Annotated in this window: 56 protein-coding genes (2 of these 56 running past the window's edge); 33 read left to right on the top strand and 23 right to left on the bottom strand. The window is 51.1% G+C overall.

All coding sequences use genetic code 11. The features are described 5' to 3' along the window. The 7 genes from ACFMKP_RS14120 to ACFMKP_RS14090 all read left to right on the top strand — a co-directional run. On the top strand, window positions 1–697 hold the final stretch of the coding sequence (locus tag ACFMKP_RS14120; RefSeq protein ID WP_382292605.1) for a hypothetical protein. 2,708 nt of this gene lie to the left of the window's left edge; the window shows 697 of its 3,405 coding nt (coding positions 2,709–3,405); its start codon lies beyond the left edge, outside the window; its stop codon occupies window positions 695–697. Window positions 698–1,018: 321 nt separating this feature from the next. Continuing rightward, the gene (locus ACFMKP_RS14115; protein ID WP_382292604.1) at window positions 1,019–2,131 is read left to right on the top strand and encodes an STAS domain-containing protein; all 1,113 of its coding nucleotides are present in this window, start codon (window positions 1,019–1,021) and stop codon (window positions 2,129–2,131) included. 194 nt (window positions 2,132–2,325) lie between these two features. Next, window positions 2,326–4,254: a VanW family protein gene (locus ACFMKP_RS14110; RefSeq protein ID WP_382292603.1), complete on the top strand. Its 1,929-nt coding sequence runs from the start codon at window positions 2,326–2,328 to the stop codon at window positions 4,252–4,254. A 9-nt stretch (window positions 4,255–4,263) separates the two neighbouring features. Further along, window positions 4,264–5,478, top strand: a complete 1,215-nt coding sequence (locus tag ACFMKP_RS14105; RefSeq protein WP_382292602.1) for an AI-2E family transporter — start codon at window positions 4,264–4,266, stop codon at window positions 5,476–5,478. 128 nt (window positions 5,479–5,606) lie between these two features. After that, the gene (locus tag ACFMKP_RS14100; protein ID WP_382292601.1) at window positions 5,607–8,264 is read left to right on the top strand and encodes an ATP-binding protein; all 2,658 of its coding nucleotides are present in this window, start codon (window positions 5,607–5,609) and stop codon (window positions 8,262–8,264) included. Continuing rightward, entirely contained in the window at window positions 8,264–8,470 is a 207-nt protein-coding gene (locus ACFMKP_RS14095) for a hypothetical protein (protein ID WP_382292600.1), read from the top strand. The genes ACFMKP_RS14100 and ACFMKP_RS14095 overlap by 1 nt, the downstream gene beginning before the upstream one ends. Continuing rightward, window positions 8,463–9,308 carry a DNA-methyltransferase gene (locus tag ACFMKP_RS14090; RefSeq protein WP_382292599.1) on the top strand — a complete coding sequence of 282 codons (846 nt, stop codon included), beginning with the start codon at window positions 8,463–8,465 and terminating at the stop codon, window positions 9,306–9,308. The genes ACFMKP_RS14095 and ACFMKP_RS14090 overlap by 8 nt, the downstream gene beginning before the upstream one ends. Window positions 9,309–9,432: 124 nt before the next feature. Here ACFMKP_RS14090 and ACFMKP_RS14085 read toward each other — a convergent pair whose 3' ends face one another. Continuing rightward, window positions 9,433–11,241 carry a carbohydrate-binding module family 20 domain-containing protein gene (locus ACFMKP_RS14085; RefSeq protein WP_382292598.1) on the bottom strand — a complete coding sequence of 603 codons (1,809 nt, stop codon included), beginning with the start codon at window positions 11,239–11,241 and terminating at the stop codon, window positions 9,433–9,435. Window positions 11,242–12,383: 1,142 nt separating this feature from the next. Between ACFMKP_RS14085 and atpB the strand changes: the two genes are divergently transcribed. The 13 genes from atpB (at window position 12,384) to pruA (ending at window position 25,796) form a co-directional block, all read left to right on the top strand. After that, window positions 12,384–13,364, top strand: a complete 981-nt coding sequence (gene atpB, locus ACFMKP_RS14080) for a F0F1 ATP synthase subunit A (RefSeq protein WP_382292597.1) — start codon at window positions 12,384–12,386, stop codon at window positions 13,362–13,364. A gap of 86 nt (window positions 13,365–13,450) precedes the next feature. Beyond that, window positions 13,451–13,684, top strand: a complete 234-nt coding sequence (gene atpE / locus ACFMKP_RS14075) for an ATP synthase F0 subunit C (protein WP_382292596.1) — start codon at window positions 13,451–13,453, stop codon at window positions 13,682–13,684. Between the two features lie 91 nt (window positions 13,685–13,775). Beyond that, entirely contained in the window at window positions 13,776–14,270 is a 495-nt protein-coding gene (locus ACFMKP_RS14070) for a F0F1 ATP synthase subunit B (protein WP_054534610.1), read from the top strand. Next, window positions 14,270–14,626 carry an ATP synthase F1 subunit delta gene (atpH, locus tag ACFMKP_RS14065; RefSeq protein WP_382292595.1) on the top strand — a complete coding sequence of 119 codons (357 nt, stop codon included), beginning with the start codon at window positions 14,270–14,272 and terminating at the stop codon, window positions 14,624–14,626. The genes ACFMKP_RS14070 and atpH overlap by 1 nt, the downstream gene beginning before the upstream one ends. A 59-nt stretch (window positions 14,627–14,685) precedes the next feature. Then, window positions 14,686–16,239 (top strand): F0F1 ATP synthase subunit alpha, encoded by a 1,554-nt coding sequence (gene atpA, locus ACFMKP_RS14060; protein ID WP_382292594.1) that lies wholly within the window; start codon window positions 14,686–14,688, stop codon window positions 16,237–16,239. Between the two features lie 82 nt (window positions 16,240–16,321). Next, window positions 16,322–17,209: a F0F1 ATP synthase subunit gamma gene (locus ACFMKP_RS14055; protein WP_382292593.1), complete on the top strand. Its 888-nt coding sequence runs from the start codon at window positions 16,322–16,324 to the stop codon at window positions 17,207–17,209. Window positions 17,210–17,253: 44 nt separating this feature from the next. Beyond that, on the top strand, window positions 17,254–18,669 hold the full coding sequence (atpD, locus tag ACFMKP_RS14050; protein WP_110520205.1) for a F0F1 ATP synthase subunit beta: 1,416 nt from the start codon (window positions 17,254–17,256) through the stop codon (window positions 18,667–18,669). Between the two features lie 91 nt (window positions 18,670–18,760). Beyond that, window positions 18,761–19,174, top strand: coding sequence for a F0F1 ATP synthase subunit epsilon (locus ACFMKP_RS14045; protein ID WP_382292592.1), 414 nt, complete (start codon window positions 18,761–18,763; stop codon window positions 19,172–19,174). A 95-nt stretch (window positions 19,175–19,269) separates the two neighbouring features. Next, on the top strand, window positions 19,270–20,271 hold the full coding sequence (locus tag ACFMKP_RS14040; RefSeq protein ID WP_110520207.1) for a rod shape-determining protein: 1,002 nt from the start codon (window positions 19,270–19,272) through the stop codon (window positions 20,269–20,271). 238 nt (window positions 20,272–20,509) lie between these two features. Then, window positions 20,510–21,382 carry an HD domain-containing protein gene (locus tag ACFMKP_RS14035; protein WP_382292591.1) on the top strand — a complete coding sequence of 291 codons (873 nt, stop codon included), beginning with the start codon at window positions 20,510–20,512 and terminating at the stop codon, window positions 21,380–21,382. A gap of 103 nt (window positions 21,383–21,485) precedes the next feature. After that, window positions 21,486–23,066, top strand: coding sequence for a phosphoenolpyruvate carboxykinase (ATP) (gene pckA / locus ACFMKP_RS14030; protein WP_382292590.1), 1,581 nt, complete (start codon window positions 21,486–21,488; stop codon window positions 23,064–23,066). A 351-nt stretch (window positions 23,067–23,417) separates the two neighbouring features. After that, a complete protein-coding gene (locus ACFMKP_RS14025; RefSeq protein ID WP_382292589.1) occupies window positions 23,418–24,164 on the top strand; it encodes a hypothetical protein in 747 nt (248 codons plus the stop codon). Between the two features lie 78 nt (window positions 24,165–24,242). Then, window positions 24,243–25,796 carry an L-glutamate gamma-semialdehyde dehydrogenase gene (gene pruA / locus ACFMKP_RS14020; RefSeq protein WP_382292588.1) on the top strand — a complete coding sequence of 518 codons (1,554 nt, stop codon included), beginning with the start codon at window positions 24,243–24,245 and terminating at the stop codon, window positions 25,794–25,796. Window positions 25,797–25,899: 103 nt separating this feature from the next. Here the strand turns inward: pruA and ACFMKP_RS14015 are convergent, their stop codons facing one another. From ACFMKP_RS14015 to ACFMKP_RS13995, 5 genes are all read right to left on the bottom strand, one after another. Further along, on the bottom strand, window positions 25,900–26,271 hold the full coding sequence (locus ACFMKP_RS14015; protein ID WP_382292587.1) for a response regulator: 372 nt from the start codon (window positions 26,269–26,271) through the stop codon (window positions 25,900–25,902). A 294-nt stretch (window positions 26,272–26,565) separates the two neighbouring features. After that, on the bottom strand, window positions 26,566–27,009 hold the full coding sequence (locus ACFMKP_RS14010) for an NUDIX domain-containing protein (protein ID WP_382292586.1): 444 nt from the start codon (window positions 27,007–27,009) through the stop codon (window positions 26,566–26,568). Further along, the gene (locus ACFMKP_RS14005; RefSeq protein WP_382292585.1) at window positions 27,009–27,968 is read right to left on the bottom strand and encodes a hypothetical protein; all 960 of its coding nucleotides are present in this window, start codon (window positions 27,966–27,968) and stop codon (window positions 27,009–27,011) included. Before ACFMKP_RS14005 ends, ACFMKP_RS14010 begins: the two co-directional genes overlap by 1 nt. Before the next feature lie 13 nt (window positions 27,969–27,981). Next, window positions 27,982–28,536: a nitroreductase gene (locus ACFMKP_RS14000; RefSeq protein WP_382292584.1), complete on the bottom strand. Its 555-nt coding sequence runs from the start codon at window positions 28,534–28,536 to the stop codon at window positions 27,982–27,984. Between the two features lie 65 nt (window positions 28,537–28,601). Continuing rightward, window positions 28,602–29,087 (bottom strand): DinB family protein, encoded by a 486-nt coding sequence (locus tag ACFMKP_RS13995; RefSeq protein WP_382292583.1) that lies wholly within the window; start codon window positions 29,085–29,087, stop codon window positions 28,602–28,604. Window positions 29,088–29,233: 146 nt separating this feature from the next. Between ACFMKP_RS13995 and ACFMKP_RS13990 the strand changes: the two genes are divergently transcribed. From ACFMKP_RS13990 to ACFMKP_RS13970, 5 genes are all read left to right on the top strand, one after another. After that, window positions 29,234–29,869: a hypothetical protein gene (locus ACFMKP_RS13990; RefSeq protein WP_382292582.1), complete on the top strand. Its 636-nt coding sequence runs from the start codon at window positions 29,234–29,236 to the stop codon at window positions 29,867–29,869. A gap of 1 nt (window position 29,870) precedes the next feature. Continuing rightward, window positions 29,871–30,797 carry a glycosyltransferase family 2 protein gene (locus tag ACFMKP_RS13985; RefSeq protein ID WP_382292581.1) on the top strand — a complete coding sequence of 309 codons (927 nt, stop codon included), beginning with the start codon at window positions 29,871–29,873 and terminating at the stop codon, window positions 30,795–30,797. 401 nt (window positions 30,798–31,198) lie between these two features. Beyond that, on the top strand, window positions 31,199–31,954 hold the full coding sequence (locus tag ACFMKP_RS13980; protein WP_382292580.1) for a DUF2270 domain-containing protein: 756 nt from the start codon (window positions 31,199–31,201) through the stop codon (window positions 31,952–31,954). Next, window positions 31,935–33,374, top strand: a complete 1,440-nt coding sequence (locus ACFMKP_RS13975; protein WP_382292579.1) for a 1,4-alpha-glucan branching protein domain-containing protein — start codon at window positions 31,935–31,937, stop codon at window positions 33,372–33,374. The genes ACFMKP_RS13980 and ACFMKP_RS13975 overlap by 20 nt, the downstream gene beginning before the upstream one ends. Beyond that, on the top strand, window positions 33,371–34,174 hold the full coding sequence (locus ACFMKP_RS13970) for a protein phosphatase 2C domain-containing protein (protein ID WP_382292578.1): 804 nt from the start codon (window positions 33,371–33,373) through the stop codon (window positions 34,172–34,174). Before ACFMKP_RS13975 ends, ACFMKP_RS13970 begins: the two co-directional genes overlap by 4 nt. Here the strand turns inward: ACFMKP_RS13970 and ACFMKP_RS13965 are convergent. Further along, entirely contained in the window at window positions 34,119–34,868 is a 750-nt protein-coding gene (locus ACFMKP_RS13965) for a class I SAM-dependent methyltransferase (RefSeq protein WP_382292577.1), read from the bottom strand. The two genes, ACFMKP_RS13970 and ACFMKP_RS13965, sit on opposite strands and share 56 nt — an antisense overlap. Window positions 34,869–34,929: 61 nt before the next feature. Continuing rightward, window positions 34,930–35,700, bottom strand: coding sequence for a hypothetical protein (locus ACFMKP_RS13960; protein WP_382292576.1), 771 nt, complete (start codon window positions 35,698–35,700; stop codon window positions 34,930–34,932). Window positions 35,701–35,875: 175 nt separating this feature from the next. On the opposite strand from ACFMKP_RS13960, the gene ACFMKP_RS13955 reads away from it, so the two are divergent. Genes ACFMKP_RS13955 through ACFMKP_RS13945 form a run of 3 tightly spaced genes read left to right on the top strand, consistent with a single transcriptional unit; the run spans window position 35,876 to window position 37,378 of the window. Further along, window positions 35,876–36,343 carry a DUF3291 domain-containing protein gene (locus ACFMKP_RS13955; protein ID WP_382292575.1) on the top strand — a complete coding sequence of 156 codons (468 nt, stop codon included), beginning with the start codon at window positions 35,876–35,878 and terminating at the stop codon, window positions 36,341–36,343. Window positions 36,344–36,346: 3 nt separating this feature from the next. Then, entirely contained in the window at window positions 36,347–36,820 is a 474-nt protein-coding gene (locus ACFMKP_RS13950) for a GNAT family N-acetyltransferase (protein WP_382292574.1), read from the top strand. A gap of 51 nt (window positions 36,821–36,871) precedes the next feature. Further along, window positions 36,872–37,378, top strand: a complete 507-nt coding sequence (locus ACFMKP_RS13945) for a hypothetical protein (RefSeq protein ID WP_382292573.1) — start codon at window positions 36,872–36,874, stop codon at window positions 37,376–37,378. 150 nt (window positions 37,379–37,528) lie between these two features. Here the strand turns inward: ACFMKP_RS13945 and pepF are convergent, their stop codons facing one another. The 12 genes from pepF to ACFMKP_RS13885 all read right to left on the bottom strand — a co-directional run bounded on the left by pepF (window position 37,529) and on the right by ACFMKP_RS13885 (window position 47,077). Beyond that, window positions 37,529–39,346 (bottom strand): oligoendopeptidase F, encoded by a 1,818-nt coding sequence (pepF, locus tag ACFMKP_RS13940; protein ID WP_382292572.1) that lies wholly within the window; start codon window positions 39,344–39,346, stop codon window positions 37,529–37,531. 44 nt (window positions 39,347–39,390) lie between these two features. Then, complete coding sequence (locus ACFMKP_RS13935) at window positions 39,391–40,149, bottom strand: hypothetical protein (protein ID WP_382292571.1); 759 nt, start codon at window positions 40,147–40,149, stop codon at window positions 39,391–39,393. Beyond that, window positions 40,150–40,647: a crossover junction endodeoxyribonuclease RuvC gene (gene ruvC, locus ACFMKP_RS13930; RefSeq protein WP_382292570.1), complete on the bottom strand. Its 498-nt coding sequence runs from the start codon at window positions 40,645–40,647 to the stop codon at window positions 40,150–40,152. Window positions 40,648–40,692: 45 nt separating this feature from the next. Continuing rightward, a complete protein-coding gene (locus ACFMKP_RS13925; RefSeq protein WP_382292569.1) occupies window positions 40,693–41,844 on the bottom strand; it encodes a lipocalin-like domain-containing protein in 1,152 nt (383 codons plus the stop codon). An 80-nt stretch (window positions 41,845–41,924) separates the two neighbouring features. After that, on the bottom strand, window positions 41,925–42,509 hold the full coding sequence (locus ACFMKP_RS13920; RefSeq protein ID WP_382292568.1) for a hypothetical protein: 585 nt from the start codon (window positions 42,507–42,509) through the stop codon (window positions 41,925–41,927). Window positions 42,510–42,515: 6 nt separating this feature from the next. Further along, on the bottom strand, window positions 42,516–42,950 hold the full coding sequence (locus tag ACFMKP_RS13915) for a hypothetical protein (RefSeq protein ID WP_382292567.1): 435 nt from the start codon (window positions 42,948–42,950) through the stop codon (window positions 42,516–42,518). Window positions 42,951–43,102: 152 nt separating this feature from the next. Then, window positions 43,103–43,597 (bottom strand): hypothetical protein, encoded by a 495-nt coding sequence (locus tag ACFMKP_RS13910; RefSeq protein ID WP_382292566.1) that lies wholly within the window; start codon window positions 43,595–43,597, stop codon window positions 43,103–43,105. Between the two features lie 7 nt (window positions 43,598–43,604). Continuing rightward, a complete protein-coding gene (locus ACFMKP_RS13905; RefSeq protein WP_382292565.1) occupies window positions 43,605–44,207 on the bottom strand; it encodes a hypothetical protein in 603 nt (200 codons plus the stop codon). A 64-nt stretch (window positions 44,208–44,271) separates the two neighbouring features. Further along, window positions 44,272–44,835, bottom strand: coding sequence for a hypothetical protein (locus ACFMKP_RS13900; protein ID WP_382292564.1), 564 nt, complete (start codon window positions 44,833–44,835; stop codon window positions 44,272–44,274). Between the two features lie 96 nt (window positions 44,836–44,931). Then, window positions 44,932–45,411 carry a hypothetical protein gene (locus ACFMKP_RS13895; RefSeq protein ID WP_382292563.1) on the bottom strand — a complete coding sequence of 160 codons (480 nt, stop codon included), beginning with the start codon at window positions 45,409–45,411 and terminating at the stop codon, window positions 44,932–44,934. Between the two features lie 79 nt (window positions 45,412–45,490). Beyond that, complete coding sequence (locus ACFMKP_RS13890) at window positions 45,491–46,081, bottom strand: hypothetical protein (protein WP_382292562.1); 591 nt, start codon at window positions 46,079–46,081, stop codon at window positions 45,491–45,493. A 102-nt stretch (window positions 46,082–46,183) separates the two neighbouring features. Then, window positions 46,184–47,077: a thioredoxin family protein gene (locus ACFMKP_RS13885; protein ID WP_382292561.1), complete on the bottom strand. Its 894-nt coding sequence runs from the start codon at window positions 47,075–47,077 to the stop codon at window positions 46,184–46,186. A gap of 184 nt (window positions 47,078–47,261) precedes the next feature. Between ACFMKP_RS13885 and ACFMKP_RS13880 the strand changes: the two genes are divergently transcribed. Further along, on the top strand, window positions 47,262–48,416 hold the full coding sequence (locus tag ACFMKP_RS13880; RefSeq protein WP_382292659.1) for an acyl-CoA dehydrogenase family protein: 1,155 nt from the start codon (window positions 47,262–47,264) through the stop codon (window positions 48,414–48,416). Between the two features lie 227 nt (window positions 48,417–48,643). Here ACFMKP_RS13880 and ACFMKP_RS13875 read toward each other — a convergent pair whose 3' ends face one another. After that, on the bottom strand, window positions 48,644–50,281 hold the full coding sequence (locus tag ACFMKP_RS13875; RefSeq protein ID WP_382292560.1) for a GAF domain-containing protein: 1,638 nt from the start codon (window positions 50,279–50,281) through the stop codon (window positions 48,644–48,646). 161 nt (window positions 50,282–50,442) lie between these two features. Beyond that, window positions 50,443–50,850 carry a sulfite exporter TauE/SafE family protein gene (locus ACFMKP_RS13870; RefSeq protein WP_204755670.1) on the bottom strand — a complete coding sequence of 136 codons (408 nt, stop codon included), beginning with the start codon at window positions 50,848–50,850 and terminating at the stop codon, window positions 50,443–50,445. Window positions 50,851–50,925: 75 nt separating this feature from the next. Here ACFMKP_RS13870 and rlmB point away from each other — a divergent pair, with 75 nt between their 5' ends. The 4 genes from rlmB to ACFMKP_RS13850 all read left to right on the top strand — a co-directional run bounded on the left by rlmB (window position 50,926) and on the right by ACFMKP_RS13850 (window position 56,109). Next, on the top strand, window positions 50,926–51,666 hold the full coding sequence (gene rlmB, locus ACFMKP_RS13865) for a 23S rRNA (guanosine(2251)-2'-O)-methyltransferase RlmB (RefSeq protein WP_382292559.1): 741 nt from the start codon (window positions 50,926–50,928) through the stop codon (window positions 51,664–51,666). Window positions 51,667–52,034: 368 nt separating this feature from the next. Then, on the top strand, window positions 52,035–52,712 hold the full coding sequence (locus ACFMKP_RS13860; protein WP_204755672.1) for a M50 family metallopeptidase: 678 nt from the start codon (window positions 52,035–52,037) through the stop codon (window positions 52,710–52,712). Window positions 52,713–52,778: 66 nt separating this feature from the next. Then, the gene (acs, locus tag ACFMKP_RS13855) at window positions 52,779–54,872 is read left to right on the top strand and encodes an acetate--CoA ligase alpha subunit (RefSeq protein ID WP_382292558.1); all 2,094 of its coding nucleotides are present in this window, start codon (window positions 52,779–52,781) and stop codon (window positions 54,870–54,872) included. A 175-nt stretch (window positions 54,873–55,047) separates the two neighbouring features. Then, window positions 55,048–56,109: a phosphotransacetylase family protein gene (locus ACFMKP_RS13850; RefSeq protein ID WP_382292557.1), complete on the top strand. Its 1,062-nt coding sequence runs from the start codon at window positions 55,048–55,050 to the stop codon at window positions 56,107–56,109. 74 nt (window positions 56,110–56,183) lie between these two features. Here the strand turns inward: ACFMKP_RS13850 and ACFMKP_RS13845 are convergent, their stop codons facing one another. Beyond that, window positions 56,184–57,671, bottom strand: partial view of a hypothetical protein gene (locus ACFMKP_RS13845; RefSeq protein WP_382292556.1) — the 3' portion only. The gene runs 852 nt beyond the window's last position; only the last 1,488 of its 2,340 coding nucleotides appear in the window; its start codon lies beyond the right edge, outside the window — the gene reads right to left on this strand; its stop codon occupies window positions 56,184–56,186.

Below are 57,671 nucleotides of genomic sequence, written 5' to 3'. Positions count from 1 at the left end.
AGTGCGGATTACGGTCAATGGTACGGGCTTTGTGGCCAATTCTAAGGTAGTTGTAGCTGGAGCTGAACGCAGCACCAGCTTCATCAACAGCAATCGGCTTGAATTTAGTATGCCAGCGACGACCAACCAAGGTGTGTATGCGGTGTTGGTGCGCAACCCAACGCCAGGCGGCGGCGATTCGAATAGCGTGAGTTTGCGGGTTTCATTTGGAATTGTCGGCGTAAGCAGCATCACCCCCAATGTTGGCGGCACAGAGGTCGATTTGCAAACGACGTTCAGCGTCAGCTGGACGCATACCACCGATCCTTGGCGCGTTATCGAGCACCTTGATTTGCGCTTGGTTGATAGCGATGGTGTGGCCTTGTGGGCACGCTTTACCGAGGGCGTTTCGGGCACGTTCAGCCTACTCGATAGCAATGGCGATGTGCTTGGCTATGCTACGGCTGGCACAAGCGAGCCATTAGAGGGCGATAGCGCAATTCTTGATTTGGCCGATAGCAACTTTGCAGGCAGCGGGCCAACTGGCTTTAGCATGCAAGTGAATTTCACGGTTCGCTTCAAGGCCAGCGCCGCCGGACGACGCTACAATATTGAGCTATATGCGACCGATGATAATGGCGGCGTGCAAGGCCCCGATGTGATGGGCACATTCACCGTTGGCATTCACAACGTCTACCTGCCAATAACGATTAAATAGTTTTTATCCACGAAGGACACGAAGAGCACGAATGTTTAGATTAGGTTGGAACGCTGCAATAAGTTCACTATTCAGTGTTCCAATCAATGAAACCTTCGCGTAACTTCGCGTTCTTCGTGGTTGCATTCCCCTGATCCCTAACCCCTGAACCCTGAACCCTATTCAAGATTCCAACGCATCAAACCGTAGTGCAACTTCGTGGTCTTCGTGGTTTTAATCGAGCCATTTGAAAAACTCTGCCAGCCTTGTGATTTTGTCAATCCACAAATTGGCCAAATGATGGTAGGATGCTGCAACAGCATCTTGCACCTGAGGCTCCCAATGGCAGAAACCACCGCCGCGCCCCGTCAGATTGAGGATCTGCTTCAAACCTCGAATGAACAACGGATTAAGTTGTTTAGTTTGGTCGAAGGTTTGGCTTTGTTCGCCGTTATGCTCATTTTGCTTTTCGCTGGCAATGCCCAACAATTAAAAATTGGTTTGAGCATTTGTGCGATTGCTGGCACAATGTTGGGCATAACCTTTGCCATGCGCCGTTCGCGCTACGTCGAATGGCTGATTTACATCAATTTGGCCTCGATAACGCTTATGCTTTCGTTAACTGGGCCGATTATTGGCGAAGTTGATGGCTCGGTTTGGGTTTTGTTTCAAGTGCCACCATTAATTGCCACGATTGTGCTCAATACCTCACGCGCCACCACGATTATTTGTATTGCTTCGATGATTATTCTTGCGCTTGTAATTGGCAGCGAATTCACTGGGATTATTCCAATTAAGTTTTTGGTGCCTAAATCGGCCTTATTGATTAATTTTTTCTGCCAATTATTAGTACTTGGTGTAATTGCGGTGACGGTGCGCTTATTGGTTGGACGCGCCAAGCGAGCTTTTACCGTAGTAGCCCAAACCGAGGCCAAGCTTGAACAGCAATTAGCCAAAGAGCGTGAATTGGCGCTTCAGCGCGAGCAACTGAATGCGCAATTGAGCCAAAGCCTAGCCGCCATTAGCCAGCGCGATAGCCAAATTCAGGCCGAGCAAGCGGCGCAAGCGGCTTTGCGTGCCCAGTTACGCCAGCTGAGTTTGCCCGTGATTCCAGTGCTCAAACATACGGTTGTTATGCCCCTAGTTGGTGATCTTTTAGCCACTTCAAGCGAGGGCATCGAAGAAACCTTGCTGGCTGGAGTTAGCCATCATCGGGCCAAACTTGCGATTTTAGATGTAACTGGCGTGCCCACGATTGATACTGAGCTTGGGCGACGCGTAATCCATGCCACAGCGGCAGCGCGTTTGCTCGGCGTTCAGACAATTATCGCGGGAATTCGGCCTGACGTGGCCCAAACCTTGGTGAGTTTAGGCATTGATTTTAGTGCTGTGGTAACTGTTGCCAGCTTGCAAGATGCGGTTGCGATTGCGATTAAACGTTTAGGCATGGACTAATTCATGCTACAATTTGGCAATTCCCCAACTGTCACGACAGGATTTAGGCTGAATAGTACCTTTTGTGCCTGCGTAGGCTAGAATATGACGTATCAGCGATTTATCAGCAGCTCACGAGCAAGGTTTGATTGACGCTAGAATCTGCCACGCCCTATGATAGAGCGCATCTGACATAACGATTGATGGGGGCAGTTATGATGAGTAGTATGGCCGCAGTTGCGCCGAACCCTCAAGCAGTTGCTTGGGCCAAAGCTGGTTTGTTGGCAATCAAATATGGGCGTTATCGTGATAGTGCCGCTTTGTTGACCCGCGCCGTTAAAATCGACCCAATGTTGGGCGAAGCATGGCGCTGGTTAGGCGCGTTGCACAGCGGTCAACGCCAAGCCTATTGTTTGCGTTGGGCGCAACGCTCGTTGCCGCGCACCACAATTCCGCGTTTGCCCAGCGTGGTTGCCGCGCCTGCGCCAAGTGTGCGCAGCAAAGCCAAACCGCAACGGCGGCGCAACTGGCGCAGAATTGCCCGTTGGTCGAGCGCCGCAGCGCTGGCGGCCTTGCTTGGTTTTGGTGGATTTCAGGCTGCCTATGCCAATCGCGTCTATCCTGGGGTGCAAGCCTTTGGCCAATCGCTGAGCGGCTTGACCAGCAACGAGGCAGCGCATGCGATTTTGCCAACCTTGCAAGCTTGGAACAACCATCATTTTAAAGTTCAATTAGGCGATCAAACGGCGATTGTGCCATTCAATGCCTTGACCAGCTTTGACCCCCAAGTGATTGCTGATCGTGCCTTGCAGATTGGTCGCGAAGATTCGTGGTCGGAGCGATTGAGCAACCAAAGTTTGGGAATTGTCAGCACGATCAAAGCTGATGGCCTCTTGCTCAATCAACAATCGCTTGATAACGCCATCCAAACCTTGGCCGAGGCCAGCGATCGGCCTGCGGTCGCTGCTCAATTTCAGCGCAATCCTGATGGCACTTGGGCGGTGAGCAACGATGTGATTGGCTTGAAGCTGGATCATGCGCAAACTAAGGCCGCCTTTCAAGCTGCTTGGGATGCGATCGATTGGACTGCCGCGCCGCGCGATTATAGCGTGCTCGTGGTGCAGGAAGGCTTGCAACCCCACCAAAAAGCCTCGACGCTTAACGCCATGCTGCCAAAGCTCAATCAACAAACTGCTGCGCCATTAATGCTGACGATCAATGGCACGCAACATCAATTTGATAGGGCTAGCTTGCTCGATCTGAGCACATTGCCACAGGCTGGGCAGAGTTTTGGCCACAACCAGCCAGCAATTGCCGCCTTGGTGCAAGAATTAGCCAAAACCTATGATCAGCCAGCCCAAGCTTCGCGCTTGGTGCGCAACGGCAATCGCGCCACTGAATGGCATTTTGGCCAAATTGGCTACACGCTTGATCAGACCCAACTTCATGCCCAAATTGGCCAAGCTTTGAGCACTGCCAATAACGAAGCATTGAGCTTTAGTTTGCATGAAACTGCTCCGCCAGCGGGCGAGCTTGAAGCGCTAGGCATTTATCAGGTGATTGGGGTTGGCGCATCGGATTTTAGTTCGTACCCAGATTACAATCGCGATCGCAATGTTGAAGTTGGTGGCAAGGAATTTGATGGTCTACTGATTGCTCCTGGTGAAGTAGTGTCGTTTGGTGGCACGGTTGGCGATATTTCGCTCGAAAAAGGCTACCAAATTGGCGAGATGATTGAAAATGGCATGGCGGTGCCAAGTATTGGCGGCGGAATTTGCCAAGTTTCGACGACCCTGTTTCGAGCGGCATTTTGGGCTGGTTTGCCCATCGAGGAGCGCCATAACCATAGTTGGCGTTTGGCTTGGTACGAGGTCGATGCCCCGCCAGGCATGGATGCCACGATTGCCTTGGGCGGGCCAGATTTGAAATTCCGCAACGACACCAACGGCTATATTTTGATCGATGTCAACACTGATTTAGTCAACAAAAACCAAACCTTTACCTTGTATGGCAGCGACACTGGGCGCAGCGTGACGATGGAAGCAACTGGCAACGGCTGGAATGCCTTCCAGATTTTTCGGACTATTAGCGAACGCGATGGCACAAGCCGCAGCGACCGCTGGGATAGCTATTATACGCAGTAGGGAGGCTTTGTGGAGCCAAAAGCACCAGTCCCAATCATCAAAACAATTCCAACTTGGCGCGATTTAGCCCGCTGGACGCTGACAGCCTTTGCTATTTGGCTGGTGCTGTGGTTGCTCTGGCGCACTGGTAATCAACTGTTGCCGTTTGCGTTTGGGCTGATCTTTGCCTATTTATTGTTGCCCTTGGTTAATAAATTAGAGCGCTGGATTCCGCGTTGGGCCGCAATTCTGGTGGTGTATGTGGTTGGCTTGGGGCTGTTAATTGGCTCGATTTTGTATATCGTGCCGCCTGCAATTACCCAAGTAAAAGGCTTTTTTGAATCGTTGCCAGAATTTTACAAAAACACGCTCGAACCGAAAATCAACGAAGGCCTCACTTGGTATCGACGCGAAGTCCCATCTGATATTCAAACCGATATTAATGGTCAGGTGAGTAAGGGCATTACCACAATCAAAGAAAATGCTACCAATTATGTTGAAACTGGGGTAAGTGGCATTGTAAACGGCTTAGGGGTGGTTTTCCAAACCCTAATCTTCTTAGCAGGCTTTTTGATTATTCCGTTTTGGCTGTTTTATGTGTTGCTTGATGAGCGTAAGGGTAAGGCCGCAATTATTCGCATGATTCCCAAATCGATCCGCACCGATGTACTAACCGTGCTTGCGATTTTCGATCGGGTGTTTTCATCGTATATTCGTGGCCAATTGATTCTTGGCTTAGTGATTGCGATTATGTCGTACATTGGCTTGTGGGTTGTTGATTTGGTGATGCCAGGCGAAATTCCTTACAAGCTGCTCTTAGCCTTGGTTGCTGGCTTTACCGAATTAATCCCCGTGATTGGGCCGATTATTGGCGCAATTCCCGCAATTATTGTGGGCTTGACCACCTCGCTGCCGATGGGTTTGGTGATTGCTGGCTTGTATATTCTGATCCAGCAGATTGAAAATAATTTCTTAGTGCCACGGATTATTGGGGCGATTGTCGAAATTCATGCCGCAATTTTGATGGTGCTGTTGGTTGTTGCTGGCACGGTTTCAGGGCTGGTCGGGGTGATTATTTTTGCCCCAATGGCGGCTGTTGCGCGTGATAGCTATCAATATATCAATGGTCGGCTGCGCCAACCAGACGATCCACGCTATTTACGGGCTGGCGAGTTGCCGTGGGAGCATAAAGAAGAGCCAGAAACGCCGATGCCGCCGATGCTTGCCTTTCAAAACAAAGCCTAATTGACCACCTGCCCCTTGGTTTGTGCAAACGCCAAGGGGCTTTTGCTTCAGCAAATTCCAAAACCATACTGCATAACACCACTCATCGTAGTATAATAGCGCCATCTTGGACTTGGGGAGACCGATCCATGGGCCGCAACTCGTCTTTTCGCATTTGGCTAACTCGTATTCGTCCTCTTGCTTGGGCCTTAGCTTGCTTTGCGCTCGTGCTTTTTGGCTACACGTTTAGCACCAGCATTCCAACCGATCGCTTGACGATTATTGCGAGTGTTTTAGGTGTAACTGCCGTGGCCTTGCCATGGCTTTTTAATCCCGAAGGCGATTGGCGCGAGTTGCGCACGCTTGGTATTTTGGCCTTGCCCTTGAGCGTGGCAATTCTCAGCGAAGGCTATCATACTGCGCTCTGGTCGGTGCTGCTGATTCCAGCGATTGCGATTCCCCAAATGTTGCCACCCCGCTGGGCCTTCAGCGCAATTGGCTTGATGGTGATTGCTTGGGCGGTCAGTAATGTGTTGGTTCCAGCGGTTGCGGTTGAAACGGTTGCGCTAGAAGTTGGTTTGCGTAGCGTGGGCTTTGTCTTGGTTGCAGTTGCAGTCTGGTTGGCTGCGCGACCGCGCTTTGATTATCCAGCGATGTTGCCAGAAGCCCCGATTCGGCGGGCAACCCGCGCTGCTGAGCGTTTGCGTGGCTCGCTTAGCCCCGAAGAAACCCTCGAAGAATTGGCTAGCGCTGCCAAAGCCTGTGGCCCATTTATTTTTGCCAGCGCTTCAACGGTCGATTGGCGGGCACGAACCCTGCGCATGGCGGTGGCAATTGGCGCAAGTGGTCGCACGCTCGGCGCAACTGAAATGCTCTCCATTCCGTGGGATGAAATTTCGGTGCTGTTGCGCGACGACCGCCGCATTGGCGATAATGCCTATTTGGCCGATTCGCTGCCCTTCCGCGATATTGCTGGCGAGCACTATATGTTGGTTCCAGTGCGTACCGCAACTGGCGAGATTTGTGGTTTGCTCACGGTTGGCGATGATGATCCCAAGGCCCGCAAACGCCTGACTGAAACCGCACCCTTGCTTGAATTATTGGCCTCGCAGGCAGCAGCCGTGCTCGAAAATGCCGCGTTGCAAAATACCTTGGCTCAACGCATCGAGGCCACGACTGCCGAAATGGGTCGCACCGCCGAAGATGCCATGCGCGCCCGAACTCGGGCCGAAAGCATGTATCAGATTGTGCGCGCACTGAGTGGCACGCTCGAACCGCAACCATTGCTTGATCAAGCGCTGTTGTTGATTGCTCAAGCAACCCAAGCCGAGCGCGGCGGGATTATGCTGATTGATCCTAAAAGCGGTCGCTTGGCATTTAGCACCAATCTTGATCGTAACATTACGCGCACCGAGGCCATTTCGTTGGAACGTGGCCAAGGCTTAGCTGGTTGGGTCGTCGAGCATCGTGCTCCCGTTATCATCCCCAACACTGCCGAAGATAACCGTTGGATGGTGCGCACCGAATACGACAAAAAAGGTCGTTCGGCGCTGGCCGTGCCGATGGAGCAAGATGAGCGGGTTGCTGGGGTGATTGTGCTGATCAACAGCCGCATCAATCACTTTACCCAAGAGCATATTCAATTTGTGCAGGTGATTGGCGATCAAGTGATGACGATGCTCAGCAATGTGCAGCTCTATCGCGCCACAACTGAGCAAGCCCGCCGCTTGAGCCAAGCCCTCGAACAACGCGAAGAAGAAGTTAGTCGCAGTTTGGCGATTGTGCGTTCAATCGGCGACGGCGTGGTGGTTGGCGATCGAGTTGGCCGCATTCGGTTGATCAACCCTGCCGCTGAGCAATTGCTCAACATCGAAGCCGTCGAGTGGTTAGGCAAGCCCTTGATGAGCCTGCCTGGTGCGCCAGAGAGCGAGCCACGCCTGACCGAAAAGCAAACCTACCAACAATTTGAGCTAAGCGGGCGCATGATTCGGGCATCGAGTACGCCAGTGTTTACCTCGCAAAGCGAATGGCTTGGCAGCGTGGTGGTTTACCACGATATTACGGCGGCTGAATTGGCCGATCGCATGAAAACTGAGTTTGTTGCCACCGCCTCGCACGAATTGCGCACCCCATTGACCTCGATCAGCGGCTATATTGATTTGCTGATGTTGAACACGCTTGGACCCTTGACCGAGCAACAACGCCAATTCCTGAGCGTGGTCAAAAACAACATCGAACGCTTGAATGCAATTCTCAACGATTTGCTCGACGTTTCGCGGATTGAATCGGGCAAAGTGCGTTTGCAGCGCAAACCAATTAATCTTGATGAGCTGATTCAATCGACCGTCATGGCAATTCATCAACAATGGAGTGGCAAGCAAATTTCGTTGGCGCTTGATGTGCCCGATGATTTGCCGCCGATGATTGCCGACCCCGAACGGATGCGCCAAATCGTCACTAACTTAATCTCGAATGCCTACAAATATACCCGCGATGGTGGCCGTATCGATGTGGTGGTGAGCAATGGCAGCGATTCAGTTACCTTGGCGGTCAAAGATAGCGGCGTGGGGATTGCAGCTGATGATCAACAGCATATTTTCACCCGTTTCTTCCGCTCAGAAAACCCGCTCAAGGAGCAGGCTGGTGGCACTGGCTTGGGCTTGAACATCACCAAATCGTTGGTAGAGTTGCACGGCGGCAAAATCTGGTTTGATAGCGAAGAAGGCCGCGGCACGACCTTTACCGTGCAACTGCCGGTTGGCGGCGATTCCGACTGGACTCCAGCTTCATGGCTTGAGGGTGTGTAATGCGGCGGCGTAAAGTTCAACCGTTGAATGACCAGCGGCGCGAGGTGCTCTTATGGTTGGCGCAACGCAGCTGGACGGTGGCGCAACTTGCGGCGGCGAGTGGTTGCGATGTGGCAATTTTACGGGCTTGGTTGGAAGGCAAGCGTTCATTGAGTGAAGCCGAACGCTTAGCGATTGAGGAAGCACTACAACAACATCATGAATAAACTTTATTTTGGCGATAATCTGGCTGTTTTGGCGAGCCTGCCAGCAGCCAGCTATGATTTAATCTACATTGACCCGCCTTTCAACACTGGCAAAGTGCAAAGTCGCACCCAATTGCGTACCGTTCGCTCCGAGCATGGCGATCGGGTTGGCTTTGGTGGCCATCGTTATAGCAGTATCAAAGTTGGCGAGCGGGCTTATGGCGATAGTTTTGATGATTTTCTGGCCTTTATTGAGCCACGTTTGCTCGAAGCCTACCGTTTGCTGAAGCCCCAAGGCAGCTTCTTTTTTCATATTGATTATCGCGAAGTGCATTATTGCAAGGTGCTGCTCGACCAGATTTTTGGCCGCGATTCGTTTATCAACGAAATTATTTGGGCCTACGATTATGGCGCACGTTCGCGCAAAAAATGGTCAACCAAGCACGATACGATTCTGTGGTATGCCAAAGATCCAGAAAACTATACCTTTAATTATGCGGCAATCGATCGCATTCCCTACATGGCTCCTGGTTTAGTTGGGCCTGAGAAGGCCGCGCGGGGTAAAACGCCGACCGACGTTTGGTGGAACACGATTGTTAGCCCAAATGGCAAGGAAAAAACTGGCTATCCAACCCAAAAACCGCTCGCAATTCTCAACCGCATTGTGCGCGTGCACTCCAACCCCAACGATCAGGTGCTGGATTTTTTTGCAGGCAGTGGCTCGTTTGGCGAGGCCGCCGCACGCAATGGCCGCAACTTCACCTTGATCGATCAAAATCCCCAAGCAATCGAGGTAATGCGCCAACGCTTGGCCTTTGCCAACCCCGAATTTTATGAAATAGCCAAAGATGGCATTTAACCGCGAAGGACACGAAGTTTCACTAAGGTTGGATCAGTTGGTTCTCTGAGGCTTGTACAAAACTCAGCTTTCCAATTAACCTAACATTCGTGCTCTTCGTGTCCTTCGTGGTTTAACTCAATAGTTATTTCCAGCTATCGTTGCGGGTGACCGTGCCGCTACCGGGTGTGCTAAATGTGCGGTTGGTGCCGCTTTCCCAGGTCACATTGCCCGAGCCATCTTTCTTGATGTATTTGTATTCGATGGCGGTGTTGGCTGGCAAGTTGATCGTTTTGCTCCACACTGGGTAACTTGCTGATGAGAGCAGCACAGCATTGGCGGTATTCCAACTGCCAAGCGCCGCAACATTGCCAATGACATACACATTTTGGCCCCAAGTTGTGGTGGCGTTTTCGTTGAAGGTCACCGCAATGGTGCTGCTTGGTGGCGTGGTTGGCACTGGTGACGTGGTTGGCACTGGGGTTGGGTTGGTGCCATTGATTTTTGCCCCGCCGTGAATCGCCACTGAATCCATCGCTGCCACCGTGATCGTTGCTTGACCACTGCCATTGACGCTGACGGTTGGGCCTGAACAAACCCCATTGTTGAAATCGCCGTGAATTACATCGCAGTAGGTGCCTGCTGGCAAGCCAGTTGCGAACGTGCGGCTTAAGCTATTGCCTTCGCGATTGATTGCCACAAAGCCCAAGCTGCCACGGCTGAATGAGATTTGATTATTGCCATTTGACCACCAATTGCTGGTGCTAAATGCCGTGCTGGTGTAGTTGCGGAAGCCGACCATGTTAGCGATGCCGCGCCAGCGATGCTCACAAACCCAGTTGCTCCCGCCACAATCGGCGCTGTTGCCGTTGTAGACATTGCTGCTTGGTGGGCCTTGGTCGCCATTGCTAAAATTGTAGCTCGACATAACTTGGGGATAGCCATATGGCCAAGCCAAGGCAAAGATGTTGGCAAGTTCGTAGAGTTTGCCATCTTTGAAGGTCACCACGTTGCCAGCGCCGCCATGGCCGCGTTGGTTATCGTGATTATCGGTAAAGACCACAGCGCTATCGCTGGCGATAAAGCCCCATGGCGTGCCGAAGTTGCTCATATTGGCGAGCTTATCGGTTTTGAACATCCGGCCAATGTTGGTGCTATATTTGAACTCGGTTACATCGCCATTGCCGGTGTATTCGCCAGAGGTAATTGGCTCACCGCCTTGGTCAATCACTTCTTGATAAATGTAAGGATTGCTGGCGCGGCTCATAATGTTGGCGATGTCGGCGGCGGGCATGTGTTTGGCGGCATCGATGCGGAAGCCAGCCACGCCCAAACCACGCAGATCATTGAGGTAGGCAGCCAATTTGCCGCGTACATAATCTGATTCGGTTTTGAGGTCGGCGAGGTTCACCAACTCACAATTTTGCACTTCCCAGCGATCTTGATAGTTGCTAATATCGTCGTTGCCATTGCGGCCACAGTGGTGGAAATCTTGGCTTTGGTAGTTGCCTGGGTAGGTATAGCTGCTATAGCTGGTGCCAGCAACGCCAGTGCCGCTGCCAACGCCAGTCATGTGGTTGATCACAGCATCGACATAAATATCTACGCCAACTGCTTTACAGCGTGAAACCATGTTGGCAAACTCGGCGCGAGTACCGGAGCGGCTTTGAATTTGATAACTGACTGGTTGATAGCGCGTCCACCATTGAGCGCCTTGGATATGTTCTTGGGGTGGTGAGACTTGAACCGCCGAGAAGCCTTTGGGTCCGAGCCAATTTTCGCATTCTTTGGCAATGTCAGTCCATTTCCATTCGAATAAATGGACGAAAACCGTGCGTGGTGTCGTTTGAGCTTGGGTTGCTCGTGGAGCGGTTCCAAGGAAGCCAACCGAGAAGATGATCACAACCAAGACGAACAGTGTCAACCGCGCGATTGCGCGAGTGGTCCGTGACATAAACGACCCTCCTTTGGGACGTGAACGGTTGATCGAGTCAAGGCAGCTGGATGATACTCAGGCCTAGGATGTTCGAGATCACACAGCATCTACGGGGAATGAATCAACGGCGATTCATCGAGCCACTATCAATTTGTTTATAGAGCGAACAAAGTTTTAGCCCTAGAAAAATACCGTCGTACAAAGCTGAAATGATGGCTAGCGTTGTGAGCACGATTAGGCAAATGTCCCGATTTGGGCTGGTACTTTTGGTTCGTTCGTTTGTTGGACGAAGTATACACAAGCGATTTGGGCTTGTCAAGCAAAAATATTTAGCTTTTTAATCATTTGTAGATCGAGGGATCGGGGGTCAGAGGCTGGGGATCAGTAGCCCGTGCTGTGCCACCCTATGTTGCCAAACCCGATGATTGTCCGATCGCCAAGAGCCAATAGCCTTCGCCTCTTCGTGCGCTTCGCGGTTCCGACCCCCAGCACCCAATCCCCGACCCCCGCTCCCCAGCCCCTCGATCACCACCCTTCCGTCCCGCCTCAAGGCGGGAGACGCAGGGGTTTTCGTCTTTCAAGGGTTAGGTATTAAGCCCCCCTCACCCCCAACCCCTCTCCCGTGGCGCGGGCGAGGGGCTTTAACGCGGTGGTTCTTGCGCAATACGTCGGTAAAAACCGGTGCTCCCCTCGCCCGCGTTCAGTGGGAGAGGGGTTGGGGGTGAGGGAATGATCCTTGTTGCCAATCCAATGAACCAATACACATAGCCAATAGCCTTCGCCCCTTTGTGCTCTTCGTGCGCTTCGTGGATCAAAACTTCGCGCGCTTCGCGTTCTTCGCGGTTCCAACCTCCAGCACCCTAGCAGATTGTTGAGGCACTTTTGTGACAATTGCCACAAAAGCAGCAAAATGGTTGACGTTGGAGATAAAAACATGGCTAGGCTCATGTGAGATAAGGCGATTTCTGCCCGTTACAAAGGGATTGAGCCTATTCTTGACTAATGTTAACAAGTTTGACAAGAGCATAGCCATCCTTTATACTTGAGAATGTGCAAAAAAGCACAAAATCCCAACAGTCGTGAAAGTTGTATTGCCCAGCGTTGTGCAGAGCCAGCAGTGTACCGCTTTACGATGGGCCTATAAACGCGGAGGGATCGCCTTGTCCACAAAACAAAAGGTAATTATAGCGGTCGCACTTACCGCAGTGATCGGGATTGCTTTGCGCATATTCCTGCCTGTTGGTACGCCGCTGGTTTCGGTACGAGCCGAAGAACTGTTCCACATTGGTGGGTATACGATCACGAACTCGCTGGTGCTCACATGGATTGTGATGGCACTCTTGATCGTGCTTTCGGTGATTGGCACCAGCAAATTGCGCAGTGGCAACACCGAAGCCTTGAAGCACCCACGTGGTCTCCAGAACGCTTTGGAATATGCGGTTGAAATGTTCTACAACACCATGCAAGGGGTCAGCCCCAAGTTTGCAGGGCGTTTCTTTGTCGTCGTTGCTACGATCTTCTTCTTGATTCTGCCATCAAACTGGTTTGGTTTGGTGCCAGGCGTTGGCTCAATTGGGTTGTGCTATAGCCACAGCACCGAGCATGCTGCCGCCCCGAATCACGTTGCAACCGCTGGCATCAGCACCGATAGTGCTGCACCAGTTTTGGCTGCTGCTGCTGAAGGTGGCAAATACACCAACAACTGCCCAAGCGGCACGGCCTTCCACCCATTCTTGCGCCCAGGTAGCGCCGACTTGAACATGACCTTGGCTTTGGCCTTGATCTCGTTCGCGGTGACTGAATTCTGGGGTTTCCGCTCGTTGGGCTTCGGCTACTTAGGCAAGTTCTTCAACATCAAGGGTGGTCCAATCCAAACTGCGGTCGGGATCATCGAATTGATTTCGGAATTTGCGCGGATTGTCTCGTTTGCCTTCCGGCTTTTCGGCAACATCTTTGCCGGTGAAGTTGTGCTCTTGGTAATGGCATTCCTGTTCCCAACCTTGCTATCTCTGCCATTCTACGGCCTCGAACTCTTCGTCGGCTTGATTCAAGCCTTCGTGTTCGCGATGTTGACGATGGCATTTATCGATATGGCTGCTGAATCGCACGGCGATCATGGCCACGAAGAACACGCGCACTAAGCGCTTGATCGACGCAAACTAACGGTTTGATCATACACTTTTCTTTTGACTACGTATTAACACTCAGTTTTTGGAGGATTCAGCTCATGACCGATGAAGGTGTACGCCTGATTGCAGCGGCCTTGGCTATTGCTTTATCGACCCTCGGCCCTGGTATTGGTATTGGGATGTTGGTATCGGGCGCATTGCAGTCAATTGCTCGCAACCCTGAAACCGAAGGCACGATCCGCACCAATATGTTCGTCGGTATCGCTTTGACAGAAGGTCTCGCGATCTTCGGTCTGGTTATTTCGTTGTTGATTGGTTTCGAAGTTATCTAAGAACCAACCGCTGACGAACGACGATTCAATGACACTATTCCTGCAAGCGCCATGCACCTAGTGGCGTGGCGCTCTTGCTAAGGGGGATGTAATGGATAAGCTTGGGGTCGATCTCCCACTGCTACTCTCACAAATTGTCAACTTCTCATTGTTGGCAATTTTGTTGAATATGTTTCTCTACAAACCAATTTTGAATGCCCTGCAAGCTCGCTCAGAACGCATTCGCGAGAGCTTGGATAACGCTGAAAAAGTGAAGCAACAATTGGCCCGCGTTGATGCCGACTACGATGCGAAGCTGCAAGAAGCTCGCCGCGAAGGTCAAACCATCATCAGCCAAGCCCAAGAACGCGCTCGGGCGCAAGAAGCCGAATTGTTGGTTGTTGCTCGCAATAACGCTGCCAAAATTGAAGAAGAAGCCCGTAACAAAGCTGAACAAGATCGCCAACAAATGTTGCGCGGCTTGCAAGGCCAATTGGCTTCTTTGGTTACCGAAACCGCCAGCAATGTGCTTGGTCGCGAACTGCAAACTAAAGGTCACGACGAGTTGATCAATAAATCAATTGACCAACTTGGGAGGCTGAACTAATGAGCAGCCGCGAACCCGCAAGCTACGCCCGCGCTGTCTATGATTCACTCGTTGCAGCGCTCAAAGCCGAAGGCCAAGAAGATCTCTTGCCAAGCGTGCTGGATGAGTTGGTGCAGTTGGCGCGTTCGGGCGGCCCAACCGCGGCTGAAGTTACAAGTGCCGTAGAACTGAGCGCTGAACAACGCACCAAGATCGCCAGCGATCTCAAGGCGCGTTATGGCGCATTGCTCGACATCACCTACAAAGTCGATCCAGAAATTCTGGGCGGCTTGTTGGTGCGTGTTGGCGATAAGGTGCTTGATTCAACTCTCCGCCAACGCCTCAACGCAGTCCAACGCAATATGATGGCCGGTTAACTGTGAGAAGTGATGAAGCACCAGCTTCATCCTTCATACTTCGATCATAGAGGCAAACAATGGCTGTAACAACAGAAGATATTCTTAGTCGTCTTAAAGCCAGTGTGCAGCAACCAATCAGCGCTGACCCAACTGCGGTCAACGTCGGTACGGTTGCTAGCGTTGGTGACGGCGTAGCGCGGATCTCAGGTCTGCGCGATGTTATGGCTTCGGAGTTGCTTGAATTCAAGCAAACGAAGTCAGGCGAAACCGTCATGGGCATCGCGCTGAACTTGGAAAAAGATAACGTCGCTGCCGTTATTTTGGGCGATTATCTCGAAATTGAAGAAGGCGACTTGGTACGCTCAACTGGCAAGATTATTTCAGTGCCAGTTGGTCAAGAGTTACTTGGCCGCGTCGTTGACCCACTTGGCCGCCCGCTCGACGGGAAAGGTCCAATCAGCGCAACCAAAACCCGCGAAGTCGAACGGATTGCCCCCGGGGTGATCGAGCGTAAATCGGTGAGCCAACCAGTGCAAACTGGGATTTTGGCGATCGATGCCTTGATTCCAATCGGGCGTGGTCAACGCGAGTTGATCATCGGCGACCGCCAAACTGGTAAGACCGCGATCGCAATCGATACGATCATCAACCAACGCGGTCAAGGCATGGTGTGTGTGTATGTCGCTATCGGCCAAAAGCGCTCGAAAGTGGCTCAAACCATTACCACGCTTGAGCAAAATGGCGCGATGGATTACACCATCGTGGTCAATGCTTCAGCCTCAGAATCAGCAGCATTGCAATACATCGCCCCATACTCAGGCTGTGCCATCGCTGAAGAAGTGATGGAAGGCGGCGTGACGGTCGATGGCAACCTCGTCAAAGATGCCTTGATCATTTATGACGATTTGTCGAAGCATGCTGTGGCCTATCGCCAAGTGTCATTGTTGCTGCGCCGCCCTCCAGGCCGCGAAGCCTACCCTGGCGACGTGTTCTACTTGCACTCACGCTTGTTGGAACGGGCTGCTCGTTTGAGCGATGCCAATGGCGGTGGTTCGATTACGGCCTTGCCAATCATCGAAACCCAAGCCAACGACGTTTCAGCTTATATTCCTACCAACGTGATTTCGATCACCGACGGCCAAATTTTCTTGGAATCGGACTTGTTCTATGCTGGCCAACGCCCAGCGTTGAACGTTGGTATTTCGGTGAGCCGCGTCGGTTCATCGGCCCAAACCAAAGCCATGAAGACCGTTGCTGGTAAGATGAAGCTCGAATTGGCGCAGTTCCGCGAATTGGCAGCCTTTGCGATGTTTGCCTCCGACTTGGATGCAGGCACCAAGGCCCAAATCGAACGCGGTCAACGCCTTTCGGAATTGCTCAAGCAACCACAATACCAACCAATCGCTTTGGAAGACCAAGTGATTATTCTGTGGGTTGCTGGGAACGGCTTCTTGGATGATGTTCCAGTTGCTCGGATCAACGACTTCAAGCGCGATTTCTGGCAGTTTATCCACAGCAGCTATGCTGAGGTTGGTCGCACCATCGCCAGCGATAAAGTCTTGAGCGAAGCAACCATCGCCAACTTACGCAAAGCCGTGACCGAATTCAAGCAAACGGCGAGTTATAAATAGATAGGGGTTGGGGGCTGGGGGTCAGGGGTCAGTTAAACCTTGATCCCGCCCTTGCCTCAATCTCTTTCTTTACGAGGATTTTATGGCTTCAGCACGAGAAATTCGGCGGCGGATCAAGAGTGTCAAGAACACTGGCAAAATCACCAAAGCGATGGAGCTAGTGTCGGCCTCGAAGATGCGTCGCGCTCAACGAAACGTGCTTGCAACCCGTCCGTATGCCGACCGCCTGTACGATGTTATGGGCGAGTTGACAATGCGTTCGATGGGTGGCAGCTCGAAACACCCGTTGTTGCAGCCGCATCCCACAGTAACTCGTGTTGCGTTGATTTTGATCACGCCCGACCGTGGGCTGTGCGGTGCGCTTAATTCAAACTTGACGCGTGCAGCGGCTCGCTTTATCACAGAGCAAAAAAGCCAAGGTCGTAGTGTTTCGGTCATCGCTGTCGGCAAAAAAGGTCGCGATTTCATCTTGCGGGCTGGTCAAAAGCTCGATTCTGAAATTATTGGCTTGGGCGATGCGCCACCGTTGGTGGATGTATTGCCTGCTGCCACAACCGCGATCAATGGCTATAGCCCCGATGCGAATGGCAACTATGCCTACGATGAAGTCTACTTGCTTTGCGCTGAGTTCGTAAACACTTTGGTGCAACGGCCAAAATTGCGCCGTTTCTTGCCAGTCGAAGCCCCAGGCAACGCTGGCGCAACCAAGGTCGATTACTCATACGAACCAAGCCAAGAAGATGTGCTTGACCAATTATTGCCACGCTTCATTGAAGTGCAGCTCTACCAAGCCATCCTTGAATCAATTGCAAGTGAACATTCGGCCCGGATGATGGCCATGCGCAATGCCAACGACAATGCCAAAGAGTTGGTGCGCGACTTGACCCTGACCTATAACAAGGCTCGGCAAGCAGCCATTACCACTGAGATTAGCGAAATCGCCGCTGGTGCAACAGCGCTCAACCAATAATCAGCTAGTTTTGGCTAGCGATTGTTGACCATTTGGAGAATTCCATGGCAACTGGAAAGATTTTACAAATTACTGGCGTGGTTATCGACGCAGAATTTCCTGCTGATGGCCTGCCACAAATTTATAACGCGTTGGAAATTCCCTTGGGCCAAGGCCGACCATCGCTGATCTGCGAAGTCCAACAACAGTTGGGCGATAGCGTCGTGCGTGCGGTCGCAATGTCCACCACCGACGGCCTTGTCCGTGGGATGGACGTTATCGACACTGGTGCACCAATTAGCGTGCCAGTCGGGCCTGAAACCTTGGGTCGGGTGTTCGACGTTCAAGGTCGGCCAATCGACGGTGAAGGCGCTGTTGGTACAACCAAAACAATGCCAATTCACCGCCCAGCCCCAACCTTCGAAGAACAATCAAACCGCGCTGAGTTGTTCGAAACCGGCATCAAAGTCATCGACTTGATCGCGCCCTTCACCAAGGGTGGCAAAACCGGTGTGTTCGGCGGCGCAGGCGTGGGCAAGACCGTTATTATCCAAGAGTTGATCTCGAATATCGCGAAAGAACAATCCGGTTACTCGGTATTCGCAGGCGTAGGCGAGCGCTCACGCGAAGGTAACGACTTGATCCACGAAATGAAGGATTCGAAGATTCCTGGCACCGACCAAACCGTGTTCGATAAAACGGTGATGGTGTTCGGCCAGATGAACGAACCACCAGGAGCACGCTTGCGGGTAGCACTTTCAGCCTTGACCATGGCTGAATACTTCCGCGAAGAAGGCCGCGACGTGCTGTTGTTCGTCGATAACATCTTCCGCTTTACCCAAGCAGGCTCGGAAGTGTCGGCGCTCTTAGGCCGGATGCCTTCACAGGTGGGTTACCAACCAACTCTTGGTACCGAGATGGGTGAATTGCAAGAACGCATTACCTCGACCAAAACTGGCTCGATTACCTCGTTGCAAGCAGTCTACGTGCCTGCTGACGACTACACCGACCCAGCGCCAGCAACAACCTTTGCCCACTTGGATGCAACGATTTCGCTGGAACGCTCGATCTCGGAAAAAGGTATTTACCCTGCGGTAGACCCACTGGCTTCGACCAGCCGGATTCTCGATCCCAACATTGTGGGCGAAGAACACTACCGCGTCGCGACCGAAGTTCAACGGATGTTGCAACGCTACAAAGACTTGCAAGATATTATTGCAATCTTGGGTGTCGAAGAATTGTCAGACGACGACAAATTGACAGTTTCCCGCGCCCGTAAGCTCGAACGCTTCTTCTCACAACCATTCGGCGTGGCTGAAGTGTTTACCAACATTCCAGGCAAGTACGTTGCCGTTGGCGATACTGTCAAGAGCTTTGCCCGCGTTCTCGCCGGCGAGTTCGACCACATTCCCGAAAGCTTCTTCTTTATGAAGGGTGGCATCGACGATGTGGTAGCCGCCTTCGACGCATCAAAGCAATAAGCGATCAATGATTATGCGACCCTGCGCCGGCTGGAACGGGCATTATACCCGCCCCATTCCGGCGCATTGTCTATAATCGCTGTGAGGATGTATGCCACTCCAATTGGAAATCGTCACCGCTGAGCGCGTGGTTCTTTCCGAAGAAGTCGATATGGTCAGCGCACCTTCATATGAAGGTCGGGTGGGGATTTTGCCTCGCCACGAGCCATTATTGACTGTCTTGCAACCAGGCGAATTGCACTATATAAAAAATGGTGTTAGCATGCCCTACGCCATCAGCGGCGGCTTCATGGAAGTCTTGCCAAATCGGGTGACGATTTTGGCCGATACCGCTGAACGCGCTGATGAAATCGATGAAGCACGGGCAGAACAAGCACGCGCCAAAGCTGAACAAGCTGTGCGCGATCGCCAAGGTGCTGTAGATGTTGCTCAGGCCGAAATTGCCCTGCGCCGCGCTACAGTGCGTTTGCAAGTTGCCAAACTGCGCCGTAATCGTCAACAGTAGTAAACATGAGTTGAAAGAACATCAGCTAGCACCCATGGCATGCAAACCAATGGTAATCGCTTGGTGTTCTTTCTTCGTTTGGAATAACTAAAGGTATGGCACGAAAACTTGGGATTGACCTAGGCACGGCCAATGTGCTTGTCTACATCAAGGGCAAAGGAATTGCCTTGTCCGAGCCGTCGGTGGTGGCGCTCTCGCGCAAAACCAATAAGATTCGCGCAGTTGGCGCTGATGCCCTCGCGATGCTTGGCCGTGAACCGGAAAGCGTTGAGGTGATTCGCCCAATGCTTAACGGGGTTATCGCCGATTATGAAACCACCAAGGCGATGTTGGAGCACTTTATTGATAAAACCCGTGGCTTTGGCAAGCCCGATGTGATGATCTGTATTCCGGCTGGGGTAACCACCGTCGAGATGCGGGCCGTGCGTGATGCCGCCCGTAAAGCTGGCGCACGCCGCGCCTATTTGATTCGTGAGCCACTTGCTGCTGCGATTGGCGCGAATATTCCGGTGGCCCAACCATCTGGCAACTTGATTATTGATATTGGTGGTGGTACAACTGAAGTTGCCGTGATTTCGCTCAACGATATTGTGGTGAGCAATTCGGTACGGGTTGGTGGCAATAAGTTCGATGAAGCCATCGCCGCCTATATTAAACGTAAATATAATATGATGATCGGCGAACGGACTGCTGAAAGTATTAAAATTGAAATTGGTTCAGCCTTGCCGCTCGACCGCCCATTGACCATGCAAGTGCGTGGCCGCGACCAAGTTGCTGGCTTGCCGCGCACAATCGAGGTCGATTCGAACGAAATTACCGATGCGATTCAAGAGCCACTTGAAGCAATTATTAGCGCAGTGCGCTCGGTCTTGGTCGAAACGCCACCAGAATTATCATCGGATATTATTGATAAAGGCATGGTGATGACTGGTGGTGGCTCGATGCTGCGCCGGATCAATGAATTATTGACCGAAGTAACCGGCGTGCCTTGTTATGTCGCCGACCAGCCCGCCAACTGCGTGGCCATCGGCACAGGTCTTGCCCTAGAAAATCTTGAAATTCTCCGCGAAAGTTTGTCGGGGAGTGATATAAATTAGGTTCGAGGGTTCAGAGGTCAGGGGTCAGGGGCGAGGGACTAGGGATCAGTAACTAGCCTTTAAATGCTCAAGCCTGAACCCTAACAACTGAACCCTGACCCCTACTCGTGATTATTCAACGTTGAATGATCGTATTGACCATTGACATTTATGCAAGCTGGCAGCGATGCTGGCCCATTCATTGAAGTAATGAACTGAGTAGTTTTGGGCTACGGTTGTTGCTTCAGCGAGGTTTTCTATGGATATGCGCGATGATGCGCGGCTCGCCAATGAAGTCGAGAAGCTAACCCATACAGCGGATGCGCTTTCGCTTGACGCGAAAGATCGCATGCGCAAGGTTGTTGAACCTAAAATTGAAGCTGCGGTTGCCCAACGCGAGGCAATGGTCGCCGAATTAACCAGCGAACCTGTCCAGGCTCCAGCCAGCGAATTAGCCAAGGCTGATCCCCGCCGTGTGACAATTACCCATGTGCGCAATCATCCCCATACCTTTGCCTACCTTGATGCTGCCAACCAGCAGCTCAAGCTGATTGGCTATACTGAGCATGGCCGTCGCCATGCCGCTTTGGTTGGCCATATTGGGGCTAACGTCTTGCGACGGCTTAAATTTTCGGCGCGCGAGATTGAGCTGGCCGAAATTGCAGGCTTGTTGCACGATATTGGTAATAGCATTAATCGCAACGATCACGGCCAAACTGGGGCAATTCTGGCCAAAGATATTTTGAGTAGCCTCGAGATGCCAATCGACGAGATCATCACGATTATGGGTGCGATTGGTAATCACGAGGAAGAACGTGGCCATGCAGTTTCAAGCGTGGCGGCGGCGCTGATTTTGGCCGACAAATCCGATGTGCATCGCTCACGGGTTCAAAACAGCGATCCCACGACCTTTGATATTCACGATCGGGTTAATTATGCAGCGACCAAATCGTTCTTGCGGGTTGATAGCGAGCAACGGCGTGTTACACTGCAATTGACGATCGACACCGAGATGGCCTCGGTGATGGATTATTTTGAGATATTTCTCTCACGAATGGTAATGTGCCGACGAGCTGCCGAGTTTCTTGGTAGTCGCTTTGGGCTTTCGATAAACGATGTATCGGTGTTGTAGCTGCTACGCTAGCTGGCTCACCAAGCGCAGGTTAAACGCGCTTGTGCTGGTGGTAGCCGCTACGGCAGTTTAATTTATTTCTCTTTACTAAAGGAGCCATCTCATGACCGAACGAGCCGTATTAAGTGAAGGCGACACTGTAGGCGATAATTTACATGTCAAGCAAGCCTATCGCAACTTAACGGTGCCGCAATTGGTGGAAGCTGCGCTCAAACGGGGCGAGGCCGTTTTATCGGCTACTGGGGCTGTTGTTGCCACCACGGGCGCACGCACGGGTCGTTCTGCAGATGATAAGTTTGTGGTGGAAACACCAGCAGCTGCGTCAATGCACTGGACGAAATTCCATAAAGCTATGAAGCCCGAAACCTATGCCGCAATCAAGGCGAAGGCATTGGCCCACATGGCCGAACGTGAGATGTTTGTTTTAGATGCCAGCGCTGGAGCTGACCCAGCCTATGCGCTGCCAATTCGCGTGGTGACCGAGTATGCTTGGCATAACTTGTTCGCCAAGCAATTGTTCCGCGATGCGATCAGCAACGATCAACAACCACAATGGACGGTGCTCAACCTGCCAAGTTTGAAGCTTGATCCAGCGGTCGATGGCTCGCGCTCAGAAGTTGCCGCCATGATCAATCTCGATGAAAAATTGATTTTGATTGTTGGCACCGAATACGCTGGCGAGATCAAGAAATCGATCTTTACGGTGCTGAACATGGTCTTGCCAAGCCAAAACGTGATGCCAATGCACTGCTCAGCCAATATTGGCAGCAAAGGCGATGTGGCGTTGTTCTTCGGCCTCTCAGGTACCGGCAAAACCACGCTTTCAGCCGACCCAGAACGGGTGCTGATTGGCGATGATGAGCATGGTTGGAGCGCCAACGGCGTGTTCAACTTCGAAGGCGGCTGCTATGCCAAGTGTATCCGCTTGCGCCGCGAATCGGAGCCAGAAATTTTCGATGCCATTCGTTATGGCGCGGTGCTCGAAAATGTGGTGCTCAGCGATAGCCGCGATCCCAATTATGATGATGCTTCGTTGACCGAAAACACCCGCGCAGCCTATCCATTGGAATTCATTCCCAATGTGAGCGAAACGGGCATGGGCGGCCAACCAGAAACGATCATCTTCTTGACCGCTGATGCCTTTGGGGTTTTGCCACCAATCGCCAAGCTCAGCCCTGAACAAGCAATGTACCACTTCTTGTCGGGCTATACCGCCAAGTTGGCAGGCACCGAAACTGGCGTTGGATCAGAGCCACAAGCAACATTTAGTACATGCTTTGGCGCACCGTTTATGCCATTGCACCCAACCGTTTACGCCGATTTGCTCGGCCAAAAAATGCGCGAACACAAAGTGCGAGTATTTTTGGTCAACACTGGCTGGACTGGTGGAGCCTTCGGAGTTGGCAAGCGCATGAGCTTGCGCGATACCCGCACGATGGTGCATGCCGCCTTGGAAGGCAAGCTCGATAACGTGGAAATGTGGCACGATGCTCGTTTCAACCTCGATGTGCCAGTGGCAATCGATGGCGTTGATAACAGCGTGTTGCAACCACGCCAAACCTGGGCCGATGCCAGCGAATACGATCGAGTTGCCGATGATTTGGCTGCTCGCTTCCGCAAGAACTTCGAGCAATACGCCGAACGCGCAGGCGAAACCGTGGTAAACGCCGGGCCCCAAGCGTAGGCTTTTTGATCCACGAAGAGCACGAAGTTTTTAACCACGAAGGACACGAAGAGCACGAATGTTGGGTTTCGTGGTTGCCTGAGATTTCTACAATTATCAGGCAACTACTCAATTAACCTTAGCTTAGCGCCCTTCGCGTTCTTCGCGGTTACGAGATACGTTTTTAACCACGAAGGACACGAAGAGCACGAATGTTGAGATAGTTGGAAACCTGAGTTTTGTACGAGACATCAGGAACCAATAATCCAACCTTAGTGTAACTTCGTGCTCTTCGTGGATCAACAAAAAATTCCTGCCCCCCTCATTCAGACACTCCTTGCACAAGCCTCGATCTTCTCGGATAATGCTGGTATGCAAACAGTTATTCTCGATCAGCAACAATTGAATTCGCACTATGGCTTGCTGACTGTGGCCTCGCCGCAACTTGCCAGCGCGCAGCCAGGCCAATGGGCAATGCTGCATCACGGCTTGGGCAACGACCCATTCTTGCGTAGCCGCGCTTGGATTATTGCGACCAATCGTAGTAGCACCGCTACCTTGGCCCTCGATTTGCACGACCCACTGTTGGCGACGATTGCGCGTTTGCCCAAAGCCAGCGAGCTTGATGTGCTTGGACCGTTGGGCCGACCGCTGAGCAGCGATGGCCAAAAAGCAACCTTGTTGATTGCTGAGGGCAATGCAATCTATAGCATGTTGTTCTATGCCCAACGCATCAGCGAAACGGGCGCGCCTGTGCTGTTGCTTGCCAGTGCCAGCGATGAGTTGCGCGTGCCGCCATTTGTGCTGCCAGCAGAGATTGAATATTTGGCAACCAGCGATGATGTGCTTGATTTGCTAGAAAGTAGTGGCAAACTTGATTCGCCGTTGGTTTGGGCCAATCGTTTGTTGGCTGCAGGCAGCGTCGATTTGGCGAATCGTTTGAGCCAACGCATTCGCCGCGAGCGCTATGCATGGCAACAAGGCTTTGCCGCATTTATCGTCGATCAGCCCTATCCGTGCGGAATTGGCATGTGTGGTGGGTGTTGGCAAAATACTCGCCAGCAGCCAAAATTGTTGTGCATCCATGGCCCAGCGCTTGATCTGCGCGAATTGATCTAACTTAATCGGCATAATTTCGGATAAAATATTGATAACCTGATCCAAATAAGCAATGGCGCTTATCGCTAGGAGATGTACATGTTACCCGATTACCGCCCCGAACCGTTTGTCGATTTCAGTGTCAAGGCCAATGCCGATGCCATGCGCACGGCGCTTAGTAAAGTTGGCGATGAATTAGGCCGGACGTATCCGCTGCTCATTGGTGGCGAACATATCGAATTGGCCGACACCTTCGATTCACTGAATCCGGCCAAGCCAAGCCAAGTTGTTGGCAGTTTTGCCAAGGCAACGGTTGAGCATGCCAATCAAGCGGTCGAAGTTGCCGCCACAGCTTTTGAAACATGGCGCAACGTTGCGGCAGAAGAACGCGCTCGCTATTTGTTCCGCGCTGCGGCAGTGATGCGCCGCCGTAAGTTTGAATTTATGGCATGGTTGGTTTACGAAGTGAGCAAAAGTTGGGCCGAGGCCGATGCTGATGTGGCCGAAGCCATCGACTTTATGGAATATTATGGTCGCCAAGCGATTAAGTTTGGTGGCCCGCAACCTGTCGTTGCCTACAACGGCGAAGAAAACGAACTCCGCTATATCCCACTCGGCGTGACTGTGGTTATTCCACCATGGAACTTTGCCTTGGCGATTATGGTTGGTATGACCACCGCCGCAATTGCCGCTGGCAATACGGTTGTACTGAAGCCAGCCTCGGCCTCGCCAGCAATTGCCGCCCAATTTGTGCGCTTGTTGGTCGAAGAAGCTGGCTTGCCCGATGGCGTGGTCAATTTCGTGCCTGGATCGGGCGGCGCAATGGGCGATGCCTTGGTTGATCACGCCAAAACCCGCGTGATTGCCTTCACTGGCTCGAAAGAAATTGGCTTGCGGATTTTCGAACGCTCAGCGAAATTGCAACCAGGCCAAATCTGGCTCAAACGCACAATCTTAGAAATGGGTGGCAAAGATGGGATTGTGGTTGACGAAACCGCCGATCTCGATGCTGCCGCCGATGCAATTGTGGCCTCGGCCTTTGGCTTCCAAGGCCAAAAGTGTTCGGCCTGTTCGCGGGCAATTATCGTCGAGAGCGTGTATGATTCTGTTTTGAAGAAGGTTGTTGATCGCACCAAGAAACTGACTATGGGCGATCCTACCGATCCTAAGCAGCATATGGGCGCTGTGGTCGACCAAAAAGCCTTCGATAAGATTCGCGAATACATTGAAATTGGCAAGAGCGAAGGCCGTTTGATGCTCGGTGGCGAAACTGGCGATGCAGCAGATGGCTATTTCATCCCACCAACAATTATTGCTGATATTGCTCCCGAAGCTCGGCTTTCGTTGGAAGAAATTTTCGGGCCAGTCTTGGCGTTTATCAAAGCTAACGACTGGAAGCATGCGCTGCAAATTGCCAACAACACCGAATATGGCTTGACTGGCGCAGTATTCAGCCGCTCCCGCGAACGGCTCGAAGAAGCTCGCCGCGATTTCCATGTTGGTAACTTGTATTTCAACCGCAAGTGTACTGGTGCGTTGGTTGGGGTGCAACCGTTTGGTGGCTTCAACATGAGCGGCACCGACTCCAAAGCTGGCGGCCCCGATTACCTCTTGTTGTTCACCCAAGCCAAAACGATCACCGATCGCTTCTAAAAAAATGGGATGCAGCATGGAATTAACTCCATGCTGCATCCCGTAAACAATAAAAAAGCCCGATGGGTATCGGGTTGGCATCCTCACCAGATCAAATGTTGTTCTAGGCTACTTGCAGCACCAATTGGGCAATCATGCTGCGTAGCTTCACGAAATCCAGCGGCTTCAAAAGATATTCGCTACAGCCAGCAGCAATTGCATGGCTGCGATATTCGTTGCTGCCAAAGGCGGTCATGGCAATAATTGGCAGATGCTTGGTGCTGCTATTGGTGCGTAATTGCTTGGCCACGGTTAAACCATCAATGCCCGGCAACGCCAGATCCAATAACACCAAGGCTGGGCGAACAAGCGGAATCTGCTTCAACGCTTCACTACCATTGTGAGCGCCGACCACCGTATAGCCATCTAACTCAAGAAGACGCGCGAGAATAATGTGAGTGTCTGGTTGATCATCAACAATATATAAACAAGCCATACCTGCTCCAGTGTCCGTAGAGCTCGAAAAATCACGCTCGCTGTGTCGGCAAACACTCGTTGGACAATAGGAATTGAGTCCTCGATTGGATAGTTCCTTTAATTAGCATGCAGGGTAACATAGATAGATAGCACTGACAAGCCTCAAAGGTATAAAAAAACTTAATTTTTTCTGAAAAATAAGTTTTATAAATTTGGTAGCGTCATTAACCGCCAGCGGGCTGAACCAAACAAGCTTCTAGCCGATTCTAATCGGCCAAAAGCTTGCTGGTTAAGCTACGAGCGAGGCTCGTTTTTAGCGGTAGTTCAAGGCTTGGCGCAGCTGTTGCAGAATATTAAAAGTATATAAATCGTTAACAATTAGGCTGGGCCAGGTTTGCGGCGCTGCGAGGTTAACCCAGCCAACTTCAGCAATGCCTGCGCTTGGATCATTGGGGTTGGGAGTTTCGAAGCCAGGTTTTGGCCTGCCCTCAATAATGCGGCAACGATAGGTTTTGAAGGCTTGATAGGTTGCGTCAGGCTGATCCTGTTGATGCAGAATCAGCCCTTCAACCGCAACTTGCACGCCAAGCTCCTCCCACGCTTCGCGTTCGACACAGGCAATTTCGCTTTCCTCAGGCTCGCGTCCGCCGCCAGGCAACAACCAGAAATTGCTCGTTGCATCAGCAAAGCGAATCATTAAGAGCTGGTCGTGCTCAATAATTGCAATTTGATAGCGGGTATGGCGCAGGGTTGCCATTAAATATCGCAGCCTTGGGTTAATGTTTGAATGAGCACCATCGCCGGCCCGCTGTCTTGCAGATAGCCGCTGTTTAAGCGCCAAACCTCTGCTTGTTTGCTCGCGCCATAACAGCCCACCCAAAGCGCGTTGGTATCGGCCAAAACAATCGTTTGCAGAAAAGCCGAAGCCGCAGTTTCAACTGGGTTTACATTGACATAGACGCTCAGTTGCTTGCTTTGGCGTAGGCTATCGGGCACATTGGGCAAGGTTCCCTCGACCCACGTCTCAGCAGTTTTGGCCGAATCTGCCTGCGCAAGCGCGGCATAGTAGCTAAACAGCAGCTCGGGAATCGTGGTTTGGCTGCTGAGTGGCAACTGCTCAAGCGGCGTGCCACATTCACGGGCCTGTTGATCAAGCACGCCCAAAACATTATTGCTGCTGGTTGGCATTGATTTGCTTGAACTCAAGCGCCATGGGCTATTCGCGTCAGCCCGAGTTGCCACATAACAGGCAGTATCGGCGCGTGCTCCGCCATCCTTCATGCCGAGCAACACAATCCCTGCCATACGCGCTTCGGTTTGGTTTTCGTTCAAGGTTGGAGCTGTCACCAAGCCAACCACTGCATCGATGCCAAAGAAACTTGCGCTGAAACCAGCTTGATCAATTCCGCCTGGTGGGCTAGCCCAGTAGCCATAGGCCCGCTCATACTCTTGGCGATTGAGCGCATTGACCAGCGAACCAAACAGCTTAATCGGGCTGGTTTGATCATCAAACGCTGCGACCATCGGTACTTGTGGCTCGTCAACCACTGCGGTTGCACTTGCCGCTGCTGAAGTTGGCGTTGCCGCTGCCGCTGCTTGGGTTGGGCTAGCCTCAGCTTGTAAGGTTGGGCTAACGGTTGGTGCTTGGGTTTGGTTGGTACAGCCAGCCAAGAGCACAATGGATAGCAAGCAAGCGCGCTGTAAAAAGAGCTTCATCGATCAAACTCCTTTATTCTTTCCAGGTGGTTTTGCTTTGCCAATCGGCGCGAGTTAATGGCTTTGGAGTTACCGCAGGCTTGCCAACATATAAAAAGCCCAACAATTTGGTTGGTGCTTCAAAGCCCACGGTTTTGGCCACAAGCTCGTGGGTTCCAATCGCGCCGCTCGACCATTTGGCGGCCAAACCAAGCTGCGCCGCCATAATGTGGGCATTTTGGACTGCCATCGCCACCGCCGCTACTTCTTCCCATTCGGGATTTTTGGGCTGTGGCTGCATGCCCAGCGCAATCCAAACAGGAGCCATCCAGACCTTATCGCGTTGCTTGGCCTCTTGAAATGGGTCGCCTTGGGCGGCGGCAACCAAGGCTGCGCCCAATTCGGCCCGCGCATCGCCAGTATAGACTACAAAGCGCCATGGTTCGGTCACACCATGGCTCGGAGCCAACGTCGCTGCCTGTAAAATTAATTCAATCGCTGAGCGCTCGATTGGCTCAGGAGAAACTTCTTTTAAGCCGTATGATCGGCGTTGGGCCAAAATGGCCAAAACTTCGCTGCTTGTTGCCATTGCCAAACCTCATCAACTAAATCAATTGCGCTTTAAAGAGTAGCATGAATCAATCAAGCCTGTAATTACCAGCCAAAAGCTTGGGTTTCCCAGCTGAGCAAATCGCCCTCGATATGCTCGGTGCAGCCAAGTTGCTCCAACATCAGCATAATTTGGGCGCGATGATGCATGCTATGGGTAATTAAATGGCCAATCGTGCCGCCATAGGTTTTTTGAGTTGGCGGATTATCCAAGCCATCGGTGTACACCGCATCCCAGCGTTGTTCGCGGCTGATGCTACGCGCAATTGTGGCAAAATCTTTTCCAGCAGCACCCAAGCGTTGCAATAAGCCTTCAATCGAGGTATCGCTCAAATCACGCACTGGGCGCTCGGCCATCAGATCGCACCAAGCTTCCATATTTTCGATAATATGCTCAAAACATTGGCGCAAACTCCGTTGATCGATTGGAAACTGGCGATCAAGTTGCTCAGGCGTGAGCGTTTGGGCTTGCAATAACAATTGGCGGGTTGTCCAGACATCATGACCAAGTAAACGATCTAACAAATCCATTGTTTAATTCCCATCTACTTTAAGATCCAAGGGTGCAGTATACAGCACAAATGTACCATTGGTTTAGCGCACAACGAGCTTGTTTCGCCGAACTACAGCCATCTGCTATACTGTAGGGATAAAGCCACCTGCATTTAGGGAAGACCATGATGGATAAGCTCCCACATACGTTTTATCGCCGCCGTTTTGTTGATGGTCGCCATCATGTGTTCCATTCGTATGGATTTGGTCGGGTTGTGCGCAACGATGCTGAGGTTTTAATTTATGACTGGTCGCTTGGCACGCCGCAGCGCATTAGCGATACGCTTGGCTGGGGCAGCGATGCACCGCGCACTCGGTTATTTGATCAACGGGCCTCACGAGCGTTTGGGCGTTCGTGGTGGTGGCGTTCGCGGCCACTCAATATCACCAGCATGTATGATGAATGGGGCAATTTGATTGTCCAGCGCATCGATTTTGCTAGCAAAGCTATGGATATTAGCGGCAGTTTCTATCAAACTGATCTGTATCTTGATTGTTTTGTGGCTGCCAATGGCGTGACCCATGTGGTCGAAGATGAAGATGAAGTGATCGAGGCCAATCAAATTGGCTTATTAAGCAATGCACAACGCGAGATGATTGAAACTGAGCTGGATAGCGTGCGCAATCTGATGCGTGCTGGCACCTGGCTCAGCTGGCTTGAAACCAGCGCCGGTACGCCATTCGACCGCAAATTTTTGCCCAAAGCGCGCAACTACGATGGCTTTTGGCAATCGCGGGCTAGCTATTGGCCGGAGGATTAACATGGCGCTCGATTGTAGTGTCGTGATTATTTCATGGAATGTGGCCGATTTGCTGCGTCAATGTTTAACTTCAATCGCCCAATCGCTGGCGGCGAGCAGCTATAGCTATGAAGTGATTGTGGTCGATAATGCCTCGCACGATGCTTCGGTTGCCATGGTTGGCCACGAATTTCCCAGCGTCCAGATCATCGAAACTGGGGCGAATTTAGGCTATGCTGGCGGCGTAAATATTGGAATTGAGGCCGCCCAAGCTCCATGGATTTTGGTGCTCAACCCTGATACCGTTATGCAAGCAGATGCAATTCCTCAGTTGCTGGATTGGGCGCAACAGCACCCGACAGCCAGCGTGATTGGCCCACAATTGCGCTACCTCGATGGCTCAATTCAATCATCACGTCGTCGCTTACCGACCAAAGCCAGCTACTTTTTTGAAAGCACATTGCTCGAACGTTGGTGGCCAGCCAATCCTTGGGCTGCTGCTTATCGTTGCGCCGATCTGCCCGACGATCAGCCGCAGCAGGTCGAATGGCTGATGGGTGCAGCCTTGTTGGTGCGCAAATCGGCAATTGAGCAAGCAGGCGCGATGGATCGGCGCTTCTGGATGTATTCTGAGGAAGTCGATTGGCAAGCTCGCTTGGGGCGGTTTGGGCCAATTTGGTACGTGCCGCAAGCAGTGATTATTCACCACGAAGGCAAATCGAGCGAACAAGCGCCAGCCCGCAAACATTGGGCCTTCCAACAATCGAAGTTGCGCTACGCCGCCTTGTACGAAGGGCCTGCTTTTGCCACCGCGTTGCACTTCTTTTTGGCCAGCAGCTATTTGTATGAACTGCTGGTTGAGAGCGCTAAGTGGCTGCTTGGGCATAAACGCCAGTTGCGTTGGCAGCGTATGCAGATCTATTGGCAGGTACTGCGCCAGTTTGGCTAGGCTGCGTTCCCTCACCCCAACCCCTCTCCCGCCCAGCAGGCGAGGGGCTTTAATATTGTGGTTCTTGCGCAATGCGTTGCTACAAACGGGTGCTCCCCCTCGCCCGCGTTCAGTGGGAGCGTGGGCTGGCGTACAAGGGTAGGTTGTTAAGATCCCCTCACCCCAACCCCTCTCCCGTGGCGCGGGCAAGGGGCTTTTGGTTGTGTAGGTTTGGCATGATTTGTGGTGAAAACGGGTGCTCCCCCTCGCCCGCGTTTTCGTGGGAGAGGGGGTTGGGGGGTGAGGGAACGCTCCACCGCCGACCAATCGCTCAAAACCTACCTTGAAAGGAGGGGGGCTGGGGGGTGAGGGGCCGTTGCAGCGGGCTTTGACATTTACCCATGGCCTCGTATAATGCCTATATGCGACCTTCACGTTCGGCCCAACAGGCAGCCCCACCAGCAGCGATGGTTCATCTCTATCGTGGTTTGATGGATCGCGCAGTCACTTGGCGTTCACGCATCGACACGCCAACCAACTGGGCGGTGGCGATTACCGGCACGGTTTCGAGCTTTGTGCTTGGCGATGCTGATCATCATCATGCGGTTGTGCTGCTGACGATTGTCTTTTGTATGGGCTTTTGGTTTATCGAAGCGCGGCGCTATCGCTACTACGATTTATGGGCCACATGGGTTCGCATCCTCGAAACTGATTATTATGTGCCATTGCTTGGCCAAAATACCCTCGCGGTTGATCAATATTGGCATAAATTGCTGATTACCGACATGAACATGCCCCATTTTAAGATTTCTACCGTCGAAGCGTTGGGGCGGCGTTTACGCCATAATTACATGGCGATTTTCTTGTTTTTGCTGTTTATCTGGCTGTTGAAGCTGATGATTCATCCGCAGATTACCAATCGGCCAGCGCTGGAAACCTTCATTTATGATGCCAGTTTGGGGCCGTTCGGTGGCAAATTGGTCATTTTATCGGTCTTAGGCTTCTATGCATGCTTGATTATCATGGCCTTAATTACGATTCCGCGTTGGGGTTCGCGCACCGAGATGGTGGGCCATGAACGGGTGCTGCGCAAGCTCGCGCTGCCAGAAGCCATGCCTGTGGGTAAAGCCAAACGACGAGGAGGGCGACGTAAATCATATGGAAAAGCCCACGACTAACCAGCCAACCGATCTCTGCATTATTATGCATGCTCACGCGCCGTTTGTGCGCCAACCTGGGCCTTCGAGCCATGGCGAGGAAGAATTGCATGGCTTGATGGCCGATTGCTATATTCCGCTGCTGCGAGGCCTCGCCGACCTGATTGAGCAAAACAAAGCGGTTAAAATGGGCTTGGCCATTAGCCCCATTCTCTTGCATCAATTGAATGATCCTGTTGTGCAAAAGCATATGTTGCATCATCTCGATGAGGCGATTGCGCAGGCCGAGCGTCGCCTTGAAGCTGCCAAGGGTGGCGATGAACATAGCGCGTACTTGGCGCAATTTTATTTGCAATTGCACCAACGTACCTTGCACGTGTTTGAAAAGCAGTGGAGCCGCAATATTGTGGCCATGACTCGCGAGTTGGTCGAGGCCGAAGCGCTCGAAGTTCTCGGTCATACCGCTACCTACCCCGTGCCCCATTTGTACGATCGGCCAACCCTGCGCACGCAAGTGGAAGTTGGCACCATTGCCTTGATGCATATGCTCGGCCAAACCCCAAGCGTGCTCTGGAGCGCGGAAGATCCAGTTACGCCCGAATGGGAGCAGATTCTCAAGCCGCTGGATATGCGGGCCTTGGTGGGAACTGCCAACCCTGAATTGCGCGGCCAAGCGCTTTCGTGGCTTTCCGAAGCTCGCCAAACAACCGTTATTACGCCCGATCAACGTTTATTAACCCATATTCGCTCGGTTGGTTTAGGCTATCCCGGCGATCCGCTGTATCGCACGCCGATGCCAATTCCTTTGGATGATGGCATGCTGAGCCGTGATGGCAATGCCTATGATCCGTTTTATGCTTATGCGCGTGCCCGCCAGCATGCCCGTCATTTCACTGCCGTGCTAACTGAAACTGCCAGCAATGGTCAGCCGTTGGTGATTGTGGCGGATATGGAATTGTTTGGTAGCGGCTGGTTTGAGGGTGGGCTGTGGCTGCGCACTTTGCTCGAAGAATTGCCAAGTCATTTTCGCTTGGTCACGCCAAGCACCTTGCTCAAACGGCATAAACCAAGCGTGGTTGTGCCACCGCAGCACTTTTCGGGGATTATTGATGGTCGTTTGAGCGCTGCTTATCGCCAATTACAAGCTGCCGTTGCTGAATACCCCCAAGCCTATGGCGACCGCGAACAGGTGCTCAACCAAGCGGCGCGTGAGTTTTTGCTGGCCCAATCGGGCGATTGGGATCGTTGGGTTGGTACGCCAGGCGCTGATTATGCGAATGCCCGCCGTAGCGACCACCTGCAAAAGTTCGATTGGCTGATGCAGTTGTTGCCCCATGAAACCTTGCTGCCAGTTGCAGCCCGTGAATTTGCCGCCTTACAAGAGCGCGACAATCCTTTTCCTACCCTAAATTATCGGTTGTTTGGGGATTTTGAACGATGACAACCTACACTTGGCTTGGTCACAACCAGCCACATCTTGATACCATGTTCGTTCATGACCTTGGCTCGATGGTTTTTGCCAGTTTTGGCGGCGTAACCGCTCAAGGCGCACACAAAAACGAAGATGCCGCCGCAATCTTTATCGATCCTGCTGGGGCTTGGGAATTGGCCTTGGTGATCGATGCGCATCATTCGGCCCAAAGTGCGCAGCTGATTTTAAACACCGTGGTTGAAGCAGAAAGCCAATTGCGTGATTGTTTGAACGAACCCTTGAATCAAGCTTTTTTTAGCCTTGATCGGGCTTTGCTCGATTTGTTTCGCAGCAATAGCTTTCGGGCGCAGTGTGCCACAATTCAAGGCGAAGCTTCGTGCCTGTTTGTGGCGCGCAAAGATGAATACGTTTGGTATTGGGCGGTCGGCGATTGCATTGGCTATATTTTCCACCCCAGCATTGCGCGGCTTGGCGAGATGCAGCTCAATCAACGCCGTTTCTACGAATGGATTGGCAATGTCAATACCTGGGATGGCGTGTTGCCCTCATATTCCACTGGCATTCGTTTGCTGCAACCTGGGCTTACCACGCTGATGCTCACCACCGACGGCTTGCTCGAATGCGGCAAACGCCCATTTGAACAACCAACGACCTTGTATAACACTGTTTGTTGGCAGCATAGCACCCTGCCGCGCGCCGCCCGCGCCTTGCTCGAACGTGTGCAAACCGAAGGCGGTCGCGATAGTGCAACCGTCATTTTGTGGCAATTTGATAGCACCTGGGCTGGAATGAACCGCGACTTCCGCTAAACAAATGAGCCAAGTCACCCCAAATTGGCTGATGCTCGATGGATAAACCAGCTTGCTTGAAGGCTTGTAGCACATGCTTGCCTGTGCCAAAACGCTGAGCCAACGGCGCAAGCTGACGGTAAGGCAAGCTCGGCGCTCCCAAACCACGTGCCAACAATGGGACAACCGTTTGTAAATAGATATGGCCCAAGCTGCTCACCCATGAATTGCCTGTGCCAACCTCAATCAAGCTAAACCGCCCATCTGGCCGCAGCAAACGGCGAATTTCGCCAGCAAAACGCACCAATTCGCTATAACAAAACGTTTTTAATCCAAAACAACAGACTACCCGATCAAGGCTTTGGCTGGGTAGTCTGTTGGCAAAAATATCACAATTGTGTACTTCAATTCGCTCCAGCCAAATTGGGTGCTTCAAAGGTTGCGCTACTAGATCGAGGGCAATTAACGAGCCGCGTCCTTGTAAAGCTTGCTCCAGCCATGGCCAAGCCTCGCCGCCACCACACAGCAAATCGCCAACAACCATGCCTGGCTGAATCTGCGCCGTGGCGATACAGCGTTTGCGCCAAGCATTGATAATACCCAAACTGCCGAGCGAACTAACCTGATCGTATGAGGGAGCCATTTGTTCAAACAGCGCTTGTAAATCGCTGTTATCAAACTGATCGGCTAAGCCATAATTGGGTGCTGAAATCATTGTGGAAACCTCACAAATAGCTGCTTGGTATCCACGATAGCGCTGGGATGTTACACCAATGTTACAAGGCCTCGTTGGCCAAGCGTTCGATTAAATTGCGCATGCTCGGATCGACCTGCGTATGCTGGGCCAAAAATTCGACAATTGCCAAGGCCGAGGCTGGGCTCTGCTGATAGCCTTGGACCCATGTGGCAAGCAACGGCTTCAAATCTGGCAAGCGTTGCTCGATGCGGCGTTCGGTGGCAAAAACATCGCCGGCAGCAAGCTTAAATTGCGGCCAAGTGCCAATTAATTCCAGCACTCGATCGACCGCAAAATGTTGGATAAAGCGCTGCGCCGAAAGCCACTCGCCACGCTGATAGCGGCATAAGCCAACATATAAACAGGTTAATGCTTCGCCCAACAACCAGCCAGGCTGTGGGCGATTGGCGGTTGGCATGGCAAGCTGTGGCAAGCCAATCGCAGCATCAACGTGCGCTGCTTTCCAAATAATTTGGCCTGGTGCAAAGGGAATATTGGGCAATTCTGCTGGCTCGAACACCGCAAACTCACAAAAAATCTCGTCGCTATAAAGCACTTTATAGCCATCGACTGTATTTTGAAAGGCATAACTAATTGGTTGAATCGCCGCTAGCCACCCAAGATCATTCAGAAATTGGGCTTTGCTGCCAGCTTCGACGATGGCAAAAAAATCGAGATCCGACCATTGATCAAGCCGTTCGCGTTCCAAGCCAACCGAGCCAAGCCCGATTAAGGCCAAGCCGTGGCCACTGGCTGCCAGCGCTTGACCAATCGCAGCCAAGCGATCTAAAAGTTGTTGGGGTGTGGGCATGGCGTGCCTCCATTGATTAAGGCTCAAACTACCGCATAGCTCTAAGCTTGGGCGATTCAGCCTCGTATGGTAGCATACAACTCCGCCCTAAGCCGCATAGCAATTGTGACGCTGTATGTCACAATGCTGCTGTTTACTAGCAAGCGCATTGCATGTCGTCAAGCAAGGAGGGTTTATGCCTAGCTATCAGCTTGCCCAAATCAATATTGGCACGATTAAAGCGCCCTTGGATAGCCCATTGATGGCCGATTTTACCAATAATTTGGATCGGATTAATGCCTTAGCTGAGGCAAGCGATGGCTTTATTTGGCGCTTAAAAGATGATTCTGGCAATGCGACTGATTATCGCCCACTCGACCCGCTGACGATTGTGAATATGTCGGTTTGGCGCGATCTCGATGCCTTGATGCAATATGTGTATAAATCGGAGCATGTGGCGATTATGCGGCGACGCAGAGAATGGTTCGAGCGCATGGATACAGCTTTTATGGTACTCTGGTGGGTTCCAGCAGGCCACGAACCAACTGTTGCGGAAGCTCTTGAGCGCTTAGAATACTTACGCGCCAATGGCGAGACTAGTGCTGCGTTTAGTTTTCGTAAGCCATTTGCTGCGCCCGACCAACAGCTTGTAGCCGAGGCTTAATCAATGGCTGAACTGTATTTACGCCCAGTCGAAGAGGCCGATCTTGCCAGCTTTTTCGCGCAGCAACAAGATCCAGTGGCAATTCATATGGCTGCCTTTACTGCCAAAGATCCCAGCGATTATGCTGCGTTTCAGGCTCATTGGCAAAAAATTATGGCCAATAGTAGCATCATCAAGCGCGCAATTATCTGGGATAATCAACTGATTGGCCAGATTGCCCAATTTGAACAATTTGGCGAGCCAGAATTGACCTATTGGCTCGATCGGCGCTATTGGGGCCAAGGGCTTGCTAGCCAAGCCTTGCGCTTATTGCTCAACGAAATTACCCTGCGGCCATTGTTTGCCCGTGTCGCCCAAGATAATCACGGTTCGCTGAAGGTGTTGACCAAAGCTGGCTTTCAGATTATTGGTGAAGATTCGGGTTTTGCCAATGGTCGTGGTTGCGACGTAGCCGAATATGTGCTGCGGCTCGATTGATCCACCCTACGTCCGAGTTAGTACGAGTTTGTTTTTTAGGAGGATAACGCAATGACTCAACCACCTATGCCACCGCAAGGTAGCTACCAATTGCCCCCCCAAGGTAATTATCAAATGCCAACCAATGATCAAGCTGGCGGCAGCAAAGCCAAAGCACTCTTGATTGGGTTGGGAGCACTCGTTTTAGGCGCAATTGCTTGGGGCTTATTGGCATACTTTACCGAACGAATCTTTTTCTATGTTGCTATTTTGATTGGGATGGGGATTTCGTATGCCATGATCTCGCCTTTTCGCAAGCCTGTCTCAAAAGCGATCCTTTTATCCTTAGTTGTGCCTGCAATTCTTTTTAGCTTGATCTCCTTGGAATTAGGCAACCTCCTTTCATTTATCCTCGCATTTAAACGTGATTTTGATATTCCATTGAGTGAGTCTATTTCGCTGGCATTCGATTTTTTATTCAGTAAACTATGGTTAGAAACCAAAGAAAATATTTTGACAATCGTCTTTGGGGTCTTAGGAGCTGGCTTAGGCTTCTACAATACCTTGAAACGCTCGTAGGGTTTAAGATCCCCTCACCCCAACCCCTCTCCCGTGCGCGGGCGAGGGGCTTTTTATTGTGGTTCTTGCACAATGCGTAGCTAAAAACGAGTGCTCCCCCTCGCCCGCGCCACGGGAGAGGGGGCTGGGGGGTGAGGGGATAAAGGAACCTTATTTATTGGCCAACAATTGCTCCAAGCGATCAACATAGCTTGCCAGCACGCGAAAGGCGGCCTCAACTGGCTCGGCTGAAGTCATATCAACCCCAGCCAATTTCAGTGCATCCAACGGGGCCAACGAGCTACCAGCGCTCAAGAAGGCCAAATAGTTGCTTTGGGCATCGGGCTTGCCTGCCAAGACCCCTTCGGCCAAGGCATGGGCTGCGGCAATCCCGGTTGCATATTGATATACATAGAAATTGGCGTACATATGGCCTGAGAAGGTGGCCCAGGTAATCCCCATGCGATCTGCATCGGGCACAACTTCTTCGCCATAGCCTTCACGGAACAAATCGAACATGATGCCATTGAGGGTGGCAGCGGTTAATGGCTCGCCACGTTGGCCGCGTTCGTGAATTTCAAGCTCAAATTGAGCCAAAATTGGCATGATGAAGAAATAGCGATGGAAGTTGCTCATGGCTTCTTCAATCAAAGCAATTTGGAAATCTGGGTCTTGGTTGGTGTTAAACAGGTGGTTGCGCACCAAAGCTTGGTTGAAGTTTGAAGCGACTTCGGCCACAAACAAGCCATAGTTGCTATAGATCGTTGGTTGGTTTTGCCAGGTCAGATACGAGTGCATCGAGTGCCCAAGCTCGTGGGCCAAGGTGCTCATGCCAAAAATATCGTTGTTGTAGTTCATCAAGATATAAGGCGGCGTGCCTTTCCAGCCACTCGAAAATGCTCCGGCGCTCTTGCCTTTGTTGGGGTAAATATCAACCCAGCGATCGTCGAGCAAGCCGCGTTTGGCAACGCTGGTGTAGCCTTCGCCCAACGGCTTCATGCCTTCAATAATCCAATCGACTGCTTCGGTGTAGGGAATATCAAGCTTTTTGGTGCTCAATGGCGCTTTGATGTCGTAGACATGCAGTTGATCGTAGCCCAAGGCTTCGCGGCGTAAGCGCCAGTAGCGATGCCAAGTCGGGTAGTTTTTGCGCACCGTCGCCACCAATTGATGAAACACATCGGTTGGGATGTTGTTTTCGCCAAGTGCTGCGGCCAAGGCTGAGCTATAGTTGCGCACCCGTGCATTGAAGACATGTTGTTTGACACAGGTCGCCATACAATTGGCCATGGTGTTTTTGTTGGCCAAGTGGGCATCGCTATAGTTTTCAAAGGCGGTGCGGCGCACTTCACGATCGGGGTCGGTCAGCAACAAGCCAATTGTGCCTTGGGTCAATTCCAATTCGGTTGCATCAGGGCCATGGGCCGCTGGATAGGCCAAATCAGCATCGGTCAAAATGCGGTGGGTTGAGTTGGCTGAATCAAAGGCATCACTGACCAAGCCCAACACTTGCTCAACTTCTGCTGAACGCACATGGGCTTGGCGACGCTCAACTTCGTTGAAATATTGGCCATAGCTGGCCAAATCGGCGTTTTCTGCTTGCCATTGCTTCAGCGTTGCAAAGCCAATGCCAATAATTTCTGGCTCGATAAAGGCCGCGCTGGCCATCATGCGGGCATAAACCCCCATAACCCGATCCATTTTGGCTTTGGCTACTTGATCGGTGGTATCGACACTATAAAACAGGCTGGCATAAATGTAGAGCTTGCCTAGCCGCTCGTTAAGCTGATCAGCATAGTTTAGCGCTGCCAAGAGGGTTGACGCACCTTCAGCCAAACGACCTTGATATTGTTCGATCTCAGCAATCGATTGGGCATAGGCATCGAGTGCTTGTTCCCATTCAGCATCAGAACCGAAAACTTTGGTTGCATCCCACGTATCGGCGAGGGCTACTTCCTGACGGGTTGGGACTGTTGCAGCGGTTGTCATTCCAAAACTCCTTCAACACACAGGTTTATGGCAATTGGCAACGATTATTCATCGTCATCATCATCAAAATCATCGTGATCATCGTCAAAATCAGCTTCGATGTCACCGTTCGCAGGACGGAGATTCAAGCGATGCAGCAAGCGCACCGCCAAAGCCCAGCCAGCTTCTGAAAAGTGCATGGTTTGTTTATCGTGGCTGGTGGCCAACAATTCGAGCATCGCCCGATATTGGGGTGGCAAGCTAAATTCGATTGGCAAGCTGTAGCTGCCGTCGTCATTAACGCTGCTATCGATTTCAATATCGGCATCGTAGGTGGCGTGAGCATAGCCCAATAACACGCCAGCATCTTCGCTCAGGGTCGCTAATTGAGCGCTATCATTTGGCAAGCGCTCAATCCGAAAATAATCGCCGCCAGTGCGCGAACGACGACGGCGGGCAACCCGATGTTCTTCAAAGGCTACAAACAAGCGCGAGCCGTTGGCTTGGGCTTCGACAGCTTGCCATGTCAACGTTTCACCATCAAAGCGAAACCATTGATCGCGTGCTCCGGTCTCGATTTGTAGCAAATTGCCTGGTGCTTGCACATTGGGCATTTCTGGCAGGCGATCGATTTTATCTTTGAGCGTGACAACCCGATAATTGCGGGTACGCAAACGGGCAATCAAGCCCAAGCCACGCGCCGATGTGAGGGTAAACGAGTGGCCATTGACCGTGCCCTCGCCGCGCAAAATCGGAATCATCGCCGTATCGGCAATTAAAAAGGTATTGACGCTCACTTCTTCAAGATCTGGCCGACGAACCATCTAGGAATCCTCCTGAATTCGGTTGAGATACGGTGCTGCGTAGGCGTGGCACATGGCAACGGCAAGAGCATCGGCGGCATCATCGGGCTTGGGAATATGATCCAAATTGAGGGTCATTTGCACCAGATGTTGCATCTGCTGTTTGTCGGCGTTGCCATATCCGACCACGGCCTGTTTCACAGACAACGGTTTGTATTCAAAAATTGGCAGTTTGGCTTGGCGCAACGCAAGCAAGGCCACGCCCCGCGCATGGCTTACGGCCATGGCAGTTGTCACATTTTTGGCAAAAAAGAGTTCTTCAACTGCCGCAACCACAGGTCGATACTCGGCCAAAACATGGGCTAAATCATTGTAAATGGTCACTAAGCGATCAGGCAATGGCTGTTTGGCTGGTGTGGTAAAAGCACCGTAGGCAATCATCGCCAAATCGCTGCCATCAGCCTCAATAATGCCCCAGCCCATAATTGCTGTGCCTGGGTCAATCCCGATAATTCGCATTGTGCTTCCTCAATGATGTTGCTGCTTGCATTATAACGGTTTTCGCTATTCAGCCCGTCCGCGTCCTGTATCGCCATAGCCAGTCAATTCAACATAGCCAAAGCCAGTCGCATTGCCGCTAATTGCCACCGAGCCTTCCCAATAGCGAATTGTCAGCGGCATTTCTTGGTTGGCAACTTGGGGCGTAATGCTCAATTCTAGTTGTTCGCTAGGCAGGCTCAAACGCCATTGGCCTGGATACTGAATGCCTTGCGGGCTTTGCCATTGCTTGGTTACTTCGAGGGTTAGCTCGCTTTGAGCAATTTTGCGCGTCGAGCCATCGGCCAATGTCAACATTCCGCCAGATAAATGGTTGATTGAGCCATCTTGATTGCGAATATTGAAGTAGGTTAGTTCGCGTTGGTCATCAAGCTGGATTGCAAACCAATCCCAGCCAACCGCTTGACCTTCGAGCGCCCCCGAACCCCATTCGTGATCCATCCATGCTTTGCCAGTTACCGCAATTTCGCGACCATCAATCATCAGCGTGCCGCTGGTGGTCATGTTGGTTAGCGAATAATAATACGAAGCATTGCCCAGCTCAGCGCCTTTTTGGCTTAGGCCACGATCGCCTTGCAAGGTTGGGGTTTTGCTTGATTCAAGTTTGAGGTTCAGCGCAATTGGTGCTTGCTGCGCTGTGAGTTGCATGGTCATGCCTTCGGGGCCGCTGCCAACTGCCTGCCAATCTTCAACAAACACTTTGAAGGGATCGCCAGTTGCATTGGCGAGTTGGGGGTTGCCACGCATAAAGCGTTCGAAGGCATAAAAGCGTTGATTGGCCACATCGGTTAATCCTAAGTGAGCCATATAAATGTCGCTGGTTGCCAAACTCGCCGTGCGACTAATCACCTGATCGGTGGCGGCTGAGCGAAAAAAGGTCAGTTGAAAGCCAAAACGCTGGCCATCAGCACTGACCAAATTGCCAGTGTAATACCACCATTCGGTGCGATAGCCAGCATGCAGGCCATGATCGGCAGGAAACTGAAATGGCCGTGGCTCGGTTGCGCGCACATAATCGCCCTGATTGGCTTGGCTCAACATCCCAACGGCGCTGATCGAAGTTTGAATTTCGGTTTGGCTTGGTTGCAACAGCCACCAAGCACCACCAGCAAGCAAGGCTACAATCAGCAATGAACCTATAATCAAACGTATTCGCATACGACGTTACTCCTTGAAAACAGCAACGCATCCAGTGCAATGCTGGATGCGTTACATAGCAATCGTATCACGAAATGAGCTTAAGCGAATAGCCAAATCAGGCCGGCAACCACCAAACTAAGCAAGCCAAAGAGTACAAAAATGCGCCGTTGAACGCGTGCAACACCACTAAAATCAAATGGCACTTGATAGTCGTTGGTTGCTGGCAGTTGTTGCAACAACATTGGCCAAAGCTTAGCGATGTTTGCCCAGCGCAGCGGATTGATAATCACAATTGTATCGCGCAGATCTTCGCTGGCTAAACGCCGCAGCTGTGGCTCGGGCAAATTGGCATAAGGCTGGCGCAAAATGAGATAAGGCAATGCTAGCCCGGCGATGCTCTGCAACGTGCCAACTCCTGCAACCTGCTCCCAATCAATCGTCACGGTATGGCCTGATTGCTTGATGATCAAGTTGGTTGCGCTGATGCTGAGCCGCTGATTAAGCCCCCGCCCAAGCCAAATCAGGATGCCGACTAAAAATAAGAGGCCAATCCCAAGTTTTACGCCTGGCTCAGTTAAGGCTTGTACGATCAGCATAATCAGCAGTACGCTAGCCAATACAATAAAGCCGATGGTTGACCACCAAAAACGCGGGCGAATAGTTATCAAAGCTGGTTGCATCATCTAATCCTAGCCCCAAAGAATAAGTAGTGGAATCATAATTGGAATTATAATCAGTGAAAAGAAAAACACTCGTTTCATATAGTCCGAAAAACTAACCGTAAAAGGGACAATCAAATTATTATCTGATGCCGATTGCATATTTTGTTCTGCCAAATGCTTAATTTGCTGATGATTATTCCATTCTTGCAATATTAATGTACGCCGATGATATGGTTTAGGAATAATCGAAGGAAAAAGCGAATCCAACAAATCTACATCACGCTCAAAAAAGATATATTCGATTGGCCGATTGGATAGAATAAAATAGTGGAGATTTGAAATTTCATGCCATTTTGCAGTTTTAGTAGCATTAAACAAGCGTTTAACCGTAATCCCTTGCTCATCAACGATTAGTTTTCGATAGTATTCGCTCAATGAAAAATAAGCATACAACACAGACATAACAATAAACATTATTGGGAATTTTCGCAGATTAAACATTATTTTATAGAAGATAATCATAATAATCACTAGAACAAACCAGCCTAATGTGATTAACATTGTCTTTTTAAGCTTAGCTGCCCTAAATATCATCGATTGCATAAATCCCTTACCTAAATCTGAATATTAAATTGAACCCGAACTTGGTCAGCTGGTTGCTGTTCGAGCTGCTGCTTGATCAATTCAAGCAATTCTGCACTACGCTCCCAGCAATCAAGGTACATCACGCGATAGGCATGATTATCATTTGTCAGTTGGTTAATCAGTTGCTCGGCCAACAATTGGTTGGCTTGCTGCACGACCAAATATGGCCGTGGTTCGTGATCATGCTCAGTATAATTGATATAGGCAACCTCATTCCAGCCAACCAGCGTGCGCTGTGGCATTCGATACATATCGAGACCTTGCTCGCTCACAATAATTCGTTCACGCGATTTCCAGAAGAGATTGATTAATAGCAAAATCAAGCCCAAATTAACCACATATAATTCAATTTTTGCTGGCTCGCGAATCAACCATAAGCCAAACGCTACCAATAAAAATCCACCAATCAAGCCAAAATTTGGCAGTAATAAATGGTCACTACGCTTAAAAATAGGTGTTTGCATAGTTAACCTATAATCCATATTTGAAGAGATAAAGAATAGCCATAATTAGCACACTAAATCCAAGAATATATCTATTTAAATCATTATAATAGATAAACGTTTTATAATCTTTTTTGATTGCAGGTATTACAGCATATGAATCGTTGATTTGAGGCAAATGTTGATAGATTGCTTCAACAAGTGCTTGTTGTTTGTGCCAGCCTTCGAGTGTAATGCTCCGTTGCTGGTGTTCAGGTGCTATTTCTTTTAAGCTCACTTTTGGAAAGCCCTTAATTGGTTGGCGAAGAATAATATAGGGCACTAGCTTAAACACTTGGTATTTTGCCACACCCAATGATTCGATTTGATTCCACGCGATAAAAGCTCGTTGCCAACCACGGCGAATAAATAATCCTTCGTTTGTAATCCGTAAAACTGAGATTGCATTCACAAGACTTGGTACGAAATGCGCTACGATAAAAAGCAATAAGAATAACATTGAATAGTCAAAATTATTTATTAAATAGATCATACTTAGAATAAAAATCGCTATATTTGTAATTCCATACAGTCGATATGCTGAGAAGAATTTCAGATCATATGTTTTATTTGAATTATCAGGGACGAGCATCGTAATTTCTTTCCTCATAGACAGTATTTGCTGCAATCTAACATTAATTCACAAATATAGTTACTTAAAACAACAATAGAATTGTCACTGTTGTTATAATAACGCTAATAAACATAAAAATGAGGGCAAGCTTGGTGGTCGCAGTCTCTCGGGTGCTGGTAAATGGCACAAACAGCTGATTTTCCGAGTTTTGGGCTGGTAGCTGCTGCTTAATTAATTCCTGCACACTGCTTGCTTGATCCCACAGATTAAGAATTAAGGTTGTTGCTTGATTTGCTTTTGGTACATCGGCATACTCTAATGGTTCAACCAGCGGAATTGGTTTACGCAAGACGAGATATTGAACTTCTCGCTTGCCAAGCTTAACGTGTTGCTGCCCAAGAATATCGGACCAATCAATTTGAATCGGCTGGCGGAAGATTCGCCGAATAACTAGGCCATCTTGATCAATCAGTAATCGCGTCGTTAAGCCATTAATTTGGCTTAGGATGAGAATAATGCATGAGCCAAGCACAAATAGACTGCTATAAATATTTGTCGCTAGCCAAACTCCCAGTAAGATAATCGCAACTATCAAAACAAACAGCTTTGTTTTATACTTTGCTAATTTGAATACATGCTCTTCCACAGATTTCCTCACTAAAATTTGAATAGCTGATTGTGATGCTTTTTGTCAAATCAATCGCTAGCCATTACGTAGGTAGATCTTTCAAAGTTACAAGCTTTAGCGAAATGTATTTAAGATGAACAGTGCGCTTGCAATGCCTAGCGGAATGAGCAATGGTAAGGCTTTGCGCAAATTACTCTCAACTGTAAATGGCACAAACAGCTGATCAGCTGGGCTTTTGGCTGGTAAATGTTGCTCGATTAATGACAACAAACGCGTTGGTTGCTCCCAAGCCTCAAGAATAAAAACATTCGCCTGAAATTCTTTTGGTATAAAAATCGGCCTAATTGAGGGTATGGATTTACGCAAGAGAAGATAGCGGATCTCACGCTGACCAAGCTTGAAATAGTGTTGTTCAAGGATGTCGTCCCACGTAATGCGTACATCGTCACGCAATAAGCGCCGAATAATCAGACCATCCTGATCAACAATCAATTTGATGCTTAACTCATAGATTGTGCTAGGCAAACTGACGAGAATCAGTAGCGTAAAGATCCAATTCAGATCGAAATTACTATAGATTAACATAATAAGCATTAGTATTTTAACCAAACCGATGACGATGATTATTCGATAGTTACTCACTTTAAATGTAGCTGAATTCAATTTAGTGCTCCTATTTCAAGATTAAATAAACAAAAATCGATATACCGATGAGCAACAAGTAGCGATAAAAAATTTGATATGAATGAAATGCTTGTAGGCTTTTTGAGAAATCTGGAATGACCTGCAATTGTTGATTGGTCGCATTCAGGCTTGCGTGCAAAGCTTTGGCGATTATCTCTGAATTGGCCCAGCCTTCCAAAGTTAATGTTCGTTGCTGTTGTTCTGGGGTTAGTTCTTTGATTTTTACTCGGGGTAAGCCTTTAACCGGCTCATACAAGACGATATATGGGAGATTGATGCGTTTACCAACGACACCGATGCCGAATGCTTCGATTTGCTCCCAGTTAATTGCAAAATATTGCCAGCCCCGGCGCATGACCAAGCCTCTGGCACTAATATCGAGATACGAAATGCTATTGACTAAAAACTGAATAAAGACAATTGGATACGTGATTATATTTAAGCGAATAATCCAATCACGTTGTAGCCATGGAGCAGTTACAATCATCAAAATGAGCAGCAGCAGATAGATAGCTACCAATCCAACTTGGAGGCGATGGTAGGGTGGGCGTAAACGTTGTTTGAACGATGCTGATTGCATAAGTTCTCTCTCAGTACTCAGCAGAATCGCGATTAGGTACGTTGGCAATGCAACAAAGTTGCGGCAGCAACCGTGCATGGCTGCTGCCGTAGGCGAATGAGCTTAAATGCCTTGGCCTAGAATAGTATCGATCATAGGGCCAAGCTCTTCAGTGGTAATTCCACCTTCGTACTTGTTGACGATCGTGCCATCTTTGCCCAGCAAGAACAACCATGGCTCGCTTTGCAAGCGCCATTCGCTCATTGCTGGCACCAACAACGGCGGATTAGCTTGGACTGATTCGCTAAATGGGAATTTATACACTTCAACGTGGATGAAGTTCATTTTATCGCCATAGGTTTTTTGCAAACTGCCCAAAACCGTGACGCTTGGGCCACAGGTAGCAGTTTTGCAAAAGCCTGGTGTGCCAAACAAGATGGCGGTTGGTTTGCCGCTCTTAATCGCATCGGCAACGCTCAATTGATATAAGGCTGGGTTTGGCTTGGGATCAGAGCTAATTTGGCTGAGATCGGGGTTGGTTTTTACGGTTGGAGTATCAACCGCAATCGCCTTGCTGCCAATCGCTGGCGTTGGATCTTGGGCGAGCACTGAAAGCCGCAAGGTGCTGACGGTTGGGGTTTGGCCCGGCAAGGTTGCCTCGACTTCAACGCCCCAATCACCAGCTTTTTTAAAATCGGGGTAAGTTACATAAATGCCTGCTGGCAAGCCTTGGCCAAAATATTCGGCGCTGCCTTCGCCTGCAACTTGGGTTTTCTCAGCATCGGTGCCATCAAGATAGTATAAGCGCAGTTTTACTTGCACCTTGGGATCGTTGATTGGCGAGCCATCGACGATCAAGCCAATTGGCAAGCGATTGGGGCCGACCACCAAATTGGAGGCCGCCAACACTGCTTGGACGCGGCTCTTGGCCACGGGGGTTGCGGTTGGAGTTGCTGCGCCACAGCCCACCAAGCCAAAAATAATCACACCATATAAAACACGCCACCAACGCTGCATACTTGTGCTCCTCATACGGATTAATAGGTTATAGCTGCCAGCCAAAAATACTGACAATATTCACTCTAGCACAGATTCAATCGAAGGCTATCAGTTACGCAACCGACCAAGCGCTCAGCCAACCAAGGGCTATGCTACAATCGGGCTACGATTGCGATGCCCTAGCAAGGAGGCTGTGATGTCGCTGTATTTTAACCCCGATCATGAGATGTTTCGCCAAACCATCCGCCGTTTTGTCGAACGTGAAATCAACCCCTTTGTTGAGCAATGGGAGCATGAACGCTGTTTCCCAGGCCATGCACTCTTCAAAAAATTAGGCGAATTGGGCGCGTTGGGTGTTTCGTACCCTGAAGCCTATGGCGGCGCAGGCCTCGATTATTGGTATAACGTGGTTTTGGCCGAGGAAGTTGGCCGCGCCGATTGTGGCGGCGTGCCAATGGCCATCTTGGTGCATACCGATATGGCCACGCCAGCCTTGGCCGAATTTGGCAGCGACGATCTGCGCCAGCGTTTTTTGGCTCCCGCGATTCGTGGTGAATTGATCGCCGCCGTCGCCATCTCCGAGCCTGATGCTGGCTCCGATGTCGCGTCGATTCGCACCCGCGCCGTGCGTGATGGTGACGAATATGTGATCAACGGCAGCAAAATGTGGATTACCAATGGCACCCAAGCCGATTTCATTACCTTGTTGGCGCGCACCAGCGATGAAGCAGGTTTCAAAGGCATGTCGTTGATTATTGTGCCAACCAACACGCCGGGCTTTCATGTCTCGAAAAAGTTAGAGAAATTGGGCAATCATTCCAGCGACACCGCCCTGTTAGCCTTCGATGACCTACGCGTGCCGATTGCCAATCGAATTGGCGAAGAAGGCCAAGGCTTTGGGCTGCAAATGCAGCAATTTCAAAAAGAGCGCCTGATTGGCTCGGTTTCGGCGGTTGCGGGGATGGAGAAAATCGTTGCAATGACGATTAATTATTGCCGCGAGCGCCAAACCTTTGGCAAAGCCTTGATTGAAAACCAGTATATTCATTTTCGCTTGGCCGAGTTGTTGAGCGAGATTGAAGCCCTGCGTCAACTTAATTATCATTGCACCCGTTTGTTGATCGCAGGCCACGACATTACCAAAGAAGTTTCGATGGCCAAGCTCAAGGCTGGGCGTTTGGTGCGCGAAGTGGCCGATAGTTGCTTGCAATTCCACGGCGGTATGGGCTATGTTGAGGAATATCCGCTGGCGCGCTATTTTCGTGATTCGCGCTTGCTCTCAATCGGTGGCGGTGCTGATGAAATTATGCTGGGGATTATTGCCAAATATGCAGGAATGGTCGGCAAGCGTCGCTAATTGAGCGGAGGAATATCCCCTCACCCCAACCCCTCTCCCGTGTGCGGGCGAGGGGCTTTAAACCGTGGTTCTTGCGCAATGCGTCGGTAAAAACGATGCTCCCCCTCGCCCGCGTTTTCGTGGGAGAGGGGGTTGGGGGGTTGGGGGGTTGGGGGGTGAGGGAATGCTCCACTGCCGACCAATCGCTCAAAACCTACCCTTGTAAGGAGGGGGTGAGGGAACGCCTATCAATCTTGTTGTTCGACCAACATTGGCACACGAATGATGATTTGGGTGCCTTCGCCTGCAGATGAACGAATTTCAAACGAGCCGCCAGCGAGGGTTGCGCGCTCGCCCATATTCAACAAGCCAAACGAGCCACGTTCTTCATACGAGGTTGTGATGCTTTGCAGATCAAAGCCGATGCCACTATCGCGCACAACTGCGGTCAGCATGTTGCGCTCGCTATCTTGAAATAGTTCGATCCAGACCATCGAGGCTTTGGCATGCTTGCGAGCATTATTCACTGCTTCTTGAATGATCATAAAGGTTGCGGCGGCGGTTTGTGGAGCCAAGCGGCCAATGAAATTGCCTGGCGTAAACCGCACTTGCATGCCCGAAGGGTCGCGGAATTTGCTAGCATATTCGTGTAAGGTTGCAATCAGGCCTTGGGTTTCGAGGCCCAGCGGGCGTAGCTCAAACAACAGGGTGCGCAACTCTTGATAGGTTTTTTTGACCAACGATGCTAACGAATTTAGCTCATCTTCAACCCGCTCGGGCATTGCGTGCATCAATTTTTTGATGAACTCAATGTTCATCGAAATCGCCGCGATCGATTGAGTTGGGCCGTCGTGCAAATCGCGGTTGATTTGGTGGCGCACTTCTTCTTCTTTGCGAATCAAGCGATCGCGTTCTTCTTTGAGTTTGGTATACAGATTGGCGTTTTCAATCGAGATTGCCGCTTGGTTGGCCAGCATCGAAAGCGTGCGTAAATCGTGCTCGGTAAACGGGCCATTGCGCTTGTTGACGGCCTGAATCACGCCGACGGTGCGCTCGCGCGAACGCACGGGCACAGTCAGAATATTGCGGGTTTGGTGCGAAATATCGCTATCGACTTGGCGATAGAAACGGGCATCGTTCTGCGGATCATCGACGATCAAGCCTTGGCCGTGGGTCACAACCCAACCAGCAAAGCCTTGGTCGATTGGCATGCGATAGGAGCGTAATTCTTGGTTGTTGCTCGATGGCGTTTCAAAATACAGTTCTTGATGCACATCATCAACCAACAGCAACGAGGCGCTTTCGCTATCGACAATTTGGGTAACTTTTTCAATAATCGTGCGCAACAGGCTGCGCAAATCGATGTCGCTGGCAATCGATTGGCTCACTTGATAGAGCAAATTCATCTCATCAAGCTCGCTACGGGTGGTGTTGAGCAAGGCCACCCGATCGGCAGCTCCGCCAGCAACGCCGACCAAAAGTAGCGCCAATTCGCCCTCGTTTTCTGGTGATACACGGTCGGCTGCGACGATTAAGTGTAATAGGCCAACCTCTGCATCGCCAGAACGCAACGTTAATTCGACCAAGGCTAGCTCATCGTTAATCCCATAGACCCCTAAATCCTGCTCGCCGCCATTGGTGCGCTCAAACACCGATCGCGCCTGCTCAATCATCTCATGGCCATCGGCGGGCAATTCGCCATGCTCCAACGAAAACGGCGCATTCATCGGATCGATATAGAGCAATGCGCCCGCTTGGGCTGGCCAAAATTCAATTAAGCGTTGCAAAAACGATTCAAGCAATGCTTGGGGATTTTGGTAGGCCGTTGCGGTGAGCAACTGACTAAATGTTTGCCAGCGTTGAGCATCGAGAGTTATTGATGGCATTAGCGAGCCTCCTTGCAGTATCAACTCAATCTACCCTAGCCGTGCAACAGCGTCAAGCCTTGAGCATGGATGATTTGGATTAGCAATTGTGAGCAACCCAAACTCAATCAACTAATCGTTATGTTGATTAACTGTGGATGCTCAAGTGCGCAACCCAAACATTATTTCCAAAACAGATAGCGCGCGCCGATGATAAATAGGAACGCCCCATAGAACTTTTTCATGGTTGCCGATGAAATTGGCGCAGCAATTTTGGCCCCAAAATAGGTTCCGAGCAACAAGCCAATGGCAATGATGATCGATGCTCGCCAATCCAAATTGCCTTCTTTATAGTAAACAAACGCGCCTAGCAAGCCAACAGGCAAGATCTGTGCGCCAATTGAGGTGCCAGTGGCAAACTTTTGGTCGAGCGCCAGCAACAAGACCATGGCCGGAACCATAATTGCGCCGCCGCCAATTCCGAACATTCCGCCAGCCACGCCAGCGACCAAGCCAATTAGTAGCAGATTGATAATCATGCCAACACTTAGGGTAATCACGCGCTTTTGCTCCTTTGGTTGCTGATCCATTGATTCCTCCATTGACAGCTTGACGCTATAATAGCGCAAACCGACGACTAACTTAGCACCGAATAGGAATCTACTTTGGAATTATTATATGGACGAAATGCAGTTTTAGAGGCGTTGCGCGCTAATCGCCGCAAATTGGGCCGTTTGCTAATTGCCGATGGCATCAAAGAAGGCGAATCGATGCAGGCGATTAATGTGGTTGCTCGCGAACGGCGGATTCAAGTTGCCAAAGTGCAGCGCGGCGAGCTTGATAAACGCACGGCGGGCGCGAATCACCAAGGAATTGCGCTTGAATGTGGGCCGTATCCGTATGTTGAGGTTGATGATATTATCGAGCTGGCCCGTGAGCGCGGCGAGCAACCGCTAATTTTGATTTTCGACCACTTGCAAGACCCGCAAAATATTGGCACGCTGATGCGCACTGCCGAAATTGTCGGCGCGCATGGCATCATCTTCCCCGATCGGCGCTCGGCCAGCATTACGCCAGCAGTGATTAATGCCTCGGCTGGGGCGGTTGAACATTTGTATGTCGCTCAAATTACCAATATTTCCCAAACCATCAAGCATCTGCAAGACTACAATATTTGGGTTGCAGGCGTTGAGGACGATGAGCGGGCGGTCGATTTTGATCGGGCGAATTTGCGCGGAGCCTTGGCCCTGGTGATTGGTGCGGAAGGCCCGGGCTTGGCCCGCTTGACCCGTGAGCGCTGCGATTTGTTGTTGCGGTTGCCAATGCGCGGCAAAGTGGCCTCGCTCAATGCCGCCACCGCAGGCTCGATTATTCTTTATCACGCTTGGCGCGTGAGGGCGCAGTAGAACATAGAACATAGAGCATAGAACATAGAACATGGATTAGCAACTATCCCTCACCCCCCAGCCCCCTCTCCCACGAAAACGCGGGCGAGGGGGAGCAGCCGTTTTTACCAACGCCGTGCGATAGAACCACGGGATTAAAGCCCCTCGCCCGCCACGTGGGCGAGGGGTTGGGGGTGAGGGGATCTGGCCTTGGTTAACCTGATGAACCAGTACAGCTCTGGGCTAGCGGAACATTTTAAAGGATTCCTGCGATCTGCATCTTATAGCCAAAAGCCTATAGCCTTATCCTTCGTGCGCTTCGTGTCCTTCGTGGATCAAAAATCAAAAGCCAAAAGCCAATAGCCAAGATATAGCTCGTGGAGAACCCCATGCTACGCAACAACGAACTCTGGATCGCGATTGCCATCGCGGTAACATCAACGATCATCGCGCGGTTGCCAGTGCTGCATTGGCTGGTCTATCCGTTTGAGTTGTTCAACACTTTTGTGCATGAGCTTGGTCATGGCTTTGCCACCTTGTTAACTGGTGGCAAATTCGATCGTTTCGAGGTGTATGCGAATGGCGAGGGCGTGGCTTGGACGGCGGGCGGCATTCGCTGGATTGTGGCGAGCGCTGGTTATTTAAGCAGTGCCTTGGTTGGCGGAGCTTTGCTGATTCTGTCGGCGCGAGGCATTAGCGCCAATCGGGTGACATTAATTATTGGGATTGCACTGTTTGTGTTGTGTGGCTTGTTTGTGCGTAATCTGTTTGGGATTTTGGTGGGCGTGCTGCTGGCCGGAGCGTTTATTGCTGCCAGTTACAAATTGGCTTTGCATTTGAATGAATGGCTGTTGCTGATTTTGGGTGTGCAGACGATCTTAAATGCGCTCGATAGCTTGTGGGATTTGCTGCGGCTCTCATCCTACCGCCGCCACGTAACCAGCGATGCCTTAATTATGCAGCAAGCGACAGGCGTGCCAGCGATTTTATGGGCCTTGGTTTGGAGCGGCATCGCGCTGTTAATTTTGTGGCAAGCCATCCGATTTGCATACTTCCGTGACATTTAGCCCATTCAAGCAGCGCCAGATGTGATATGCTCTAGGGGTGATCGAAGTAACCCGGAGGCAATCGCTATGCTGGAGGAGATTTTCGCTCCGCAATCGGTGGCTGTGGTGGGAGCATCTCCCGATCCATCACGTCTTGGTCACCGTGTCCTCAAAAATGTTATTGACAATGGCTATCAAGGGCGAATCTACCCGATTCATCCCACCGCCAAAGCAGTTTTAGGCCAAACGGCCTACCCGTCGGTCGCTGCTGTTCCCGATGAAGTTGAATTGGCAGTTTTAGTTATTCCACCGCAGCATGTGCTCAATGTCGCCGAAGAGTGCGGCCAAAAAGGCGTGCGCGGTTTAGTCGTGATCACCGCAGGTTTCAAGGAAGTTGGCGGTGAAGGGGTGAAGCTTGAACACCAATTGGTAGAGATTGTGCAACGCTACGGTATGCGCATGGTCGGCCCCAATTGTCTTGGTGTGATTGATACCGTCAGCCATTTGAATGCTTCGTTTGCAGCATTAATGCCCGCTGATGGCGAAATTGCCTTTATGTCGCAATCGGGCGCGGTCTGTACCGCCATCCTCGATTGGAGCAAAGAGGCGAATATTGGTTTTTCGCGCTTCGTCAGCCTTGGCAATAAATCCGATGTTGATGAAGTGGCGCTGTTGCAGGCATGGGGCAACGACCCGCAGAATAAAGTCATTTTGGCCTATCTGGAAGGTATTTCCGATGGCCCGGGCTTTATTCAGGCCGCCCGCGAAGTGACCAAACGCACGCCCGTAATCGCGATCAAAAGCGGGACAACTGCTGCTGGCACGCGGGCAATTTCTTCGCACACTGGCTCGTTGGCAGGCAGCGAAAGCGCCTACGAATCGGCCTTTGGCCAAAGCGGGATTGTGCGGGCGCGCACGATGGAGCAATTGTTTGATTTTGCTTTAGTTTTTGCCTATCAACCTTTGCTGGCAGGCCCACGGGTGGCAATTGTTACCAACGCTGGCGGCCCGGGCATTATCGCCACCGATGCAATTGAGCGCGATGGTTTGCAAATGGCCGAATTTAGCCCCGCAACCATCAGCCACCTGCAAGCCAACTTGCCGCCAACCGCCAATGTCTATAATCCGATCGACGTGATTGGCGATGCCAAAGCCGATCGCTATCGCACTGGGATTGAAATGGCCTTAGCCGACCCCAATGTTGATGCGGTGTTGGTGTTGTTCACGCCGCAAGCTGGCAGCGAAGCCGAAGCCACGGTGGAAGCCATGGCTGAGCTTTCAGCCAACCAAAGCAAGCCGATTGTGGCCAGTTTTATGGGCGCATATAGCATCAAGCCAGCGCTCAAATTGCTCAATCAACATAAAATTCCCAACTACGAATTTCCCGAACGGGCCGTCGCCGCCTTGGCTGCAATGTGGCAACATCGGCGCTGGCGCGAACAACCAGCCCTAACCTATGCTCGATTTGATGTCGATAAAGACCATGTGCGCGATTTGTTTGCCCAAGTACGCGAGGCTGGGCGAGTTGAGCTTGGCGAAATTGAGGCCCGCGAAGTGATGGCAGCCTATGGCATGCGTTTGCCCGATAGTCGGCTAGCCCGTTCGCCTGAAGAAGCCGCCGAAATCGCCAAGGAAATTGGTTTTCCAGTGGTGATGAAAATTAGCTCGCCCGATATTTTGCATAAAAGCGATATTGGTGGCGTGCGCGTGGGCATTGCCGACCCCCAAGCTGCCAGCGATAGCTACGAATTAATCGCCTATCGTGCACGTAAATTCAGCCCCAACGCCCGCATTTGGGGGGTGTTGGTGCAGGAAATGGCGCGTAAAGGCCGCGAAGTGCTGGTCGGGGTCAGCCGCGATCCGCAGTTTGGGGCATTAATTGGCGTGGGCATGGGCGGCATTTATGTCGAAGTGCTCAAAGATGTAGTGTTTCGGCTTGCGCCGTTGAGCCGCGAAGAAGTGCGCGAACAACTGCGGGCAATTCGTTCGTTTCCGCTGTTGCAGGGCGTGCGGGGCGAGCAAACCGCCGATTTAGAAGCCGTCGAAGATATTGTGCTGCGCGTCAGCCAATTGGTCAGCGACTTCCCCGAAATCGTCGAAATGGATATTAATCCGTTGGTTGTCTACAACCGTGGCGAAGGCGTAATCGTGCTCGATGCCCGCATTATTCTGCAAGGATAGATTGAAAGGATGAGGGATGAAGGATGAATTATGAAGCGCAAGAATCGATCATCGATGGATGATCCAAGCTATCTTCATCCCTGATCTCGCATTATTTGATAAATGCTCGATGGAAAGGATGAGTTTTTCATCCCTCATAATTCATCCTTCATCCTTTTGATAAAGGAGTTTCGCTATGGCAACGCTGTATGTTGCATCAACAGAATCATATGTTGGCAAGAGTGCAGTTTGTGCTGGTTTGCTGCGCCAACTCAAGGATCGCCAGATTGATGCTGGCTATATGAAGCCTGTTAGTGTTTCGGTGACTCATACTCCAGAAGGCGCGTTTGACGAAGATGCTGCTTTTATTCGCGAGAGCTTTGGTCTGAGCGAGCCGTTGGAGCAAATTGCCCCTGTGCTCTTGCGCCGCACTACCATCGAAAGCATTTTGCGCGGCGAGCAGCACGATTGGGCGGGCGCGGTGCAACAGGCCTTTCAAAGCATTAGCAATAATCATCAAGTAACGATTGTCGAAGGCACCAATAGCTGGGCCGAAGGCTCGTTGGTCGATCTCAGCGCTGATCGCGTGGCCGATTTGATCGATGCGCCGATGGTGTTGGTTTCGCGCTATCGCACGACCTTAACCGTCGATGCGATTTTATCGGTGCAACGCTTCGTCGGCAAACGGCTCAAGGGCGTAATTCTCAACCAAATCGAGGAAACGCGACTGGATTTTGTGCAATCGCACGTTGTGCCGTTCCTTGAGCAACGCGGGATTGCAGTGTTGGGTTTGTTGCCGCAAGATATTGCGCTCTCTGGCATTCCAGTTGAGGATTTGGTCAGCGAGCTTGGCGGTAGCGTGATTGGCGCTGAGTATGGTCAAGGCAAAATCGTCGAGTCGTTGATGATTGGGGCGATGGGAGCAGAGGCGGGCCTCTCGCACTTCCGCCGCCGCGCCAACAAAGCAGTAATCACAGGCGGCGACCGCACCGATTTGCAACTAGCAGCCTTGGAAACCTCAACCAACGCCTTGGTCTTGACAGGCAACTTTCGCCCACAGCAATCGGTGATTGATCGCGCTGAACAACGCAACGTGCCGATCATCACGATTGCCGATGATACCTTGACCGCTGTTGAACGAATTGAAAACATGTTTGGTCATGTGCGCTTGCACGAACGCACCAAACTCGAACGCTTCACCAAACTTATGGCCGAGCGCTGCGATTGGCCACGCTTAGATGCGATTTTGGGCTTGTAATTTGCTCAACAAAACCCCCGTGTTCAGCATAGAACACGGGGGTTGTTTTTTAGCCTTGAAGCAAAAGATTGAGCCTAGCGGTAGCGCCATTGTTCGTAGTGTTGGCCGACGTTGCCCATTTCCACTTGCCAATCGGCGGGATTGCTGGGGGTGTAGGTCAGCACGCGGCGCTCGAAGGCTTGTACCAGCACTGTTTGCTCAACGCCGCCAACATAGACTTTGGCCCAGTAGGCTTCGCTGATTGGGTAGCCCAAGGCAAAGACCCAATCCATCACTTGGCCTTCTTGGACTTTGCCGTTTTGATTGACCAAGCCTTGACGATTGACAAAATTCCAGAAGGCGCTGGGAATGTTGTGGCCAGTTTCGGGCACGTAATGCACCAGTTTGGCAGCATCGTTGAGGTTGCCAGCATAGGCACTAACTTTGCCACTACGGGCTAATTGCTGGTCGGCGAATTGGCCAGTGCGGTCGTTGGTTGCGCCCAAAATGCTGCTAAAGCTCGCATAGGTTGGAGCCGAAGCATCGCCTAAGTCGCCAGCAATGTTAATTTGGGCTGGGGTGCGCTGCACATAATTGCTATCGCCAATTTGAATTTGGCCTTGAATCAATTCTTTGGCCAACAAACCGTTGGTGACAAACCATTGGCTTTGGCGATCGCTCTCGAAATCGCTAATTTCCATGCGCGATTTATCGAAATATTGCACTTGGCGTAAACCACCAGGCGATTGATCGTAGACTTCGGCACGAGCTTGGCCGCTGTTTGGCCCCCACAACCACGAACGCACAGCTTGGCCGCTGGCCACTGGCGAATCGGCGTGCGTCCAAACTTTGTTGAAGGCTGGATCAGCGAATTTGCCATTGCTGCGAGTATCGAAGTTTGGCAATTTGTTGCCCGAAGAATTGGTTGGCGTTGGATATGCCGAGGTTGGCGTGCGGGTGGGCGTTCCCGTCACGGTGCCAGTTGTCGTTGGCGTGCGCTCGTCATCGAAGGTTGGGGTCAGATCATCTTCATCGAGGGTTGGCGTAATTTCGCCATCATCGAAGGTTGCGGTTGGCTGCATCGTCGGCTGGCCTTGGTTGGCGTTGCTCTTGATCTGGAAAGTCAAGGTGTAATCGATAAATTGATTACCAACATCGCCCACATTTTTGACTTGCACAAAGTAGAAGCCATCGACGACTGGCGCGAAATCGATTCGCGAATCTAAGCCCGATTCATAATCGTCGTTGAAATCGATAATCGTCGTGCCGTCGCGATCAGCCAGCACCATCACTGTATCGGCCCCAACACTGAGATCCGAGGTAAACAGCGAATAGATTTTGCCCGATTTGCCGAAGAATTTGACCCAATCTGCATCGCCGCGTGGACACAAACGATGGTCGGGATGCACTTCGCCAACCACAATCAAGGGTGCAATTTCGGGCAAGCCATCTGGCTCATACAAATCTTCGCAGATTTCGGGGATGAGGGTTGGCGTAGGGCCGTAGCTCTCGCTGTTGAGTACCACCGTGTAGAGTGCGTCAACAAAGCCGCGTCCGGCGGAATCGCGCACCTTGATATAGTA

This window comes from Herpetosiphon sp. NSE202 (genome assembly GCF_042688385.1).
Classification (GTDB): Bacteria; Chloroflexota; Chloroflexia; order Chloroflexales; family Herpetosiphonaceae; genus Herpetosiphon.
This window is presented reverse-complemented; position numbering and strand designations above follow the sequence as displayed.

Coding starts and splice junctions, on each gene's coding strand:
- atpA (WP_382292594.1), top strand. CDS start 14,686: ATGGCTGTAACAACAGAAGATATTCTTAGTCGTCTTAAAGCCAGTGTG.
- ACFMKP_RS13945 (WP_382292573.1), top strand. CDS start 36,872: ATGACTCAACCACCTATGCCACCGCAAGGTAGCTACCAATTGCCCCCC.
- ACFMKP_RS14045 (WP_382292592.1), top strand. CDS start 18,761: ATGCCACTCCAATTGGAAATCGTCACCGCTGAGCGCGTGGTTCTTTCC.
- pruA (WP_382292588.1), top strand. CDS start 24,243: ATGTTACCCGATTACCGCCCCGAACCGTTTGTCGATTTCAGTGTCAAG.
- ACFMKP_RS13875 (WP_382292560.1), bottom strand. CDS start 50,281: ATGCCATCAATAACTCTCGATGCTCAACGCTGGCAAACATTTAGTCAG.
- ACFMKP_RS14000 (WP_382292584.1), bottom strand. CDS start 28,536: ATGGCAACAAGCAGCGAAGTTTTGGCCATTTTGGCCCAACGCCGATCA.
- ACFMKP_RS13860 (WP_204755672.1), top strand. CDS start 52,035: ATGCTACGCAACAACGAACTCTGGATCGCGATTGCCATCGCGGTAACA.
- ACFMKP_RS13995 (WP_382292583.1), bottom strand. CDS start 29,087: ATGGATTTGTTAGATCGTTTACTTGGTCATGATGTCTGGACAACCCGC.
- ACFMKP_RS14090 (WP_382292599.1), top strand. CDS start 8,463: ATGAATAAACTTTATTTTGGCGATAATCTGGCTGTTTTGGCGAGCCTG.
- ACFMKP_RS14100 (WP_382292601.1), top strand. CDS start 5,607: ATGGGCCGCAACTCGTCTTTTCGCATTTGGCTAACTCGTATTCGTCCT.
- ACFMKP_RS13960 (WP_382292576.1), bottom strand. CDS start 35,700: ATGCCCACACCCCAACAACTTTTAGATCGCTTGGCTGCGATTGGTCAA.
- ACFMKP_RS13965 (WP_382292577.1), bottom strand. CDS start 34,868: ATGATTTCAGCACCCAATTATGGCTTAGCCGATCAGTTTGATAACAGC.
- ACFMKP_RS13915 (WP_382292567.1), bottom strand. CDS start 42,950: ATGTCTGTGTTGTATGCTTATTTTTCATTGAGCGAATACTATCGAAAA.
- ACFMKP_RS14025 (WP_382292589.1), top strand. CDS start 23,418: ATGCAAACAGTTATTCTCGATCAGCAACAATTGAATTCGCACTATGGC.
- ACFMKP_RS13925 (WP_382292569.1), bottom strand. CDS start 41,844: ATGCGAATACGTTTGATTATAGGTTCATTGCTGATTGTAGCCTTGCTT.
- ACFMKP_RS13955 (WP_382292575.1), top strand. CDS start 35,876: ATGCCTAGCTATCAGCTTGCCCAAATCAATATTGGCACGATTAAAGCG.
- ACFMKP_RS13920 (WP_382292568.1), bottom strand. CDS start 42,509: ATGATGCAACCAGCTTTGATAACTATTCGCCCGCGTTTTTGGTGGTCA.
- ACFMKP_RS13970 (WP_382292578.1), top strand. CDS start 33,371: ATGACAACCTACACTTGGCTTGGTCACAACCAGCCACATCTTGATACC.
- pckA (WP_382292590.1), top strand. CDS start 21,486: ATGACCGAACGAGCCGTATTAAGTGAAGGCGACACTGTAGGCGATAAT.
- acs (WP_382292558.1), top strand. CDS start 52,779: ATGCTGGAGGAGATTTTCGCTCCGCAATCGGTGGCTGTGGTGGGAGCA.
- ACFMKP_RS13990 (WP_382292582.1), top strand. CDS start 29,234: ATGATGGATAAGCTCCCACATACGTTTTATCGCCGCCGTTTTGTTGAT.
- ACFMKP_RS14035 (WP_382292591.1), top strand. CDS start 20,510: ATGGATATGCGCGATGATGCGCGGCTCGCCAATGAAGTCGAGAAGCTA.
- atpD (WP_110520205.1), top strand. CDS start 17,254: ATGGCAACTGGAAAGATTTTACAAATTACTGGCGTGGTTATCGACGCA.
- ACFMKP_RS14055 (WP_382292593.1), top strand. CDS start 16,322: ATGGCTTCAGCACGAGAAATTCGGCGGCGGATCAAGAGTGTCAAGAAC.
- ACFMKP_RS13870 (WP_204755670.1), bottom strand. CDS start 50,850: ATGGATCAGCAACCAAAGGAGCAAAAGCGCGTGATTACCCTAAGTGTT.
- ACFMKP_RS14110 (WP_382292603.1), top strand. CDS start 2,326: ATGATGAGTAGTATGGCCGCAGTTGCGCCGAACCCTCAAGCAGTTGCT.
- ACFMKP_RS13905 (WP_382292565.1), bottom strand. CDS start 44,207: ATGCTCGTCCCTGATAATTCAAATAAAACATATGATCTGAAATTCTTC.
- ACFMKP_RS14095 (WP_382292600.1), top strand. CDS start 8,264: ATGCGGCGGCGTAAAGTTCAACCGTTGAATGACCAGCGGCGCGAGGTG.
- ACFMKP_RS13850 (WP_382292557.1), top strand. CDS start 55,048: ATGGCAACGCTGTATGTTGCATCAACAGAATCATATGTTGGCAAGAGT.
- ACFMKP_RS13950 (WP_382292574.1), top strand. CDS start 36,347: ATGGCTGAACTGTATTTACGCCCAGTCGAAGAGGCCGATCTTGCCAGC.
- ACFMKP_RS13980 (WP_382292580.1), top strand. CDS start 31,199: ATGCGACCTTCACGTTCGGCCCAACAGGCAGCCCCACCAGCAGCGATG.
- atpH (WP_382292595.1), top strand. CDS start 14,270: ATGAGCAGCCGCGAACCCGCAAGCTACGCCCGCGCTGTCTATGATTCA.
- pepF (WP_382292572.1), bottom strand. CDS start 39,346: ATGACAACCGCTGCAACAGTCCCAACCCGTCAGGAAGTAGCCCTCGCC.
- ACFMKP_RS14115 (WP_382292604.1), top strand. CDS start 1,019: ATGGCAGAAACCACCGCCGCGCCCCGTCAGATTGAGGATCTGCTTCAA.
- ACFMKP_RS13885 (WP_382292561.1), bottom strand. CDS start 47,077: ATGCAGCGTTGGTGGCGTGTTTTATATGGTGTGATTATTTTTGGCTTG.
- ACFMKP_RS14015 (WP_382292587.1), bottom strand. CDS start 26,271: ATGGCTTGTTTATATATTGTTGATGATCAACCAGACACTCACATTATT.
- ACFMKP_RS14085 (WP_382292598.1), bottom strand. CDS start 11,241: ATGTCACGGACCACTCGCGCAATCGCGCGGTTGACACTGTTCGTCTTG.
- ACFMKP_RS13895 (WP_382292563.1), bottom strand. CDS start 45,411: ATGCTTATTATGTTAATCTATAGTAATTTCGATCTGAATTGGATCTTT.
- ACFMKP_RS14010 (WP_382292586.1), bottom strand. CDS start 27,009: ATGGCAACCCTGCGCCATACCCGCTATCAAATTGCAATTATTGAGCAC.
- ACFMKP_RS14040 (WP_110520207.1), top strand. CDS start 19,270: ATGGCACGAAAACTTGGGATTGACCTAGGCACGGCCAATGTGCTTGTC.
- ACFMKP_RS13890 (WP_382292562.1), bottom strand. CDS start 46,081: ATGCAATCAGCATCGTTCAAACAACGTTTACGCCCACCCTACCATCGC.
- ACFMKP_RS13910 (WP_382292566.1), bottom strand. CDS start 43,597: ATGCAAACACCTATTTTTAAGCGTAGTGACCATTTATTACTGCCAAAT.
- atpE (WP_382292596.1), top strand. CDS start 13,451: ATGACCGATGAAGGTGTACGCCTGATTGCAGCGGCCTTGGCTATTGCT.
- ruvC (WP_382292570.1), bottom strand. CDS start 40,647: ATGCGAATTATCGGGATTGACCCAGGCACAGCAATTATGGGCTGGGGC.
- ACFMKP_RS14005 (WP_382292585.1), bottom strand. CDS start 27,968: ATGAAGCTCTTTTTACAGCGCGCTTGCTTGCTATCCATTGTGCTCTTG.
- ACFMKP_RS13985 (WP_382292581.1), top strand. CDS start 29,871: ATGGCGCTCGATTGTAGTGTCGTGATTATTTCATGGAATGTGGCCGAT.
- ACFMKP_RS13975 (WP_382292579.1), top strand. CDS start 31,935: ATGGAAAAGCCCACGACTAACCAGCCAACCGATCTCTGCATTATTATG.
- ACFMKP_RS14070 (WP_054534610.1), top strand. CDS start 13,776: ATGGATAAGCTTGGGGTCGATCTCCCACTGCTACTCTCACAAATTGTC.
- ACFMKP_RS13935 (WP_382292571.1), bottom strand. CDS start 40,149: ATGGTTCGTCGGCCAGATCTTGAAGAAGTGAGCGTCAATACCTTTTTA.